Raw genomic sequence first — 55,980 nt, forward strand, 5'->3', positions numbered from 1 at the left:
GGGCCCAGCTTCTCGGGTTAAAAGATGCTCCTTTGCGCTCCCTGGCAGTATTGCTATCAAGCGTCCTCCCGGTTTCAGGAATCTCATCGCATGTTGAAAATGTGCAATCCAGCGTGAGTCACTAAATGGAGGATTCATCAGAATTCTTTCAAACAAGCCGGTATTTTCAGGCTTGACCAATAGAAAATCATTAAGGGTGACGTTCCAGCGCAGGCCAGTAATTGCAACAGCTGCGGGGTGTATATCAAAACCAGTAACATCCACCCCCTCTGGTAACCCTTTCAGTAGCGCACCAAGACCGATATTCGGTTCCAGCAAACGCATACCTGAAGCCACCATACATTCATCAATTGCTCGTTTCTGGAGTTCTCCGACCGTTGCATAGAACTGGTGCGTATAGCGGTCAGGTATAGAACCATGTAATGCCAGAAGTTTGAATGCTTCAACGGGGCTAAAGTCAAAGTCATATACTTCTCTATATCTTCTGACAGCACCCAATGACTCCCATATGTTCACCAGTTCTTTTTTCTCACTAACAGACTGGTTGTCCCGCAGGATAAAAGTGTGCGGCCCCGGTGACAGGTGTTTGCCCGCGTTCAAATGGTCAGTGGCATATGATATTAAGGAGTTAACAGCAGAGAATGATATCAACTGCGACCGATATTCATTGGTTTTTACAGTTCTTGCGGAGTTATGGCCGGTGGTGTATCGGCGATCGAGAGGAATGCAGCCTGGCATTAAATGGGATAGTACCAGATTGAGATTGTCACAAGTTTCCTCCTCAATCAGGATATGCACATTGCCGTTAATAAACCCCTTCACTTTAAGACTATCGTTATCAATACTTACCCATTCGCCAGGGTTACTCATCATGTACTCTTTGACCGCAGCCGAATTCACATCCTCAGCACCGCTTCGTCCATACATCAGTCCAATAACCTTACGAAGGTCATTAAAATAGTTGAGATAGTCATAGGATCTGCGGTTATCTCTACTTGGTAAGCAGCTGGCTATGATGAGTTTGTTGCTGAAGCCCTGGGCACGGTTAGTCTTATGCAGAGCGGAGAGCTTTTCAAACACACCATGAACCATCTGGGCGAAGTAGTCTTTTTTCTCTTCATTCAATGCGAATGCGGTAGAAAAGATACTTTCTTCGTTGAAGGGTACAGGCTTAAGCTTCTCAAAATTTGATTCTGATGATTTTCGCCATGCCCTTAATCCTTCGTTCCAGTCATCGTATCTTTCGGTGGGCATAAATGGTTTTACGCCGGTCAGATCGAGCAGCTTTTGCCAGTACTTTTCATCGAGAGCACAGCGGGCCCGTTCTATACAGAACAAATTTTCTACAGCCAGCGTATATTTGATGGAATTGTCACAAGAATCACAGAACATGCGCCATGCTTCATCATGCCGGTTCCGCATCACTGCATCATACATGGCCTGCATGTGCTTCAGTGTTGTGTTGTATTCCACCAGCAGATCGCGCATGGCATTTAGTTTTTGAAAGCCGTCATGTTCAATGAGGCCACTTTGACTGTCTACGGGATTAGCATAAAGGCTGAGGACGTCTGATTCATTTTCATCGTTATTCGCTAATACAGCTGTCGGTAGGTTCATCAGATTTCTCCAAATAGAGAAATTATGAGACAGGTATGGCAGGTGACGAAGCAAATCGACGAACTACATAAGCCGGGATATTTGGGGATACCGTGAAGTACATAGCACGGCGGAAGTCCAAAAAAAGAGACCCCAGTAAGGGGTCTTAAATGAGGTATATATAACTATCAGATCACAGAGCCCGAAGCAGACTACTCAACGTCCTGAATTTCAGGAAGCTTCAACCCTTTCGGATAGAAGATTGTATGAACAGTCAGGTCAGCCAGGAACGTAGATTTGATAATTAATTTTATTATAGGGTTAATACTATCCCAAGAATCGGGCGAATTCCAGATAGTGGCATCACAGCTTTCAGGATACTGGTTAACTCCAGGAGCATGGCCAGCCGTGCAGCGCATTGGGTCGGTTGATTCATGCTCGCATTTAGGGCAAATATAGCGCCGCAGCTGGTGTTCACCTAGGTCTTGGTCAAAATCGTGAGGAGTTTCCCAGCAATGAACATCTTCAAGCTCAGGTAGCCTGGACGGAGTGTAAAAAGCCCACGGCACTTCCGTACCTCGCAGTACCTCAAGTGCGTGTATCACCCGCTCAGGCTCGATTTTAAGCACGTCACTGTATGCTTCTATTCGATCACGTAACAGGCTGGCCATTACAGAGATTGTATGGATATCGATACCGGCTGCTTGAGCGTCCCTTTCCAGCTGCTCAATAACGACATCAATACTTGCTGGTGGTGCAGACATAAATAACTGCGTTGCGGCTTCTTGTCGTGACATATACGAAGGTTCCTTCGGTTACCGGTGACAGTAACCGATATTTTCCCCTCGCTACAGCTGGTCACGAATTTTTTCAGCTTGTACATCGGATACCAGAACACAATCACCTGTTGCAGAATTACAAACGTAATATTTTCCGTCCTGATGCTGCTGTAATTTCAGTTTTGTACCCGTAAGTGACACTGTAACGCCACTTGCTTCAAACTGCCCTTTGTTGGTGATGAAAAAGTTGTTTTTTGCGAGGGTTCCGGCTTTCAAATCAACGCCTCTGATCACTTCACCCAGGTCCCATTCGTTCATTACTGAGCGTTGTTTATGGATCAAGGAGCCAAGACAGACAAACACCACGACACTGATTGCAGCAAGACCCATAAGGTTTTTAAACGAATGGTGGGCTTTCAGGTCAAGCGTCTTCGCTTCTACCAGCTGCTCGGACGTTAACTGGACAGCTCGATTGTTACGCGAAGGACGTTTACGTTGGTTAGCAGTCATGGTTCACCTCTGTTTGAAGGAGAGATAATTTTAAACCTGCCAGTATATAAGCGATCTGAATTGGGTGAAGCGAATCATCAATGCTCATGGCCAGTCTACCCTTCTGATTGGTATCTACGGCTTTGCTGCCTCGGTACTGGTATCCATATCTCTTCCTGGCAAGTTCCAGGCCAGCCAGCATGTACTGGACTTGCTGTAACGATAATGAATCAATTTGCAGAGACTTGAGCCTGTTTTTTTGCTGGCACAGACCAAATAACTCCCTCGACTCGAAATCGTCGGGGTAAGAGTGTAGTAACCCATCAACTGAGCAGGCATTCAACTTATCGAATTCACGTTCAATACCCTCGACCGAGAAATGTCGGTCTCGAACGGACTCGACTCTACATTTGCTGAGCTGGCCATCTGGTGTGGCTACAAATATAGTTGCGCCTTCGGTCAGGTCTCCAGTCCAGTTTGTATGATTAGTCATATACGCTCCGTAATGGGCCTACTAAACAATATTATCACGGCTGAATATTTGACGAAGCAGTGCGCGATACGCGCCATGATAATGTTAAATTAGTCGTTTATTTGATAGCACCATTTTTCTCTGAATACTGTTCAAACCAGAAAACAATGGGTTTCTCTACAATGCTTATCTGGCCGAATCTTTCTGCCGTTCTGAAATTCATACTACTCTTCCGTGCCCTTTCAACCTGTAAACTTATTTGTTTGCGGAACATTTCCAGTGAATATGTTGTTTTGAGCAGATTGCAGGGCGCACAGGCTGGGAAAAGATTTTCTAAGCAGTTGGCACTTTCATTAAACACTTCACCGGTAGCCTTAAGCTTAAATTTCCCTCTGGCCGCAGCTTGCATATCCTGGACGGATTTCCTTAGCACAGGTTCTACGTGATCAGCGTGCCAACCTTTTTCTTTCAGTACCTCGCCACAATATGCACATCGACCACCAAATTTAGCCCTCAGTACTATTCTTTGTTTTTTTGACAGAGACATAATAAATTCCTTGTGGAACTAAGAGAATCGGCCATCGTCTATTGATTCAGCGATGTTGACTGCCAGGGCGTTATCGTCCAAGCCTGACAACGTTTCATAGCGAAAGACAGGAATGTGAGTTCTTTTAAAAAGGGCAATAATGAACTCTCCTTCAGGCTGAGCGCTGATAGCATCTTCATTGATCATTGCTAGCACTAGTTCCCCGGTATGCGCATCGGAGAGAACAAAATCGAACACGAATTCATCTGCGTACTGTTGCGCCTGAAGTACGTCAACCGGGGCAACCGGTTCATCTTCGAGCTCCAGCTCTACTAAGTCCCGGGCAAGCACCTGGGGTGCGATAATGTACTGACCATTGAACACCGCACTCAAGCGCACATAAAGATCCATCAGGACTTTTGGCAATATCGAATTTTTTTTGATGAAGTACTCGCTCAACCCATCAAGTGCGGCGTTCTCGTCGGCATCGGCATTAATATCTGCCTGCTGATCATGCTCGTCCAAAGGTTGCTGAGTTTGTTGTTGTTCTCGTTTTGTTCGACTCGCGTAGATAAGTATGAAAGCTGCAAAGCACACAAATGTCAGAAATATTGCGAGAGCGATTATATATTTTAGAGTCATGGGTTCATTCCTATAGTCTGGAGATACTCAGGCTCCTTGAACTTCATATTTTCGGGTATATGCCGCATCACCTTTTTGATGTATGGTTGTTCAATTCTCTTAAGCGTATCTAATTGAGATTGATAATCCTTAGTTCTCAAATCATGCTCAGCACCCAGTTGTCCTAATAACGTCTGAAGTTTCTTTAAGGCTTTGCTGCACTGCACTTCGGCATTATCCAGCTTTTCAATATTTAACCAGGAGAGAATATCGATAACAGGATTTATAGTCAGATCGACAAACAGATCAAGCGTGTCATCTGGTAAATTTGAATCAATAGGTGATTGCCGGGCAGGCATTTCATCTGCTAATCGCTTAAGCGCACCCATAGCTCTCTTTAACGAACTACTCGCAGAGGATGTGTCTATTGCTGAAAGTATGGATATTGCTTTACTGGTAGTAACCATATCCAGAAATTCAGTTGTGGAAGCACTATTACATTCATCCTTTGCTGTTTTTAATAGTTCACGGGCATTTTCTGCAAGTTTGAGTCGTCTGCCTGACTCGTTATATTTTATCTGAGCTTCTTTCCAGCAGTTGACTAGATGCTGATAAATCTCACAATCTGGTGATTTCGAAATTTCTTCCAACGAGGACATAACTACGTATTGAAGAAAGATGCTCCTGCATTTTGGCAGCAGCAGGTTAAGATGCAATTCACATTCGTTCAGCTTTTTTCGCGCCGGTGTCTCTCTGAAGAGACCAATAAATAGCGCCCACAATGAAAACTGACGATCTCTTGTCTCTTTAACCAACTCTTTAACTGCCAGGGCTCGGGCAATGTTAGCATTTTCAACCTGGCGTGATAACTCTTGGAGTTCTGTAGCTGTAATCATCTCTCAGCCCTTTAATGGAAGGTTTTTTCTGGTTGTTTGGCTTCTGCCGCGACACCTTGTTGTTCGTCTGACGGCGTTGTGATGAGTCCTGGGCTTTCACCCCCGAGGGCTTTTATCATTGTGTCCAGAACCTCCATAACAACAGAGGTAAACAAAACGAAATCGGCATCAAATCTTTGGGCGTGATCTTCTGGCGAAATGTCATCGTTCTGTTCAATAAGTTCTTCCGTAAAGGTCAGTCGTGAAAAGATGAAATTGTCATTCAGGATGAAAAACATCTGGTTCATCCAGCCCAGTGCAACCTTTGTCACAAGCTTTCCGGCCTCGATGTGATGAGCGATCTCATCACATATCAAATCCTGGCGTTTTGTTGTAACGACCCCCCCGTTTTCGAGCACATCTTTGAGCGTGGCTTCGTCGCATAAAGCTAGGCCAGGCGGCAGACTTCCTGTTTTGACCCACTCTGTTAACGTCAGTTCTACCGGCGTTTCCAGCGTGAATGGGATAATTGGAAGTGAGCCAATAGTTTTACGTAGCAAAGCTGTTACATCATCTGCTTTTTTATGGCTGGTGGTCTCAACAAGCAGTAGACGTGATTTAGTATCCACCCAAATGTTTGTAGTGCTGTATTTGCTGAAAGCCTTTGGTATGAGCTCAGCGAGCACGGCATCGTTGACGGCCTGGATCTCCATTTTCTTTAGCCTGCGGTTTTGCTCTTTCTCCAGTTTCTGAACCCGGGTTCGCACAATTTCTTTGATGGTCGCGGGAGGAAGTATTTTCGATTCGTGCTTAACAGTCAGAAGAATGAGATTATTCGACTCATGCTTTAACAGCTCGACATCTTCACCCAATGGCGGGATCCATCCTGACCGTGCCATATCATTAGGCCCGCAGGGAGTGTATTTCAACTCACTTAACTGTTCATCCAGCTTGTCTAATTCCAGAGCTTTTTGGATGCGGTAGACTACAAGGCTTTTGGGTTTAAATTGGCTCATCGTGGCCCTCAGCTGTTGCTTGATTAATTTTAATAAGGTCAGAGACACGCTCGCGGATCACGACACACTCCCAGTAAGTTAGAGGCTTAGAGCTCAGCACTTGTTTAAACTGCGCCACGGCAATATCAGGTGCTGTCCGATATTGTTCGGCGATATCCTGACAAAATTTCTCAGTCTCTGGGTTATGCAGCTTTTCAGAACAATGGAAGCGTTTCATGCCGCAGCTCCCTTTTTCGAGTTATCCGCTAATTTGACCGCGAAGATTTCTGAAGCTTTTTTCCCATCCCCGCTGCCTTTAAATATGCTTCTCCGGGCAGTCACACCATGAATAGCGAAGGCTTGATAAAGCTCACGAATATCAGGCGCATCGTGGCATGATGCGATGACATGAACCCCGCGTTCAGGCAGCAACTGGAGCAGTTTGGTAAGCTCAATCTGCATAGCGGGTGTAAAACCGCTGGCATGGTAAGCCGTGAATCTGCCGGGATTAACATATGGTGGGTCGCAATACACCACATCACCCGGGCGGGCCATTGATAGCGTGGTCTGGAAGCTGGCGCAAAGTAAAGTTGCTGAGGACATTTTCTCAGCCATTGCGTATAACTCTGTCTCTGGGAGATAGGGGTTGGCGTAATAACCCCAGGGGACGTTAAAGATGCCTTTCCGGTTGTATCGGCATAGTCCGCGATGGCCAAACCTATTCAGATAGATAAACAGAGCAGCTTGAGTGTCACTTGCACTATCATGATTATTGAACTGGCTTCGCAGCTCATAATAGGCGTCCTCAGAACGCCCGAGACAGTAAAGGCGTTTAAGCTCAGAAAGTACCTTTTCAGGCGACTTAAAAATACTCTGGTATGTATCGATCAGGTCGCTATTAATATCGGCCAAAATGTATTCTGGGTAATTCGTATTCATCATTACAGCGCCTGAACCGCCAAAGGGCTCAATAAGCCGACCACCTTTCGGTAGTACATGCTTAAGACTTGCCATAATGTTGTGTTTGGCTCCTACCCACTTCAGAACGCTTTTCATTTCATTCTGGCTCCAGAATATTAGGACGCAGTGATCGCGACCAATGGGAGCGAGATGGCATATAGCCATCCCGTCAGGAAGCTTGTTTTAACGTTATCACGCCCATGAAATTGGCTATTTCGAAAAGGCCGACAAAACGAGAGCGTTTTGTCAGACACGGACAGGCATGATGATGTCGTAATTGTTTTTGTTTACTGAAATCAATATGCCGGTCGTTGTATCACGCAAAGCAATCTGTGCGGCTTCTCCTTCTTCCGAACACGCCCCCAGGCTTGCCAGTGATTCCAGGAGGTAATCGGCATTCATACCGATATCAACAATTGTTTCGGGCTCGCCTGCCTCTTTCGCAATGTCCATCACCTCTTTGCAACTGATTGCATTTGAGCCGGGCGACTTAAGCTGTAGGGCGTTGTCTTTGAATGACATCACACAAACACTGGTGTTGTTTGGCGAGCCCTCTTTAAGCAATGGGGTTGCGCGTTTTAGTGCGGTGGTGAGTTCAGAAGGATCAACCTTAAACAGTTCAGTATTTTTGGCTACCGTGCTGGCCACGCGCTTCCAGTCCGGGTAACGGCCATCGACAAGATTTGAAATGACTGTATGGCTTCCGAGCGTAAATGTCAGGTTACGGTTGCTGTAGTCAATTTTGAATTGACCCTGGCTACCGCTCAGGATTTTATGGAGCACGGGGAAAACCCCGTTGGGTAAAATCACACCTGCATTCGTGTTACTGATAGAGGTAGGAGCTGTCGGAGATTGAATCTCATCGCCCACGTCATCGCTGAAGTCGATATCATGAGAACTGACGGCCATACGATGTCCATCAGTGGCTACAGCAATAAATTGGCCATTATCGATACCGAGGTAGACCCCATTCATATAAAAGCGGACATCGTTCTGAGCCGCAGCGTGGCTGACACGCTTGATAATCTGACTCAGCATCTGCGTTGGAAAGTAAACGCTGTAATTATGTTCCAGCGTCTCAGCCTGAATTTCGGGTATATGGTCTAAGCAAACCGGGATGTTATAGGAGTTTTTGTCGGTGCGAATGACAAGATGGTTTTTTGCCGCATGGAAGCGGACGTTAATTTCATCTTCGCCGCGCATGTTGCGGATTAAAGAAAAGAGTTGTGTTGCAGGTACTGATACGTCCATATCACCATTGCCCCCCGATACCGTCCCTTTACTGGTAATTTGGGCAGAGTTTAAGTCAATGCCAAGGGCAGAAAGACAATCCCCACGTAACCGCAGCGTGATCATCTCCAGTACTTTCATTGCAGGAGACCGGCGAATAACCATACACGGCATTTCGATAATTTTGAGAAGTGCTTCAGCAGAAATATCAAACCCTGGAAGCTCTTTAAATGATAAGCGTCTTGCCTTTGGTTGAACTGCGTCTATTGTAGATGCGTCTGTCATTTTACTGTCTCCCATAATTATCCGTGTTAAATTAATCGTACCCCCGGTCAATCAAGTGACGAATAGCAAATTATGAAAAAATGAAGTTTATTTGTGGTGACGGCGATAACCTAATTCAAACGCGAACTGCCATTGGTATTCATTTAAAGCACATCCAAGAGATGTGATGGCCTCAACAATTTCCTTTATAATGAGGTTGCCTGAATTCAATCTGTACTCGTAGTACCAACCTATATCAAATGCGATAAGCTGGAGGCGGAAAAGATGGATCTGAGGAACGTAACCAGTAACGCCGCTAAGCGCTTTTATATAAATGAGTTCCCCTTCCATTTCTGATAGAAAAACCATGTCAAGAATATTGGACGCGAAATTCGTCATGGTGAACATAAATTGAGCCTCTTTATTGAGCCTCGCGTAACACATCGGATGCCTTAAAGTAGCCGAGTCGGTGCATCATTTTATTGATCTGACCTACTTTGCCATCAGACCCTTCATACTTACTCAACCGGTGAAGTAAGATACGCATGGACATCAACACACTGTCTGATGCGTTATCACCACGGGTAAGTAGTTTATCAGTACTATCTGAGTATGACCCCGTAAGTGCCGCGCTCACCAAATCACCGGCAATAGCATCCGGGTGGCACAATGCCATCAAACCGATAATCAATGCCTGCCGATTAAGTTCCGTTTCTGTCAGGCCTGTTTTTGAAGTGAGTTCTGCTAGTAAATTATCAGTGCTCATTATCATGCTCCTTTTGCTTATGTTCTCCCGGTTGAATGGCGGAAGAGTCTTTACTACTGCGTGAAAATACATCCGCGACCAGAAATTTAGCTTTCTCTGAAGGACTCATAAATTTCCAGAGTTCATCAGGATATTCATCGTCATGCTTTTCAGATTTTTTCAATCGGGAGATTCCTTTTAATTTTGCAGCCATGCGGCTCCGTCCATACGGACGGATTGGCATTGTAAAATTTTGCTGCGAACTATCAATCAGACCAGTAAAGTGACGACCCATATAAATACCTCTAAGTGCAGTAGTTATTTTTTCCCGATTCAAAGCTCCGCCTTTAACGTCATACTACGGGATAGCATTACTGCAACGAAATATTCAGGGATTGTTTACGGCGTTTTGAAGGTGTTATCCATTACCGTTTTACTTCTCGCTACCCAGTCGTTTGCATCACTGCAATTGATGTTTGACGCTACGACCTGACGGGCGGATGTATAGATTGGACTTGCATAACCACCATTCCCGGCAACTACCAGACGGATACTGTTGAGATATGCGTAAACAGGATCCTGTAGGATTGTAGAATCGATGGATGCCTGCTGTTTACAGCTATCGCTACGCATCTTTACTACATCAGTTGCGACCATGACGCATTCAGGACATTCATTTTTAAGCTGAATGAACTGAGTTGGTGTCTGCCCCGCTGCTGGACTTCCATCTGCTCTAAGAGGAATATTGGCTTCAGCAATATTGATGCAGAAAGTCGATCCCGCAATTAGCGCCAGCAATAATTTCGTTTTCATATAACCTCGCCTTATTTAATTCAGATTTATCGAACTGAGCTTACTGCTTTAAGTGGTGAGTAAGAAAAAAAAAGGGTGACAAAACGGGGGGTGTTTTTTAACCTTAATCATATCCCATATGATTAGGTTGATTATGAACAATGCCAATATGCAGGGAGATGGTACTGAACATCGCCTGGAGCGCTTTTCCCGTATTCAGAAGGATGCGTTGGTACTTCTTCTTTTGTGCAAAGAAAAAGGCACTGCGATAGTGCCATTCACCAGGTTGCTGGGGTTTATTAACTCTGTTCCAGACAGCCAGGATGTAGCTGAGCCCAACCTACGTAAGTCACTCAAAACATTGCAGCAAAATGGCTATGTATGGAAGTACCGGAACAAAAACGATCTTACAGTTTCATTTGAGTTAACTTCATCAGGAGAACTCCAGGCAACTTCATTTCGGGTGCGAAGATTAGAGGCATGGGGCCAGGCAGACGAGTAAAACTCGTCTGCTGGTGGTTACACAGAAAGATACTTTTTACTGATAGTTAAAGCGCTGCGTCGTTTTAATGCAAATGGACGATTATCAGAAAGTCTGGAAGCATTACCGGCGCGAATGAATATGCGTTTCATCCTGCGGTCAAAATGTTCTTCTGACCAGCCGAAGGGATACGTACCCTTAATACCATCTATTGGCCCGGCAAGAATGCGAGCGGTTTCGCTACGAAGAGTACTTCCCCTTAAACCAAATGAGCTAAGTTTATTTCTTATCAGACTTACAGAAAATTTCCTGGGTTTTAAAACACCCTTAATACAGTACAGATGTTTACTCATAGCATTACCCTTTTATTATGGGAACGATTAGCTGCGCTGCATAAAGTCGATGGATTGGCGTTTGTTTTCTTCGATTATCTTCATTGCCTCTTCAAGCCATCCAGCATCTTCACCCCGGCTGGTTAGCTCTTTGTGCTTTAGTTTGAGTGCAAATACTGCGTCATCAGCACCGGCAGTAAACAATTCTTGTCTGACTTGTTGTGTGCTGGTTGTACCATTTATAACACCAACCATATAATTCACGATATCAATAACTTGGGGGAGTAAATCTGGATCCTCATGATTAATCTCCTCGATACTGACAAACGGCAGTAACCGGTCAATCAGCATATGGGCTAGGTTGGTGATATTCAGCAGGAATAGGTTATCGTTCTCGGTGTCGCTTTTGCTTTTTACTTCTGATGCGGTAAACGACTGAACCCGGCGATTGTATTCGCACTGCCACTCCTTACAGGCACTGATCATCCAGTTCTGTATCTCTTCATCAGAAGCGTTGGATGATGGAATGTCCATCGCAGCAGGGAGAACTTGATCCCACGGGTAAACATGAGAATCAATCATCACGCCTTCCGCGTTACGCATTAACTCAGATAAAGCCACTATGATGCGGCGCATCAGATGGTTTTCAGTGAGGAGAGTAAACTCTTGTTTCGATGCACCAACGAGCTCGACGTTGAGTCCTGTCAGCGAGTCGTTAGTGTTTGGCATAGTAACAGGCCTCCTGCCCTAAAAGATGATTATGAACCAGTCCGTGGTCGCAGGGTTTAGTAGTGCCAGTCAGCGTATCCGATTTTACGCTTTCGTCTTGATCACCAGTGTTCACTGAGGGTAGTAAAGTTTTGACGACGTTTTTCATAAAGACCTTATACTGTCATGACAGTCGTATGTAATTTTAGATAAGTTCTATAAGACATCTCAAAAAATAATGGTAATCCGCGAGCAGATTACCATTCAGGCATTCATCAATCATAATATGCTACGGTTATTATTTTATAATACCGCACTGCTTTGCTATCTCGATAACATCGCCATTTTTTATGATGATACCCAGAGTTTGCGCATCCTCAATGTGTCTAGTGGCGCATCCACCGACAGCTTTAACCTGCTCGATGAGACGGTCTGAGGCAGCAGCAGTATACGCCAGTGTACTGTCTGGAGTGTTGAGACTGAACAGATAAAAGCCTGAGACAATTCCCAAAATTACCAGTAGTCCACTTCTGAGTATCGCCGAAAAAAGGGCCGCAACGCAAATTGCACCACCGGCATAAATAGCAGCCTGGCCATATGACATAGACCCATTTTCCAGTATCGTCTGGAGTGCGTTATTGAATTCATTCACGGCAATAATTCCCCATTAGTTATGATACAAATTAAAACAGATATGCTGCTAATCATTAAAAGGCTATCTCAGTTCCATAAGCACCAGTGCTTCCTGGAACTTCATCCTGATTTCCCAAATAATAATTTTCCATTGTTGGGGGCGAGTTGCGTGGTGTTGCTGGCCTCGCGTTCGTGTTTTGTGGCCTGCGGCTATAACTGGTATTCTGCCGGTGATCCTGCCCACGGTTCTGCTGGAGGTGACGACTCACCAGTTTATTACCGCCTACATTGACTTTGCGAAGAACATGCCCCTTCACGGGGTTGACAAGTACGTCCATAAAGAAGCGTTCTTTACCATCCTCCTTGATTAGGCGGGTACGCAATTGGGCCTCCAGGTACACTCCTGTCCCGACATGAAGATGATTGCGGGCCACATCAGCAAATTGACCAAGCAAAATGATCTGATAGTGTTCTTCCGTAATTTTCTCCAGACCAGATTTATCCTCCATTGAGGACTCAGATGTTGTTACATAAATCTTTGCGTAGATGCCGTGGGTAGGGTGTTGTCGGATTTCAGGCTCACGGCCTACAGTACCTTCGATAATTACTTTGCTATAGCCACGATTAGTCATACACCCTCCCCAGCTCTGTATCGGATGACATTATTATCAGCCTGTCCGGTCTGGTGACGAATGGTAATTCGTTAAATAATTGCACTGCACATCCATAAAAATAGTCAGGATATTAAGTTTGTGGTGAGAAGGACGGCACATCAGACAAAAAAAATCCCGGCCAGGCCGGGAAAGGTGATCTTTATGCCAGCGTACTCGCCAGCGTTCTCTTTGTTATGTCCCCATACTAAACATGTATGGCCCAGAGTGAAACAATTTTTGAAACCTGCAATGAAAATACATTGTGTTTCCATTTTGTTTACCTGAAAAGAGACGAAATGTATTATTGCTTGAGATGCCTTTTTGCCATACGTTTTAGGGTTTGGAGTATTGTTTGGTAAGCAGCGAGTTCATTTTTGTACTCAGCAATCTCCGTCTCATTCTTAACATAGTCGTTTTCAAGCTTAGCTATAGTATCAGTGTATTCTTGCATACTCTGTTCAACTTTTTTTGTTGCTGTGGCTTTGTTGAATAAATCAGATTTCGGGTAAGTCTCCCCCGTAGCGGGTTGTGTTTTCAGGCAATACGCACGCTTTCAGGCATACCTGCTTTCGTCATTTTGTTCAGCGCTCGTACCAGGGCCATAGCCTCTGCAACCTGACCATCGTAGTCACGCAGTGTCAGTGAACCCCCGAACAGCTGTTTTACCCGGTACATCGCCGTTTCCGCTATCGAGCGACGGTTGTAATCTGTTGTCCATTTCCACCGCGCATTACTCCCGGTCATTCGCTGATTAGCCACTGCACGGTTACGGTCTGCATATTCACCGGGCCAGTAACCCGCACCTTTTCGGGGAGGGATAAGCGCGCTGATTTTCTTACGCCGCAGTTCATCGTGACATAGCCGGGTATCGTAAGCGCCATCGGCGGCGGCTGACCTGATTTTCCGGTGGGTTTGCCGGATTAACCCGGGGAAGGCCTCTGAGTCCGTAACGTTGTTCAGCGACAGGTCAGCGCAGATGATTTCATGTGTTTTACTGTCAACGGCGAGATGCAGCTTACGCCAGATACGGCGGCGTTCCTGGCCATGCTTTTTGACTTTCCACTCGCCTTCACCGAAGACCTTCAGCCCGGTGGAATCAATTACCAGGTGTGCGATTTCACCCCGGGTGGGCGTTTTGAAACTGACATTAACCGACTTTGCCCGCCTGCTGACACAGCTGTAATCCGGGCAGCGTAGCGGAACGTTCATCAGAGAAAAAATGGAATCAATAAAGCCCTGCGCAGCGCGCAGGGTCAGCCTGAATACGCGTTTAATGACCAGCACAGTCGTGATGGCAAGGTCAGAATAGCGCTGAGGTCTGCCTCGTGAAGAAGGTGTTGCTGACTCATACCAGGCCTGAATAGCTTCATCATCCAGCCAGAAAGTTATGGAGCCACGGTTGATGAGGGCTTTATTGTAGGTGGGCCAGTTGGTGATTTTGAACTTTTGCTTTGCCACGGAACGGTCTGCGTTGTCGGGAAGATACGTGATCTGATCCTTCAACTCAGCAAAAGTTCGATTTATTCAACAAAGCCCTTTCGAATTTGCCTCTTGCATGTCTCTTTCGCCTTTTTCCTGGCTGAGTTTCATGAAAGTCTTAATGTTATCGTCATTAGGGTCAGCCAGTACTTTCTGATAAGCCTTCTGGTAGCGCTCATCCAGGCTTAACCCTATTCCGAGACTCTGGCATCCGCTAATGCCGGTTATGAAAGCAATGATCAGAAACTTTCGTAGGTACGCACATTTCATCATTACTCCTACCGGGATGACCCGAGCATTTTGTTCCAGGCCGTAATCAGTGACTGAATCCCAGAAGTGGGCACAGGAGCAACCCATTTACAGCAGCTGAACCACAGGCGGTTAAACCGGTGAGGCATTTTCGTGATGTAGTTTTCCTTATACTCAAAGTTGTATTTATCACCAACGATGCGCGGAACTTCTTTGCAGAACGGACAGCGTTGAGCACCCGCGCTCATTTCAGGAACGATGATGAACTCGGTTTCCCCCAGCGTATCTGGATCCCACGGTTCGCGTTCACGCCAGCATGTGCCTTCTGGGAGCACGATATTCTCGTCGCATACGATGTATTCAAAGGTGGGAAATAACAGTTGATGAACACCGTGTTTACGCCAGCGCACTAACGCCAGAAACTCAATATGTTCTGAGCTATCGGCTTCCCGGGGAACAATAAAACGGTATACACCTGCTTTAGTCGGTAACCCTTCGCCCCGGATGCCAACTGGAGTCCAGCTTGGTTCTGTTGAGATACGGCGTAGTGCAGTCATAGTTACTCCCATTAAATTTTCTTCGTTCAATTTCCAGAATGAATCGATCTTTAAATCACTCTAACGGTAACTATTCCGATTACGAAATTCCGTTACCTTTAGGAATGATCGTGTTAACAGCCAGCATTGCATTTTTGAAGAAGTGTGCATTGCTACTTCTTAACTTAACAGAAGCATTAGAACTGACCGGGCTCAATGCCAGTAATGCGGTGCTGCGTCCCAGCCAGCGATAATATGAGAATAAACCCCACGAATTCAGGAATTCTCGTTTCATAATTGACATCAATTCAGATCTATCAGTCTGGTTAACTTTTGGGAACGTAATGAAAACTGCGCTATCCGGGTTCCGGGACAACCAACTGAAAACCTCTTCATTGGTGTAATAATACTTACCTTGCGTAAACACTCGCCCATTAAATCCTAATCGCACGACTGAGGACGGTATAATGTTATGGCAATAATCGAGCATGGGATATCCCATTTTCATCTGAGCGATATCAATGCGATTATCGCTCGGAATGCTTGCAGGTGCATTTGCATTTTTGAAACCGCGAGTACTGATCGAGTAATGACCGTCATCTGCATTCTGATAAACCCAGAATGGCTTGCAATACTCTTCTGAGTCTATAGCGGCTGTAAGATACGCTTCATCATAACTTTCAAATAACTTTTTTACTTTAGTCTGGTGGTCTGCAATATTTCTGGATTGAAGGTCTGGCCTGATTTTTAAAGGAATAGAATACACCGGTTCAAATGCCTTGACCGTATGGCCAGAACTCGTATGGTTTAGCAAATACCCAACCCACTCACGTTGAATTCCTTTTCCTATATACTCGCCGCTGTTCGCCCCTGCGTTGGTATCAAAACGCACGATAGATGTTCCACGCGCAGAAAGCATATTTTCAAATTCAGCACGGATAATGTTGGTATTTTTGCTAGTTAACGAATTCTGGAGATCATGCATATGTAGCCACCATTCATGTTTCAGCTTCGACTCTCACTATAATCACATGTTGAAATTTATTGTTACAGTGAGAATGAGGACGTTTTGCACCCAAAAATAAATAGCTTTTTCAACCGCAATTTGTGGGCATAAATGGTTTTTCTTAGCGTAAAAAAATAGCCGACTATGTCGGCTATTGTGACGATTCAACAGCTGGTGGTCAGAAAATGCACATCGAGGCGTATGCCGTCTTCTGGGAAACTTCAGTAGGGTTACGACCAATGAAAATACTACGGTTATTTTCTTTCTCGCTACGCATGAAGCGGTAGAGGTGGATGGCTACTCCATGAGCTTTCTGCACATCACGTCGGTGCAGCACAAGGTGCATTCTTTTTGGTGGTATGTGTGGGAAACGTTTCGCCAGAATTTGTCCAAGCACGTTAAGTGATTCACTGTTCTCGCGTAGCTGGTAAAGGTCTTCCACGATGAAAAAGATGTTATTCCCCCTGTCGAGTTCGTCAGGTACGGGGCACACTTTTAATCGGCACTCGATGACTTCACAACTCCAGTCACGATGAGGCAGAGACATGATGATGTTTTCTTTCTGCAAGACATTCGACATAAATCCCACCTCACGGTAAAAGCTGTATCAGTTTAACTCCCAAAACCCTTCGGCTGTGGGTTCTGCATTACGCACCGGCTCTCAGATTCCTTAAGGCTTTGATCCAGTATTATTCTTGAGAAATTTGAGTTCAGAACTACCCGGCTTCCCTTTTTGGGCCGTCTTGATAAATTCCCGCTCTTTGAAATACCACCGTTCAACAATTTGTGAAGATAGCGTATTGGATTCCAAGGCATAAGCCTGCAACTCCCTCCATGCAGCTATGTTATGCGGTTTGTATTTTGCCAGCTTAATATCCAGTTCTTCTTGCCAAGATCTGGCGCGTTTTGTAAAAACCTTTCGACCCAGCATTGGGAAAACCAAGAGCCCTGCTATATTGCCGACGAACTGTACAGACCAGTCAGAGGTTATGTAAAACCATATCCCGGCATTAACCGAAACCAGAACCAATAACCATGTTCCATACGCTCGCTGAAATGGAGGGAAGCAGTTATCTCGCCACATTCGAATACTTTTTCCAATGCTGTTCAGCAGGTTTTCGTTTGTTTTCATCAGTTATCTCTGTTCCTCTTCAGCATAGGCCGTTTGTATCAATTCAAACCTGTTCACCCTGACTACTTGAAGAACTATCTGATCGGTAATGCACCTAACCGGCGTAGTGCATCAGTAACCTCGTCTATGCCGAATAAAGACATTGGCGGGACTTTATCTCCAGAGATTGAGCAGGCTGTACACAATGCATTGTATGAGCTTACTCGTTCACGATGTAGAGACTGAAGGCTTACGATCAACAGATCTCGCTCTGGGCCCGTGGTAGCTCCTATAAGGTCAAATAAACTTTGTTTAACCACTTACGTAATCCTCCGTCAAAATCAGTCAAGAGTGCGCTCATTCTCCTCAGTTTCATTTTTTAATGAACGGAAAAGGTCGACAAATCAGGCGGTATTAAAGACACCATCGTCTTTTAGTCCCATCCGTGTGTATACATCATTAATATGCTTGTGAATATATTGAAGATCACTTGCCTGCTCATGCTGTCTGATACGGTCTTCATGGCGAGAATTGGATAACCGAATGCAACGTTCCCGTTGTTCAACAATGTACTCAGTACACTGGGTATGTTCAAACATGACCTCTCCCCATTGCCTGGCAGCGCGGAGATACAACCCTCTTTCTTCCAGGTCCCGGGCAAGTATCACCGATTTGGTCGCTGGTATCTGGTACATTTCTTCAGCGAGCAGGAACGCTGCTGCACATTTTCTTTGTCCCATATCTACCTCTACCCTTTGTATAGAGTCGACATCTGGGCAGAAGTGAATGAGATTAACTCTTCAACCTGCCATTCGCTGATACTCTCCTGGTGGATAACCGAGTCCAGAAGTGAGCAGAAGACCCGACCTTCACAGAAGGCATCGAATAAGGTTTGCCAGGCACCGGCGAATCGCCCGGCCAGTTTACTTCGCTGACGTTTACTGCGGCAGCGATGCAATTCTTGCTGAAACAAGGATTCGTTTTCCGCACTGCTTTTTTCATGCAGAGCATCCCATAACTGGTTGAACCGTGTTTCAGTACAATTTCTGGCCGTTACCATCGTCATAATATTTCCTTCAGAGGCGGTTAAGCCTGTATCAATGTTGCTATTTGATATCTATTTTCCACGTAATATTCAGGTGACGAAATCTCAGCTATAAATCGCTGATGGCTAATTAGTCTGACCCGCATTTCTCCCGGTTGTACGCCCCACCAGGTAGCACCCATTCTTTTGACATGTTAATGACGGGCAATGTATAGACCGGATTTACCGCTTGCAGCAGCGCTTCCTCATCCGTGATATTAATAGGAGAAATATTCTGGCTTAGATCCAGAACATTTATTCGTTTACGACTGATAGTGACCCCAAAGCGGTTTTCATAGTTGGCCATTGCGTGAATACGCTCGGGGAAATAATGTTTGATGGTTGCCCATATGCGAGCACTGTTGTATATACACGTTAAGCATGAACTGCGACCCCATCCAAGACGATACGGTACTGGGGCTGTAACACGATGTTTTGCTAAAATCTCCCAGACTTGTTCTTCAGACCATTCAAGTACTGGCCTCCAGGCATCAACTTGTCTTTTTTTGCAACTGCTGGTATGTGGCTCCAGTTGTAAGTAATTGAATCTATTAGAGCTTTCCGCTCTCCTTTCCCCCGTAATAAAAAGCACCTTTTTTCCGTCAAAGCGTCTCTGATTTGTGAGTGCTCGCCGACCAACATCAATTTTTAGTGCTGATGAGCACCAACGTGTTTTAAGGCTTGGTGATTGCTGAGGGAACCGAAGTCGCGTGGCGGGAGTGCTTCGCTGGATATCACGTTCCGCGATTATTAATCCATCTGGGGTTTCGATACATTGCGGGCGACTGTAGCCATTCTCTTTCAGCATCTCACCTTCCATTCCTCCCTGAAGCCAGGAGAACATCAACGGTATCTGAAATGTTGAAGCTATTTTGCGGTTGTAGTCGGCCATAAATGGCCAGTCCATTAAAGTACTTCCCTCGCGGCCATCAACATCGTGATGCCAGAGTTCCACCCTGGACAGATCGACCCCGATGTCAATTAAGTGGAGAAGGCAGGCTATGGAGTCTTTTCCGCCGCTAAGGCAAATGATTATCACGTCATAGCAAGATATGTCGATATCTGGAGCGTTCCTGTACGTTTGTCCTGATAGTGGCGTGGTGATGCCTGCTATGCTACTCAGTGCAGGAATAATAAAGTTATCGTCGATTAAATCACTCACTTGCCGCGCTCCTGCTCTGAAGTGAATTTGTCAGAATCGCAGCAAGTCTAGTCTCGCCTAATGATGAGGCCAGATCTGATAGCGCTAGTTTACCTGCTGCTTCCATACCAAGTGCCTTTACTCGACTGGTATCAAGAACTGCAATTCTTTGGCCTGTTGCCTTACAGACAAGCGCATATCGACATACGCTTAATGTGCGATGGATGATGAATGAGAACATTTGATTGTCGATTTGTGCGCTGAATTTGCAGATCACATTTACTTTATGCGTCAACCCATTCTGGATTATGATTGTTGCAACATCGTCTTTAGGCATATCTACCTCCGGCTTTTTACTAAGCCTAATACGACGCTAACAGCTGACGAAATTTGCTTACAGATATAACTTTCACTGCAAATATCGTGTTATGAGTGACTGATTACTGCTTTGGAGACAGAATGGATTTTTCTAAAACTACTGTAGTGAAACCCGGTTTAATTGGTGATAACAACGCGTATTGGGCGATGCACTTTTGCTCAATTATTGAAACCCTTTATGATAATAACCGGATGAAGGTACGTTTTAATTCCCCTCTCATGGGGAAACATACACCAACAATGAGAAACCTAGTTTCATTAGCTGGTGAAGGATATTTTTCTTTAATTAAAGATCAGTTCAGAAACTTCGGTCTACAAAATTTGCTCTGCCACTATCTGATGAGTTATGAAGGTAGAGAAGTCTTAAATACTATACTTATTAATTTGTCTGATTATCGCAATGTCGATATCCTCGCTAATATGAGCCAGTTTGGTGTATTCATTAGCTGCCGTGACTTTAGAAGTGGCACTAATTTTGCGGTAGAGCATAATCCTTATCTACTTGGCCATGAGAATGTCTTTTATAATTCAGTTTATAATAGCTTAAAGTTTGCAGATCTATGCATTCTTTTCCGTATGAGAACGAATCCTAACCAAGAATCAGCTACTTTGTTTGGCATTCTTGGAGAGGTCGAAGGAAACAATGGTCAGGACTTGAAGAGACCGGCCTTCTGGGGAAGGAAAGGTTTGTATTTGTCTTTTGGTATTGGAGTCAATCCTAAACCCAAGGGGGAAAAACGTTCTAATCAATTTCAGCTTAATGACTGTACTTGCCAGTGGGTAAACGCTGCTGATGGTTATAAATTTGTCGCTATTTTTGAGTCAGAACACCATCTTGTTACAGATTATCTCGATGCAATAGGTACTATTGAACACCTTAATAAATTTGGCCCCAACCATCCTTTTCTAACACATTATCCAGCTCGGCACATTCTAAACATTGTGAGAGATGGCTGGGATAAATCAGTTGATATATTGATTACTGAACTGCGACGTTATCTTGCGCCTAACGAATTAGCTTCGCTAGGAACAAATCCAGTAATACCCTTTATACCCTCATTCAAACATTAAAATAAATGGGGCTACGGCCCCATTTTTTACTCACGATATAAGATGTAATAACATTTTCTGACCTGCATACTGTTGTTCAGGTAACCACAAAGTGCTTCACGACCATCCTGACTACGACCTATCCATAGGCCAGCCAAGCGTTTATCTGGTTGCTCAGACAGTATGAAAATTTTGCTGTTAATAAGACCAATGAATGGGCGTTCTACTCCCTGGGGGACTACAAAATTCCCCAGCGGTTTGTAACTTTCCAGGTTCAATACGATCGCAGCTGTCTGGTCACTGGAATTGTCAGCATCGTCCTGTTGCTCGCTGGCAGCAGGTTGTTGGTAGTTTTGAGAAGGCTGCTGAGCATAGAAATCGTTCGGATCGATCGATTCTGCGCTGGTTATGAAGGGCAATAGTGCTAAAAGGCCAAAAACAGCTTTTTTCATATGTCCACCATAGGGTTATGCGTTTAAATATGATTAGGCTATCAGTACCAATGCTGTCAGGCTAAAAACAATGGGGACAAATTGAGGGCTTTTATGTTGTGTTTATTGCTATTTTTGTCCTGCAATAGCATCTATTTCACACAATACACAGTGACATTTAGCTGGTGGCTCAAGTCGTTCGAATTGCGTCAGATTATGCAGACGTAATCGAGGTATACGTCTGACAGCATGATGGCCACACGAAAGTTCAAGAAACCAGATTCGTCCGTTACGGCTCCCGTCCTGAACCTTTACGTTTACAACTTCTCTCCATATGCGAATCATGGCTAACCTTCTGCCGGGCTCGGTGGTTCATCGTTGTCCTGGGTAATTTTAACGTAATCACCCTGATTGATAACGATTACTTCATTAAGATGAGGGCTGTAACGTACCCTCTCTACTTCGTCGAGATAGTCCACATGTCTACGCGCCTTGTTATTCGAGAAGCCGAGCGCTTTCCCTATTGCGTGAACTGATGGCCCACGGCCACCATTTCTGTTCATGTATTTTTTGACATACGTGATGATTGCTTTCCTGTCACTGGTCATGTCCGGGAGTTCGGCAATGTCATCATGACCTTGTCCTTTCGCTACGCGCAGCGTCATAGACTTTCTTTCACCATCGATAATGATTCGTCCCTGGTCATGCAACTGCCGGATACGCCGGGAAACGAGCCCTTTTGAATACCCCAGAGAAGAACAGATCTGCTCGTAAGACGGTGCTGCACCCTGCTCTTTGATTTCTGTCACAATGAAATCAAAGAGCCTGTCCAGGTGGGCATTTGCTTTTGGGGCGTTCTGTGCTTTTCCAGAAACACTACCGGCGTTGTCTTCAGTCATATCCCTTCCGTCCAGTTGGTGGTTGTTAATTAATGCGGGCTATCGACGTTCTTCGTCGAACTGAGACTAAAAGGCACGACGTCCGCTTTTACATCAGTTAAGGAGTGATTACCGCAGAGTTGCCCTTTAACTTTAGTCAGGCCCACCAGCGCATCCTCAAGCAGTTCTGATTCCTGAGATGTCACATTACTACCCAGTTCCATACCGATTTTTTCGCCCGCGTCCTTGAGGATACTGATAGCACGATCGATAGATTCACTGTACATAATCGCCACCTTGTTCGTTTTGTTAACATAGCCAATTAGTGCGTGTTCAGCTATAGCTGAGTTGTTTTATCACCTGTTTATGCGGCCCTTTTTCTTGCCAGGCAGCGAGCTAAAACCCGTTCCCTGGCTTCATGCTGCTCATCGATACAAAGCTGAATTCCCAACCCCAGGATGTAACGCTCCTGAAGTTCTGCCGGATGGAGGAAATTGAGCGCGGTGAAACCAGCTGGCACGGAACCATATTTGGCCAGGCTGTCTTCGTAACGTCGCTGGGCTATTTCACAAATTAAGTTATATTGAGCAATAGCTGCCTCACGTCCAACTTGATTGAATATTTCAACCGCCAGGACTTCCGAACATGTCTGCATTTTTGCATCCGTTTTGTTTACCTGACATCAGTATCACCCCGATGTGCTGGCTAACGAAATTTACGGATAGATGAATGTAATGAGGGGAATAGAACGTAATGGAATGTTTATACTGAACCCAAATTATGGGGAGCTTGATAATCAAATGTGGAAGTCTGTTGAGAAGCAGACTTCCAGACTTGGTATTAACTGGTTTTCTGACTATTAAGCCAGCTGATTAGCTCATCTTGCGTGTCAAAAGACGCGACAAAGGTCTGCTCCTGATCAGGACGTTGTGCATCCCTTATCGCTCTGAATGGAGCTTCACCGCTATAGTAGAATATTGGCTCCGCACGGCGTTTGACCCATGCTGATTGCTCGCGCTCTGCGAGCTCGCAGGCTTCTTCGTAATTGTCCGCTACTCCCAGCACTGTCGAACGATCCCAAGCTCCTCCATTCAGGCATCGAACAGTGATTTTCCCGTCCGGGCAAGTAATGCCATATGGATGATCCCACCAGGCATCAAGCTGAGACTTTGAGCGCTTTTCATTAGGTGTATCGTCGAAGTTTTTAGGTAATACCGGATTAAGGGGTATGCAGTTTGGCACTTGGATTCTCCCTGTAGCCTGAATCTACAAATAGGCAGTAAGCAATGTTCGTCAGGTTAACATGTACCTCCTGTTAGGTAATTAAGTACTTCGTTCCATTTTCGATATTCGCGTTATCTGACTCATTTTCTCCGACTTCAGGAGATCTCCATGCTGCTACGTAAGCCATGTGAATCAGGCTTGTTTTTCGCCCCGCTTTGACCCCATTTCCATGATGTTCTCAAACCTCGCGCTGTTACAGTAGGACAACTGCTACTGACGAGGTGAATATGACCAGATACCTTGGATACTGCGCCCTTGCGCTCCTTACCGTCCTGCCGACCGCTTCGGTATATTCTGCTGTACAGAATGATACAATGGGCCTATACGCTCCCGATCCCAGCTACACACCTGACATCCAAAATTCAGCACCTGTAACGCCTTCTCCGGGGGATGACAGTCTGTACAGTGATGACGTACCCGATTCATCTACCGCTCCAGAAAGCACCATTACCCCCCTGAATAGCTTTGATGTTATGTCTTTTTCTATAGGGCCGGTAAGCCTGCGGATGACAGCTTCTGAAGCGATCACTGCTATCACTGACAAACTTGGCCAGTCTGCTGGTGAAGAAATTCAAAAGCGCTACAGTAACAACTCATTGAATAGTATTTTCTGGGGAGATGCTCACCAGGAGACGGTGGTCTATTTTATCCCCGATACGGCAGTTGACCCCATTGAGCCGGTGGCTTACAAAATCCGCTTTTCATTCAGCAACCCTGATCTCTTACTGAAGTCGGCGATCGAGAAATATGGAGAGCCTTCAGTCTCTGATGCCCAGAGAGGTCGTTATATCTGGTGCAAGGCACTGGCGGAGAAAACGAATAAGTGTGATGACAGTAAATCTGAGCTTACGCTGACAACGCGAGAAGTTGAAGACACTGGCATCCTGACTCTCAGCGACCCAACGGTCTCATTTGATGCCTCGCGGACTGCAACGGCCACCCCGGATAAAGACCAGGCTGCGACTGAAGATAACCAGGGGCCATTGCCACAGCTCTGAAGTCGTCCGTCGCTGTCCAGCATCCTTTTGCAGGATTACTAAACCGACTGAATTCGTCAGCCGGTTTTTTTATCTGAATTTTACATTAGCGTCTGAAAGTACGCTTTCCAAACGGGCTTATCTCTTTGACGTGAAAACCCGCATTAGTCAGCATCCTGGCCATGACAACTGATGCAGGAAGACAGGATGCCTCCACTTTATGGCCGGGAGTAGCATCCAGAATACTTTGCAACATGGAGCGCCCAAATCCTTTTTGTCTTTGACTCCTGGTAACACCAAACATCCTGATTTCCAGATGTGAAGCAAGTCCATTTGCACCATTTTTGCCCGTCAGTAGGGCAAAACCTATCGCTGCGCCATTATGTTGAGCATCAAAGACAAACAAGAAATCGGCGCAATTCTCTCCCCGTTCCCGCCTGGCAATGGCTTCTGAGATCTGACTTTCGAACTGAGACAGTCCGTCATCATCATCAAAGTTAAAATACCCATCCCGCATACCGTCGCGAATCACCGCTATGATAAAGGGAACATCCTGTTTGGTTCCAAAGCGCATTTCAGGGGCAGATAACACCGTCATCAGTTTGTCTCTCGTAACCGTTATTATTCCATCAATTTGATTACATGGAGGTAAAGAGGTCAATAGAAATGAACGGGGTATTTCGCTGATGACCATTTGATCGGTGTTAGTGGTTTCAGTAGCAGAGCCAGGAGGTATATAAGGCCAGCAAAAATGCCAGCCTTTTTCATTTAAACCGGTTTTCTTATGATTCTCTTGATCGGCATTCCTGCCTTATCAAAATATCGGGTTGGCCATATTTCTTGAGGTTCTTCACCAATTGCATTAGCGATGATGATCTCGCCTCTAGGCCAGTCACGTGTCAGTGCATTTGCCAGAGTGCTGCTTGAAAGACCGTTAGCCCTACTCAGTGAGGCAAGTGACAAACCTTTCTTATGTAGCGCAGCTATGATGTCTGCCTTATGCCAGTCCTGTTTTTCCATCTCCATTTCCTTTGGTGGTGAATCGGAACATGGTTTGCAGTACCAGCTAATGACGACTGGCGAGCCGTAAGGCTCCCACGCCCCGACCCACCATTGACAAAAAACAGGCGAGCGAGTGCGAACCGTTCAAGTACATGAACGGCGTGTCATTAGTCGGGGCTGCAAATCCCCACTCTTACGATTTAGTAAGGGCTACAACAGTTTACAGCATTTAAAGGGTGTATCAGAAGTGTTAATGCCGTAAGTTTGCGAGTCGGTTTGAAATTCAGATAATAACTATGCTTAATGGCCTGTTCAGGAAAGCACTTCGATGCTGTTCATATAGCCAAAGCCGAATATCCGCTTTCTGCCGATCCCGAAAGCGTATGCCTGTTCAAGTGCGCCGACATCTTCAATCACGCATTCAGCATCGTACTGGCTCATCGGTACAATGATCTTGTGGGATGTACGGCCAACGCTCCCGGGCTTAATAATATGGAACTTGGTGCTTCGAACGATACGTAACCGTCCACAGATCACTCCGGCCCGTTCCAGGTGATAGTGGATATAATCCGGGAGTTCATGGGCAGGTGGACAAATCTCTCTTTTCCGGCCTCCAGCTTCCTCGCGTCGAATAGTGGCCAGCGAGCCGCAGATTCGAATTTTCTGGCCAGACACAAACATGATTTCCTTCATGACTTCGCCAGGGAGCCCGAGTGCAACAGCCGTTCTCAGAACAACCTGGGTGTCGGAGGCACTTTGTTTGCGAGAGTAGAAGGTGTATGGGAGTCGCGACCCAGAACGTTCCTGGACTACCTTATCCAGTTGCTGGTGGATCCCATACACGTCACCTGGGGCGATTCTGAACCTGAGCGCACATTCAAAGTATTTCACGCCACATTCCTTGCTGAACATAATGAATTTTCAATATTAGTTTCAGGGTATGGCATGGACGGCGAGTGACGAAATTATGAGGGGGGAATACGGCCAGTCCTTTGGCCGGTGTGGTCAGAGAATCATTTCGATACTTTCGCCGTGGAATATACCGATCACATCTGTCTTGAGGCGGTTACTCCTCGGCTTTACTTCATTGGCCACGAACTCTGGCAATGGCCGAATTTTCACGTGCTCATCCTGAATGATAATGAACGGCATAGATGAAGCGGCAGAAAGACGCAGTATCTGGTCGGGGTGTTCAGGATCAGCCATCGCGATGTTTGCAGCTGGATGCACTTTAACCGGACGGCGTAAGCGAAGCTTTTCTTCCGGTACACGCGCAATAGCCTTAATCAACGAGTTGAGTCTGACTGATTTATCTTCATCTTCCTCGATGTCCTTGCCCATCTTCTGGAGCAACTCGATTTTGTTAACCCTGCTAAAAAGCGTCTTTTGCCTCCAGCCGAAACTGACCAGATTGACGTTAGCATTATCAAACATACGCAGCTGCCGATAGAGATGCAGGGTCATGACACCAGGGCAGGCGCTATGCAGCGCGTTGAAGCGCATGTATTCCGGTCGGCGATCACCACCGTAGTTTTCGATGATGTGGCGTTGAATGCTCTCTTTATGCTGGTTGATGGATGTCACCAAACGGGTAACCAGCTGAGAGAATTCCGCATCTGTATTGTCGTACCATAATACGCCGGTAGTGCGCCGAGCGGACTTCTGCGAATAGCCATCCCTGATATGCAGGTCAGCGTATGCCGCGCAGGCAGCATGGACAGCATCGTGTCCCTGTTTCAGCTCAGGCATGATGTGTTCGATGGCCATATCTTCTTCGCCATCAGCAACGGCTGGCAGGACGCAGACACTCGCCTTGAGCGGAAGCCGGGAACCCAGCACTCCACGAAGTTGTGTGATCTCGCTCTCCAGCGTCTGGAAAGTTGTTGAGATATTCATTTCTATCCCCGAAAAAGGGCTCTAAACTCCCTCCGCTGCACGGAGGACTGTATGTACATACATACTCATAACAAGCGAAACCGAGTATATCAAGTTCGTTTTGTTTACAGACGAATTTTATCGATGACGAATGAAGTTTTCACTGCTGATTAGCCAATCCTGACGCGAGGGATTTCATTAATGTTAGTGAGATAGGATGGTGACAATAACTCCCGCCGCATCGTCCAGTCTTTGTCGATGCCCTGGCCCGCAAACCATAATTTCCCCCGACCTGACCGGTTAATTCTATCCATCACGCCCATCAACGCTTCACCATTGGCAAAGAGTCGGTTCTCACCAAACAAATCGAGCTGGCTGGTGGCGCTATCATAAAAGTCAGATAGCATCACTCCGGCTTTATGGTATCGGTATCCCTCCTGCCAGATATGCCGGAGCCCTGCGACCGCAGCCGCAATGATTTCCCGGGTATCGGCGGTGGGGTTTTCCAGCTTGACTGTCTGCTGGCCACTGTAAGGGGCCGTTTTCGAATAGTAACTTGTGCCAATAAAAACCGTTATGCAGCGACAGTATTGCTTCTCTTCGCGCAGCTTCTCGCCTGCACGTTCGGCATACTCACACACCGCCTGGTGCATTGCTTCGTAGTGCTCTATTTTCTGGCCGAATGAACGCGAGCTGATGATCTGCTGCTTAACCTTCCTCACCTCTTCCAGGGCTATGCAGGACTCGCCATTCAATTCGCGCTGCGTTCGCTCCAGTACGACTCCAAATGTGTTACGGATAAGCGATGTTGGCGCATTGGCCAGATCGAGAGCAGTCCTGATGCCCATGCTGTTCAGTCTGGTGGCATATCTCCGGCCCACCCCCCAGACATCGCTTACGTCAATATATGGCAATAATTTACGTTGTCTTTCTGGACTGCTGAGATCAACCACTCCGCCTGTTTTAGTCCATGTTTTTGCAGCTTTATTTGCTAGTTTTGCCAAAGTTTTAGTTGTCGATATGCCCACCCCCACGGGTATATGGGTGCTCTTTAATACGGTTTTCTTTATTTCTCTTCCATAGTCATCAAAATTATAATTTTTCTGCATTCCTTCAAACGAAAGGAAAACTTCATCAATACTGTAGACCTCAGTATTACTGGAGAATTTAAATAATGTCTCACACACCCTACGGGAGATCTCCGCGTACAAGGCATAGTTAGAACTGAAAACATGTACACCGTTAGCTTCAAAGAATGCTTTCTTCTGGAAGTACACGTCACCATTCTGGATACCTAATTTTTTAGCTTCCGCTGAACGTGCCACGACCATGCCATCATTGTTCGAAAGGCATACAATTGGCTTGTTCACCAGATCGGGCCGAAAGACTCTCTCGCAGGAGGCGTAAAATGAGTTGCAATCCACCAGGCAGAACATCACAAGGCCTTGTACACGATGAAGGTCACCACGCCAAAAATGGCCAGTTCTTCGCCTTCTTTCAGATAGATCGGTGACATCCGGCTATTCATTGGCAGTAGCGCGGGAGCCGGGCTTAGCTGCAACCGCTTAATGGTGAAATCACCATCAACGGTCGCAATCACAATATCCCCCTCTTTCGCCTCAAGTGAGCTATCCACGATGACCAGATCGCCTTCGTGAATACGTGCCTCTACCATCGATGAACCTGTTACTCGTAAGAAGTAGGTTGCAGATGGATGTTTGATGAGGTGAGTATTTAGATCAATAAATTCATCAACATAATCGGAAGCGACTGAAGGGAAACCTGCGCTGACAGGCTCAACGAACAACGGGAATTGGCCTGGTGATTGTTGTGTCACTGGGATAAGTTTCATAATGCTCTGCTCTTCGTGGTGCTGTATATCCATACAGTATTATAGACAGGAGCCAGGAATTTTCGCACCTCCTTTTCCGAAAGTTATTTTCCGCTATCACTCTTCAGGTTTTTCTTATCACTTGTCCAGAAGTGGGTAACTGCACATAACAAATTGCAACCATATGATTCCTCAGTTCATTTTCAGAATTTACTCGTGCTTACTTCGTATACAATTCGGAATTTATCCGTACATTTTATAAGGAGTAATAACGATGAAGCAGTTTACAAATGAAGCAACTCAACAAATGCTGGCCGACTTTGACAAATCCCCTTTCTCTGACGCTGATCTGGCCGCAATGGATGTGGATGCTCGACAAATTATTGAGCAGAACGCTGAAAGGGATCGCCAACACCCGGTAACAGCAATCTGGCGTGTTGCGGTCGAGGGAAGCCTGACTGCGCGAGGTGGTGTCGTAACCGCTGTTGATAGCGCCAGGGTTATGGATCTAGGCAACGGTCAAATGGTCAAAATCGCAGTGGAGGGTGATGCAGTCACTTATACCGATGGTTCATCTGCACGGATTGTTTCAAGCGCTGGCCAGAAAGCTACACACTTCGAGAAAGGGCTCGCGCTGGTGGGCAGCGTACTGGATAACGGGGATGAAATTGTCTCGACCCCGCAGGACAGATTAGTGCTGTTATCGCGCAAAGGTATGGCTGAAGCCCCCGACTTTCTGGCAATACCCGGAGGCGTGACTCATGGGGTATCGAACTAACAATTATGGCCGGGGCCAGGCGCTCCACGGAGATAAAACCACCACAGGCGCGACCGTCCTTACTTGGGGTCAGTTTGGATATCGAAAATTATTGTACTATAAGGGCTTCCCCGGCATGTCAACGCCGGTGTTTACGGTTTCTGTCTGCACTATAGTAAAAAAATAAAGGGGAGAGACTGCGGTACTATAAACGGTCATGATGAATCGTCATCGATTCGGACCCTGATGAAAGACGCTCGTGAGGCTCTAGTTCGTTAGTCGGGTACACTTGCCCTGTACAATAAGCAGATATACCTCACGGGGTCTAACCCTTTATCATCAACGAGTTGCAGAACAGATGGTCATACAGCTTTGTACTTTAGCTGGCTGAGTACAACCTGAAATCATCACCGTAATGCAATGATGCCCAGCACAGTCTTGCATTTTTGGCAGCGATGGCAACAACAGCGCGCCAGTATCCTCTGCGTTCGACCAGTGAGCAGACCCAACGACTGAATAAATCAGTCCTTTTCTCCGCCCCGATCAGTACCGAGCGGGCACCCTGAACCAGAAGTGTTCTCAGATACGAATCGCCAGCTTTCGTTATCCTGCCAAGCTTCGACTTTCCGCCGCTGCTGTACTGCGATGGTGTCAGTCCCAGCCAGGCTGCCAGCTGGCGCCCATTCTTAAAATCATGTGCATTACCGATACTGGCGACCAGCGCACAGGCCGTTGTGGGGCCAACGCCCTTCAATTCCATCAGCCGCTGACTGCGATGATCTGTTTTGGCCATGCGGGACAAAATTCGGTCATATTCAGCGATGTTATCTTCAATGCGAGCAACGTGCTCCAGCAAATCATCAACACATTGCTGAACCTGAAGTGGTAAAGAATTCTTCTGCTCAAAAACTATGTGGCGCAGGGCATCTGTACTTTGTGGGGCGATAACGCCGAATTCAGATATCAACCCCCGGAGACGATTATATGTTGCTGTTTTCTCTTCGATAAAACCCTGTCGGGTACGATGCAGACACTGCATTGCCTGCTGGCTCTCATCCTTAACCGGCACAAACCGCATATGTGGGCGACGAACCGCCTCGCAGATAGCCTGAGCATCAGCTGCATCATTTTTCCCTGATTTACCAGCCATGCGGTAAGGCGATACAAATTTAGCGGCCATCAGACGCGGCTCATGACCATACTGCCGAAACAGTCTTGCCCAGTAATGAGCCCCGGAGCACGCCTCCATCCCGATAACACAGGGCGGCAAACCAGCAATCAGCCCGGGAAGAGCTGCGCGGGTTACTCTGGATTTAACCAGAACGGTTTTGCCATTCTGGTCAACGCAATGAACAGCGAACACATTTTTAGCAAGATCGATACCGACAGTAGTAATGGTCATAACGAATCCCTCCGGGGTTGTGTTTACCCCATGATTGCACAAGAGTTAATCAGGCGCATAATCAGGGGAAGTCCCTTCCATTCGTTAAGGCTATTTTTTGACCTTTCGACTTTAGCGGGTCTCAACCGACGAAACTTACCGGAAGCCGGTATCCGGTTGCTTTTCCAGATATAATCGCCTGTCAGATTGATATGCTCCCAGCCTAGCGGGGACAAATGCGACAGCAATTGATCGTTGATCTTCACCCCTTTACGCTTCAGGGCATCGACCGCTCTTTCCATATAGACGGTATTCCACAGCGAGATAGCTGCCGTCAGCAGCGTCAGTCCACTGGCGCGATAGCTCTGATTTTCCGGTTTACGATCCCTGATTTCACCCAGACGGTGCAGGAATACCGCGCGCGCCAGCGCGTTACGGGCTTCTCCTTTATTCAGTCCCGCCTGGACCCGCCGACGAAGTGCCGGATCGCGGAACCAGTCGATCATAAACAGCGTTCGTTCAATACGGCCAATTTCTCTCAGTGCTTTGGCAAGTCCATTTTGCTTTGAGTAGCTGGCAAGCTTTTTCAGCATCAGGGATGCCGTCACTGTTCCCTGCTTTATCGAGGTTGCCAGACGCAACACTTCACGCCAGTGAATTTCGATCTCTTTCAGGTTCAGGCTGGTCGTTGATATCAGTGACTGAAGCGCCGGGTACTGGTCTGCTTTCCCTTTGATAAACAGCTTCTTGTCATGGAGATCCCTGATTCGCGGACAGAACGCAAATCCCAGCAGATGCATCAGGGCAAAGACATGATCGGTGAAACCCGCGGTATCGGTGTAATGCTCCCTGATTTTCAGGTCACTTTCGTGGTACAGCAAGCCATCGAGAACATGGGTTGAATCCCTGACCCGACTTATTATGCAGGTGTAAAACGGGCTGTATTGATCCGAAATATGGGTATAAAACTGTCGTCCGGGCTCCTGCCCATATTTCGGGTTAACCTGTCCTGCGTAGCGGCCAGTGCTGCCTGTTCTGAAATTCTGTCCATCTGATGATGATGTTGTCCCGTCTCCCCAGAATGCCGCCAGCGGCCTTTTCCCCTGCGCGTTTACCAGTTCTGCAAGGGCGGCTGAATAGGTTTCGTCGCGGATGTACCATGCCTGAATATCTTCAAGTGATGATTTGGTACTCCCGGGGCAGGCTTCTGCCATTTTTGTCAGGCCAAGATTGATGCCATCCGCAAGAATGGTGGTGAGAAGCAGGCGGGTATCGGGACGGGTAATGTCATTTTTTATATGCGAAAAATGTCGGGTAAACGTCGTCCAGCCGTTTACCTCATCGAGAATTTCCGTGATTTTAGGGCGCGGTAGCATGCTGTAAACCAGCTCTGCCAGCGGTGAAACCTGCGCCGGTACGCAGTTATCCAGCGGAGAGACTTTTACGCCCCTGTCGGAAATTTCCACATCGGGCAGTTCACCAAGGGCTGCCATGGCATTGACCTCTTCAAGTCTGGACTGAAGCAGGGTCATACGGCTGGTAATGTACTCATGGTAATCAGCAGATACGGGCAGTGGCAGCGCCGGAGTGAGTTTGTCAAAGTCCTTTTCGGGAATGAGGTAATCATCAAAATTTTTGTAGCGCCGTGAGCCTTTAACCCAGATGTCCCCGGAGCGCAACGCTCCCTTAAGCTCGCTGAGCGCACAAAATTCATAATACTGCCGATCAATACCCGCAGGTGTAATCACCACCCTGTGCCAGCTTTCAGGGACAAACTCAAGCGGCGCAGTCGCCGGAACTTTACGTGAGTGCTTCAGGTACATATCCTTGATCACAACCAGCGCATCAGCCAGAGGTTGCGCTGCCGGGGTTGCGACTAACTGTAAAGTGGATAACATGCGTGGGGCATATTTCCGTAATATGCTGTATTTCTCGGTAATAATATGCAGCGGGTCAAAATTATTTTTTCTGGCGAGATGGCGTGTTTCCTCCAGACTGGCGACAAATTCAGGCCATGGGAGTATATTTTCTATTGCGAGCCATGGATCGTCACCGGAATCGCGGGCATCAGACAGCGCCTGACCGACATCGATGTACTGCCTCAGTTTTGACTGGATCAGCTTTCCGGTCTGCTGAAGGCGCTCTGCCTGTGTTCTTTTGGCTTTGCTGAAAAGGCTGTTCAGCATTCGCTCATGCAACTCAATCACTTCGTCTGTCAGTGTGGCTCTGGCTTCTTCCAGCACGCACACCAGGATCGCATGACGCCGGGTTGCTGAAAATCGGGTCAAATCACGGCTACTCATCTTCCGGCCTTCCCGCGCCAGTTTCAGCAACCGGTTCTGGTGAATGGTACGATCTATACCTTCCGGTAATGCCAGCGATTCAACGCTGCTGAGCCGATCAAGATGTTGCAGCACGTTCTTACCATTGATTTTACCCGGCGGTTGCAGAAGCCATGTCAGCCTGGAAGACTGATTATCCGATGACTCAAGTAAACGATCCAGGGCATCCCTGTGAGCCGGAGTTAACGGGGCATTCAGAGTCTGAAATACGATTTTATCGCCGCCTGCCATGGCCTCAGCACAGGTACGCTCCACGACATCAATCGCGGGGATTATTACGTTGTTCTGCCGGAGCCAGACCAGCATCTCTTCGGCCAGGAGAATACCTTTATCAGTACGCGTCGCCATCGACAGCAGGTGTGTAATACAGTCCTGCTGTATTTTGCCGGTAAATGCCTTCACGCCAAGATAGCGGTACAGTTCGGTTAAATGCTCGCGCCGGGTCGTATCCCTGCCGGAAAGGTAAGCAGGCCAGAGATCACCGGTAAGATTTAGCCTGCTGGCGATATGTTTCAGCAGTGCATCAGAGGGTGGGATTTTTTTATCCGGGGCAAAGCCAACATTTTTCAGATAGCAAAGAAGGACGGCAAAACCAAAACGGCTGGCGGGTTTACGGTGAGCACAGATAAGCGCCAGATCATGCTCACTGAAATAGGCCATCCGGGTCAGCGTTAACTCATCGTCTGGCAATGCCAGTAATGATTCTCTTTCCGACAGAGAAAGAATCTGCCTCCTTGCCATATAGTTTCCCTCATAAATTATCCGATGCGGTATTTTTAACAAAAATGGTTATCGCATAAGGGTACACCCTGACGGCATAAACAAAATGTGACGATACTCCATGAATGACATAACCTATATGCGATAGAATTAATGCAATAATCTAAATGCGACAATGCGGTTAAAAAATGTTCATCAGAGCTTATTTAAGAGCATCGACGGAAGATCAGTTCGCCGACCGGGCAAAAGAGATGCTGGAGCAGTTCGTTCAGGAGCGGGGGCATAAAATTGCCAGTTACTACCGGGAGAACATCAGCGGTACAAAACTTGACCGCCCGGAACTGGGACGCTTGCTGATGGACAGTCACCGTAATGATATTTTACTGGTCGAGCAGATAGACCGCCTGACCCGCCTGAGTAACAGCGACTGGAGGACGCTGAAAAAGCAGATCGAACAACACGAACTGCGGATTGTCAGCCTGGATGTCCCAACCTCATGGCAGGCACTGTCAGATAAAGACCCTTCGCAGGCTGACCCGATCACCCGCGCTGTGATAACCGCCATCAATAACATGCTTATCGATCTGATGGCCGCGATGTCGCATAAGGACTGGCTGAACCGCCGCCAGCGCCAGAAGCAGGGTATTGAACGGGCGCATAAACTGGGAAAATACCGGGGTAAGCAGGCCGATCAGGAGCGTCATCAGAAAGTCCTGTACTACCGTCATGTCAAGAAACTGAGTATCAGGGAAACAGCGGATGCGACAGGGTACAGTCCCTCCCAGATTTGCCGCATTCAGGCTCTTTATAAAGAAGTGACATCTGATTAAAAAGCAACATTGACAACTATGATATTCGTTCCCTCAAAAGGAGCCCTTGTCTATATCTCTCAGAGAAGAGGCGGGCGTCTCTGTGTTTATTCTTCATACTAGCCTTACAGATAAGCAATATGCCAGATTATTTCTGCCCTTACTGACTCAGGATTAGATTTTGTTCTTTACCGGTAGTATATAATTGACTGCCAGCAACATCATACACAATATGTCATTCATCACTGGCATTATCAAAACACCGGGCTCGGTTCCCTTCAAGTTGGAATGCGAACTGGATGGCAAGAGTGATTCGTTAGCCCTTGCAGGATACCGCACTCATCTACCTGCCGGGTGCCAGAACACCTTTCGCGCAAAACGGACAGGTGTTTCTTCAACTGCAACAATACTTCTATGCGTGCCTCCACCTGCTGGATATGATCATTCAGTAGTAAACTGACTTCGCCGCAATCCTGACCCGGATTGTCCCGCAGCGCCAATAATGTCCGTATTTCTACCAACGTAATGTCCAGAGACCGACAATAGCGAATGAATTGCAGGCGTTCGACATGAGACTCACTGTAGAGCCGGAAGTTACCATCACTGCGCGCTGGCTTTGGCAATAACCCCTCTTTCTCATAGTAACGAATAGTGACAGTTTCGCATTTTGTCCGCCTGGCAAGTTCACCAATCTTGATTTCCATCCCTCATCCTCATTTAAAACTTGACTCTATAGTAGCTATAGAGTTCTTAATGAACAACACATAAACCTAAATCACAGGAAACGCTATGAGTAACTGCAGTTCAAAGGGATGCGGTTGTTCGACCATACCGATGAGCCAACCCGCTTCGCAAGCCCAGCCAACAGCTGAAGTGGCTCAGGCCGTCTACCGAATCGAGAACATGGATTGCCCTACAGAAGAGGCGCTGATCCGGAGCAAGTTGGCTACATTGACGGGTGTGATTGACCTTGACTTCAATCTGATGCAGCGGACATTAACCGTGCGGCACGAATTGCCATCGTTATCTCCGGTTGAACAAGCTTTAAAAGCTATCGGAATGCAGACCGAACGCCTGGATAGCGCTTCTGGCGAACAGACGACCAGACTGGTAATTGCCAAAATGGATTGTCCAACTGAAGAGGTTTTAATCCGTAATAAGCTTTCAAAGATAGCCGGGGTGACCCGTCTCGATTTCAACCTGTTGCAGCGCACCCTGTCCGTGCATCATACTCCTAACACGATGCCCGAGGTTCTGGATGCGCTGAAAACTCTGGATTTTGAGGCTCAGGTACTTAATACAGAGGGAACCACCTTATCTTCGGCAGTATCGGCACGGGATTCTACCAACTGGTGGCCGCTTGGTGTTTCATTGGTAGCTGCACTGGCTGCGGAGGCTGTCTACTGGTTCCTGAATGGCAACCATTGGTCAGTCATTGTTCTGGCACTGGTCGCCATCTTAACTGGCGGTCTTTCTACCTATAAGAAAGGCTGGATTGCACTTAAAAACCGCAACCTGAACATGAACGCCCTGATGTCAATAGCAGTCACTGGGGCCATGTTGATTGGCCACTGGCCAGAAGCGGCGATGGTGATGGTGCTGTTTGCACTTGCTGAAGTGATTGAAGCAAAATCGCTCAACCGTGCCCGTAACGCCATCCGGAGCCTGCTTGATCTTGCTCCCGAACAGGCCACAGTGCAGCAGCCAGATGGCTCGTGGCGGGAAGTTGAGGCAAGCCAGGTCACCATCGGCAGCCGGGTTAGGGTTAAACCTGGTGAGCGAATCGCCTTAGATGGCGAAGTGAAAGTGGGACGTTCTACGGTAAATCAAGCGTCGATCACTGGAGAAAGCCTGCCTGTTGAAAAAGCACCAGGTGATCAGGTGTTCGCAGCCACCATCAATGAGTCCGGTTCCTTCGAGTATATCGTTACGGCTATCGCCAGTAACTCCACACTGGCCCGTATTATTCACGCGGTAGAAGCAGCACAAGGCAGTCGTGCACCCACCCAACGTTTTGTCGATAGTTTTGCACGCTGGTACACGCCTGTAATATTCATTGTTGCTATCGCGGTAGCGCTAATTCCTCCGTTGTTCTACTCCGCCGCGTGGCTGGACTGGATTTATCGCGCGCTGGTTTTACTGGTTGTCGCCTGTCCGTGTGCGCTGGTGATCTCTACGCCAGTGACTATCGTTAGTGGCTTAGCCGCCGCAGCCCGGCATGGAATTCTAATCAAGGGAGGTGTCTATCTTGAAGAAGGTCGTAACCTTCGCTGGCTGGCACTGGATAAAACCGGCACGATCACTCACGGCAAACCTGAACAGACCGATTTCGCCGCATGGGGCGAAGCGTCAGCGGCCAGTAGTCGAAGTATTGCTGCGAGTCTCGCGGCTCGATCCGATCATCCCGTGTCCAGAGCCGTTGCGCACGCAGCAAATATCGATGGTATTACGCTACGTGATGTTGCCGAGTTCGTGGCATTACCAGGGCGTGGAGTGAGTGGCAGCATTGATGGCGTAACTTATCATCTTGGTAATCATCGGATGCTCAAAGAACTGGACTATTGTTCACCTGAACTGGAACAGCGCATCGATGCAATGGAGCGTGAAGGGAAAACTGTAGTCATTCTGGTGAGTACAAAGGGGGCTCAAGCCCTGTTCGCGGTAGCAGATACCATCAAGGATAGCAGCAGGAGCGCTATCACGGAGCTGCATGCACTGGGCATCAATACGATGATGTTGACTGGAGACAACCAGCACACCGCGCACGCAATAGCCACGCAAGCCGGGATCGATCGTGCACGGGGTAACTTATTGCCACTGGACAAATTACACGAGATTGAGCAACTGACTCTGACGGGCAAAGTCGGTATGGTGGGAGACGGAATCAATGATGCACCAGCCCTGGCTCGTGCTGACATCGGATTTGCAATGGGTGCGGCGGGCACCGACACCGCCATTGAGACGGCGGACGTTGCCCTGATGGACGATGATTTACGCAAAATATCGACATTCGTGCGTCTGTCGCGTGTGACGGCTAAGACGTTAAAGCAAAATATCGTGCTGGCATTAGGCATTAAAGCGATATTTCTGGTACTTACTTTCTCGGGGCACTCGACCATGTGGATGGCCGTATTTGCCGACATGGGGGCCAGCTTGCTCGTGGTGGGCAACGGTCTTAGGTTGTTACGCCGATGAACTGGAAATTCATTTTCTATGACTGGTATGGTCTGAACGCCGAGTTATTCGAGGCCATCAATGCGGGGATGCCTGTCACGCTGGGACCGCTTGTGTGGTTCTTAAGTCTGGTGAGTAATTACTGGACTGCGCCATTGATGCTGCTTGGGCTGTGGGGATGGTCGAGATTTGCCCTCCTTCCGGCCCAGGCTAATGCGGTCTGGTATCGGTTCATCATTTTTAGCACCGCCATTCTTCTTGCCTTGTTGGCCACCAGTGTTTTGAAGCTGTGGCTCGATTTCCCGCGCCCGACAGCCGTCTTTGGCGAGTTGGTAAGCATCGCAGGTGAGCATGAGAAAAACTACAGTTTTCCCAGTGAACATGCGACTTATTCGGCGCTGGTTGTCGGCACTCTTTGGACGCTGGTCGGGTACCGTGGACAAATCTCTTTGGTACTATATGCTGTCCTCGCTGGATGGGCATGCATTGCTGCCGGGATATCATTCCCGGCTGATATACTTGCAGGCTGGTGCATAGGTTTGGGCTGCATTGTTATTGCAAGAACGCTGATAGCATTTATTGCTCCTGTATGGCAGACAACTCGCCACGCATCGTCCTTAATCTGGTATGGAGTGACTTTTTTTGCTTTCATCACCGATCAGCTAACAAAATTCGTTATCGTTCGCATATATTCTTATGGCGAACAGGTCGAAGTAACGCCATTCTTCAATTTAGTTCATGTCTTAAACCCGGGGGCTGCATTCAGCTTTCTGGCAGGAGCGGGGGGCTGGCAACGTTATTTCTTCATCACTTTTGGCTTAGCTTTCTCTGCCTGGCTAGCGTACATGCTGAAAAAACAGCTTTCACGCCCTGAGGCACTGGGATATAGCCTGATGCTCGGAGGTGCGCTTGGAAATATTGCTGATCGCATTCTGCGCGGGTCAGTTGTCGATCTTCTCGACGTCCACTGGCAAGACATTCACTGGCCCGCCTTCAACCTGGCTGATGTGTTTGTTGCCGCAGGCGTAACCTGTCTGATCATCTCCAGTTTGTATCAGACCAGGTTAGCCCGAACTGAGAAAAAGTCAGACGGAGTTATCCCTTAAACCGGGGTCGACGTGTCAGAATGGAATGAAAGCTAATTGCTATATGAACTAAAGACTTATAATACTTCCTGAAAAAGGGCTGAAAGGCCTGGCCATAGCATTCGTGCGGATCTGTAGTGGTTACCAGAACCCGGAGCGTTAGCTTTAGCACGCTCCGGTGAACATAGCTTACTCTGAAATGGCATCGGGAAATAATTCTCAGCGACTGGAACTCCAGGCCATCAGTGATGGTTCTTTGAAGGCCAGTTTTTCCTTCTGATAACCGTCGAACCAGAGTTGTTTGATGTGCCTGAGTAGGTCAAACAACTCATTCCTGGAGGATAATTAGCCAGACAGAGGAAGCTGAGTTGTGTATTTTATTTCCTCCATGGAATAACTGGATGTTACATCACTCAATCCACTTACTGAACTTACCAGCTTTTTGTAAAAACTGTCGTAACCCTTCATATCTGAAACCACTACCTGAAGAAGATAATCATATTCTCCCGTGGTACGGAAAAAAGCCATCACTTCTGGCATGCCATTGACCTGAGATACAAAATGTTTGTACCAGTCGTGACTGTGGTTTTGTGTTTTTATCATCACAAAGGCTGTAAGCGATAAGTTAAGTTTTTCCTTGCTCAACAGGGCAACCCGACCAATGATGACCCCCTCATCTTCAAGACGTTTTATACGCTTCCAGCAAGGATTAGGCGTTAAATCTACAGCCGCTGCAAGATCCTGCAGACACACGGTAGCGTCGCGCTGTAACAGCCTGAGTAGCTCCTTATCTTTCTTGTCCAGCATAACCGCCCCCTTCTGATAGAGAAAATTTTTCTCTAAACGTATGAAAAAATACTGAGAATAACAATATTTTTCTCCCAAGAAAAAGATACATTAATTTCTTTTACTGGGAAGCATCTTATGCGCAGAGTGACGATATCGGTATTATTCCTGCTGGTTGCACTGACCTGGGGGACCACATGGCTGGCCATGCGTATAGCCGCTGAAACTATCCCTCCGGTATTTGCCACCGGGATGAGATTTATGTTTGCAGCACCATTTTTAATCAGCATTGCATGGTTCAGAAAAACACCACTTTTATTTCCACCCGGACAACGTTTATTCCAGATCATAATTTGTGTTTTTTATTTTTCCATCCCTTTCTCATTAATGATTTATGGTGAAACTTATGTCAGTTCTGGCCTGGCATCGATAATATTTTCGAATATGCCTGTGGCTGTTTTGATTACATCCGTTTTGTTTCTGAATGAAAAAACAAACCGAATGCAGGTCACTGGTTTAACTATCGCAATAGCTGCACTGATGGGTATTCTTCTCGAAGAGACAAAAACCATTACGGAGAGCCACTGGCAGGGTATTCTTGCTCTTGTTTCAGCTGTGATCATCCATGCTATAATATACACTCAATGTAAAAAAAGAGACTGTAGCGTCTCTGTTATAACATTTAATGCGCTACCATGTTTTTTTGCAGGATTACTCCTCTCTGCTGCGGGATGGTTATTCGAAAGACCTCAGATTTCAACTTTCTCAACGAACTCAATATTAGCGACCATATATTTAGGTTCTTTCGCAGGTGTTTTTGGTATTCTGTGCTATTTTGCTCTTCAGCAAAAGGCGAATGCTTTCCAGGCCTCACTTGTATTTCTTATTTTTCCTCTGATTGCGGTAAGTCTGGAAAATTATATTTATGGATATGCCATTTCAACACACTCAATGCTACTTATTATACCGTTAGCTATCGGGATATTTCTGACTCTTGTCTTCAGGGAATTGCCTGGAACTGACAGGCTGCGGGGTAAATTATCGATAACAAGCAATCCGATGAATAATGATGTAAAAACTTCCTGAGAAGCGGTAGGCTGGGTCTTTATTTTCGGCCAATGTGGCGAGTAAACGGTAGATGCAGGCTCACAGTCTAGTGAGAGACAGTTGCCGCATCCAACTCTCTGAGATCCATCAATGCACATGTTGATTGCAAATAACTGATATTATTGTGTATTTTTTTTTAAAACATCGAGTTGGTATCAGTTTTTTGTAGTAAAGATTGATTACTTGCCGTACAGGAGAGATAATTCCCTCTGTATAATATGGGTTAAAATATTGAATATATCAAAAAGTGCACCTTGAATGGTGCAAAGGATAAGCCATGAGTAAGAAATTTTTGTTACCTGTTGTGTTGTCATCGTTTTTTTTGTACTCATCCATAGCGACAGCTTGTCCATATAGCTATGGATATAATAACCGTAATCATTCAGCGTACAGTGAAAATTATTCAAAATTAGCTCGTGACTTCGAAGCTAAAAGGTATGAACTAAATAAATTGTATGATCAGGGGGTTAGCGAAACAGATGACAAAGCTAAAGTGTTAATTAAAGATTTGGATTCTCTTTCAGCTAAAATGCAACAAGAAAGACAGTCAGCCCGCCCGTATCAAGGTGAGCGCAATAGAGATAATTGGGATCGTAATGGTCATTACGACCACTGCTGGTAATGTGAATAAACCCCGTAAGCACGTTTGCCGTGTTTACGGGGATATAACTCAGCATCCTGTAGAACAAAGCAAGGCTCATGGAACAGAAGTTTGCATGTTAAACGCAGTATTTTACCGATGCGGTCAGGAGACTATTTAATTTAAAATCCAGTGCCTATCTCATTTAAGATCTCGCGCATTCAGTAGTTCATTACTTATAACACCAGTCGGACGGCATGTAGCTTGTAGCTGACTCTATTGCGATATTTAACCTGTTCAAAAAACAGGCTTAACGAATGGAAGGGACTTCCCCTGATTATGCGCCTGATTAACTCTTGTGCAATCATGGGGTAAACACAACCCCGGAGGGATTCGTTATGACCATTACTACTGTCGGTATCGATCTTGCTAAAAATGTGTTCGCTGTTCATTGCGTTGACCAGAATGGCAAAACCGTTCTGGTTAAATCCAGAGTAACCCGCGCAGCTCTTCCCGGGCTGATTGCTGGTTTGCCGCCCTGTGTTATCGGGATGGAGGCGTGCTCCGGGGCTCATTACTGGGCAAGACTGTTTCGGCAGTATGGTCATGAGCCGCGTCTGATGGCCGCTAAATTTGTATCGCCTTACCGCATGGCTGGTAAATCAGGGAAAAATGATGCAGCTGATGCTCAGGCTATCTGCGAGGCGGTTCGTCGCCCACATATGCGGTTTGTGCCGGTTAAGGATGAGAGCCAGCAGGCAATGCAGTGTCTGCATCGTACCCGACAGGGTTTTATCGAAGAGAAAACAGCAACATATAATCGTCTCCGGGGGTTGATATCTGAATTCGGCGTTATCGCCCCACAAAGTACAGATGCCCTGCGCCACATAGTTTTTGAGCAGAAGAATTCTTTACCACTTCAGGTTCAGCAATGTGTTGATGATTTGCTGGAGCACGTTGCTCGCATTGAAGATAACATCGCTGAATATGACCGAATTTTGTCCCGCATGGCCAAAACAGATCATCGCAGTCAGCGGCTGATGGAATTGAAGGGCGTTGGCCCCACAACGGCCTGTGCGCTGGTCGCCAGTATCGGTAATGCACATGATTTTAAGAATGGGCGCCAGCTGGCAGCCTGGCTGGGACTGACACCATCGCAGTACAGCAGCGGCGGAAAGTCGAAGCTTGGCAGGATAACGAAAGCTGGCGATTCGTATCTGAGAACACTTCTGGTTCAGGGTGCCCGCTCGGTACTGATCGGGGCGGAGAAAAGGACTGATTTATTCAGTCGTTGGGTCTGCTCACTGGTCGAACGCAGAGGATACTGGCGCGCTGTTGTTGCCATCGCTGCCAAAAATGCAAGACTGTGCTGGGCATCATTGCATTACGGTGATGATTTCAGGTTGTACTCAGCCAGCTAAAGTACAAAGCTGTATGACCATCTGTTCTGCAACTCGTTGATGATAAAGGGTTAGACCCCGTGAGGTATATCTGCTTATTGTACAGGGCAAGTGTACCCGACTAACGAACTAGAGCCTCACGAGCGTCTTTCATCAGGGTCCGAATCGATGACGATTCATCATGACCGTTTATAGTACCGCAGTCTCTCCCCTTTATTTTTTTACTATAGTGCAGACAGAAACCGTAAACACCGGCGTTGACATGCCGGGGAAGCCCTTATAGTACAATAATTTTCGATATCCAAACTCACCCCAGATAATGCCCGATGACCTTGTCATGCAGCTCCACCGATTTTGAGAACGACAGTGACTTCCGTCCCAGCCTTGCCAGATGTTGTCTCAGATTCAGGTTATGTCGCTCAATGCGCTGAGTGTAACGCTTGCTGATAACGTGCAGCTTTCCCTTCAGGCGGGATTCATACAGCGGCCAGCCATCCGTCATCCATACCACGACCTCAAAGGCCGACAGCAGGCCCAGAAGACGCTCCAGCGTGGCCAACGTGCGTTACCTAACAATAAACCTGTTTAAATATCCAGATAAAAACATTCAATCTGGGTCAAATGAGTGATACAGTTTCACCCATAAGACCCAATGGAGGCAATATGTCTGAATTTGAATTACTGGCGCAGGATCTGCTTGAGAAAGCAGAAGCGGAAGAACAACTGCGACAGGAAAATGATAAAAAGCTGCTCGGGCAGGTGCTGGAAATCTATGACCAGAAGTACGTGGCTGAACTGCTTAGAAAAGTTGGTAAAAATGAGTGGAGTCGCGAGACTCTTAATCGCTGGATTAATGGTAAGTGCTCACCTAAGACGCTGACGTTAGCCGAAGAGGAACTTCTACGAAAAATGCTTCCGGAAGCGCCTGCACATCACCCTGACTATGCCTTCCGGTTTATTGACCTGTTTGCTGGGATTGGAGGTATACGGAAGGGCTTCGAAACCATCGGTGGCCAGTGCGTTTTTACCAGTGAATGGAATAAAGAGGCTGTGCGCACATATAAAGCTAACTGGTTTAACGATGCTCAGGAACACACTTTCAATCTCGATATTCGGGAAGTCACGCTCAGTGATAAACCTGAAGTACCTGAAAACGATGCCTATGCTTACATTAATGAGCATGTGCCGGATCATGATGTACTTCTAGCAGGTTTCCCCTGTCAACCGTTCAGCCTTGCGGGCGTAAGCAAGAAAAACTCGCTCGGGCGCGCGCATGGTTTCGAATGTGAGGCTCAGGGAACGCTTTTCTTCGATGTGGCGCGTATTATACGCGCAAAAAAACCTGCCATCTTTGTTCTTGAAAACGTTAAAAACCTGAAGAGCCATGACAAGGGTAAAACCTTTAAAGTCATCATGGATACCCTCGACGAACTGGGCTATGAAGTTGCGGATGCAGCTGAGATGGGCAAAAACGATCCTAAAGTTATCGACGGAAAGCACTTTTTACCTCAGCACCGAGAACGTATCGTTTTGGTCGGTTTCCGTCGTGATCTGAACATTCACCAGGGCTTTACCCTGCGCGATATTAGTCGTTTTTATCCGGAACAGCGTCCGTCATTTGGCGAACTGCTGGAACCCGTGGTTGACAGCAAATATATACTGACGCCGAAACTCTGGGAGTATCTCTATAACTACGCCAAAAAGCACGCAGCTAAGGGTAACGGATTCGGTTTTGGCCTCGTTAATCCTGAAAATAAAGAAAGCATTGCCCGTACGCTTTCTGCTCGCTATCACAAAGACGGGTCTGAAATTCTGATAGACCGTGGCTGGGATATGGCCACAGGTGAAACAGACTTCGCGAACGAAGAAAATCAGGCGCATCGGCCCCGCAGGCTGACTCCACGAGAGTGCGCGCGCCTTATGGGTTTTGAAAAAGTAGATGGCAGGCCTTTTCGCATTCCTGTGTCAGACACTCAGTCGTACAGGCAGTTCGGTAACTCCGTAGTGGTGCCCGTGTTTGAAGCCGTAGCCAAACTGCTTGAACCTTATATCCTGAAAGCGGTTAATGCCGATTCGTGCAAGGTTGAACGAATCTGATCGCTCCTCCCGGTATTTATGCCGGGAGATAATCTATGGAATATCTGCGTAAAGCCCTGTCAGCTCAGCAATAAACGCACCTAGCGTCATTAGCTCAGCTCTCACCGCCTCCGGGTATTTTTTGTGCAGCGATGATGGCACGACCAATCTGACACCCGACTCCCGCATCTCCCGATATTGAGCCAGAGAAACTCCCTCCTGGAGTGTAAACAGATGCACCTGATGAATTTTATCGGCCTCATTCAGTATCTGACGCCAGCGATCCTTACAGGTAGTCTTGACTGCCAGCATGCGCAGATTTTCTACGGGAAACTCAGTATCGTGGTAAGCCCCTGCGGAAGGGAAAAGGAAATCGGGTTTTTTATTACCTTCTGTGATGGCCTGCGTCGCAAAGTGTCGCAGGCCGTGCTCAATGAATAGATGCTCCAGGTGCAGTTCCAGCGACTTCCCGGCTCTGGATTTACGGCGATTGCTGACAGAATTGGCCAGCGCAATAAATTCATCCACAGAGCCAAATCCTTTCCGGATGATATCCAGAACATGCAGTTCCTCAACCAATAGAAATATGTCGTACTCCACGCGCCGGCGGTCAAGAAGTTGCTCATCCGGATCAAGGGAATTTTTCACATAATGGCTGGCTGCATACTGAATAATTTCACTTCCCGACGGAAAGCGCAGGTGCCAGTCTTCAGGTAGAATATATTTATGATTTACTGGCGCTTGCTGTAGAGATAGTCCGCCTAGAATCTGTCCTGCGGGGCCGGATATTAGCGCTCCGGGTATAACTTCACCAATAGCGGTCTCAATGACGTCCTCTTCATCAGTGCTGGCGCATACCCAAATATTTACTTCCTTACAGTCCCCCCCTTGCTCATCAAGCTTGAAAGCCAGGAGCGTCAGAGCCCCTGTATTTTCAGGATTCTGAAGTGGGCTGCCTCTACCCCAGCGGGTAATCCTTTTTTCATTCCGGGTTTTACCAAAATGACGGCTGTTATAATAAATTGCCCGGGCTTCGCTGTCAGGGCAATCATGCGATGACACATGTGCGGTGAGAAAAACCGAAGGGTTCAGTTCACGGGTATGGTTGATAGACGGAAAGAGTTTTTCAACGATACCTGAAGGGATATAAAGCCCTACCTGGTGACCACCTGTTGCGCCGGTATCGTTGGCGGAAAGGCGTTTGATGTAGACGAAGTAATTCTCACATGCGATCTCAAGTAGCCAGTTGTGGAAAACCGACATAAGCATCCCCTGTTACCCTGAAACTCTACTCACCATTTTTTCATGATTATATACAAACAGCCAGAAAGGCTGTTACAGACGATTTGATCTGCAACCTATTGGTTAAATTAATGTATCAAAAACGATGGTTTTTGTGACAGTCTTGAAAAGTCCTGACTTCTCCCGAAAAATGACTCCCCTCATGTAACAAAACTCGTTACTGTATCAACATAACAATAACCCCATAACTAATTAGCGAGAAAAGAATGAAAATCGGCTATGCACGTAAATCTACGCATCTTCAGGATGTGGCGCACCAGGTTGACGAACTAACAAAAGCTGGATGTGAGCAAATCTATCAGGATCAGACCTCACGTAGCGGCCCAAAGCGCGACAAAAAAGGTGCGCTGGAACTGGAGAACTGCCTGAAAGCATTGCGCGAGGGAGATACCCTAGTAGTTTGGGCACTAGATCGGCTCGGTGGTTCATTGGGTCAAGTCATTACTTTACTCGACGACCTGAAGAAACGCGGAATAACTTTCATAGCCATCAAGGACAGAATAGACACAAATGCGCCAGTTATAGGGGAAATCTATACTCATCTGATGGCGATATTCTCTAGCTTTGAACGCAACCGCAATATTGAAAGAACGGGCACTGTTGCAAAGTTAGCGATGAGGCAGCCTTTTGTCTTATTCAAAGGCCTTACATTTCAAAAACTCTGCTTACCAGGCGCATTTCGCCCAGGGGATCACCATAATAAAATGCTGAGCCCTGGCCTTTGCGTAGTGCACGCATCACCTCAATACCTTTGATGGTGGCGTAAGCCGTCTTCATGGATTTAAATCCCAGCGTGGCGCCGATTATCCGTTTCAGTTTGCCATGATCGCATTCAATCACGTTGTTCCGGTACTTAATCTGTCGGTGTTCAACGTCAGACGGGCACCGGCCTTCGCGTTTGAGCAGAGCAAGCGCGCGACCATAGGCGGGCGCTTTATCCGTGTTGATGAATCGCGGGATCTGCCACTTCTTCACGTTGTTGAGGATTTTACCCAGAAACCGGTATGCAGCTTTGCTGTTACGACGGGAGGAGAGATAAAAATCGACAGTGCGGCCCCGGCTGTCGACGGCTCGGTACAGATACGCCCAGCGGCCATTGACCTTCACGTAGGTTTCATCCATGTGCCACGGGCAAAGATCGGAAGGGTTACGCCAGTACCAGCGCAGCCGTTTTTCCATTTCAGGCGCATAACGCTGAACCCAGCGGTAAATCGTGGAGTGATCGACATTCACTCCGCGTTCAGCCAGCATCTCCTGCAGCTCACGGTAACTGATGCCGTATTTGCAGTACCAGCGTACGGCCCACAGAATGATGTCACGCTGAAAATGCCGGCCTTTGAATGGGTTCATGTGCAGCTCCATCAGCAAAAGGGGATGATAAGTTTATCACCACCGACTATTTGCAACAGTGCCCTTTATGGCACGCAAGTTGGAAGAGTTGGGGCATTCCCCAAAGCTGATATCACCACAATTTGTCCGCCCGTTCGTTAAAAGCAATAAAAACGACTTTGTCGACGCCGAAGCTATTTGTGAAGCTGCATCGCGTCCGTCTATGCGTTTTGTGCAGCCCAGAACGGAATCTCAGCAGGCAATGCGGGCTCTGCATCGTGTCCGTGAATCCCTGGTTCAGGATAAGGTAAAAACAACCAATCAAATGCATGCTTTTCTGCTGGAATTTGGCATTAGCGTTCCCCGAGGAGCTGCCGTTATTAGCCGACTGAGTACCCTTCTTGAGGACAATAGTTTGCCTCTTTACCTCAGCCAGTTATTGCTGAAATTACAACAGCATTATCACTATCTTGTTGAGCAGATTAAAGATTTGGAATCCCAGTTGAAACGAAAGTTGGACGAAGATGAGGTTGGACAGCGCTTGCTGAGCATTCCCTGCGTCGGAACACTGACAGCGAGTACTATTTCAACTGAGATTGGCGACGGGAAGCAGTACGCCAGCAGCCGTGACTTTGCGGCGGCAACAGGGCTTGTACCTCGGCAGTACAGCACGGGAGGTAGGACGACATTGCTGGGAATTAGTAAGCGAGGTAATAAAAAGATCCGAACTTTGTTGGTTCAATGTGCCAGGGTATTCATACAAAAACTGGAACACCAGTCTGGCAAATTGGCCGATTGGGTCAGGGATTTACTGTGCCGGAAAAGCAACTTTGTCGTCACTTGTGCTCTGGCAAACAAGCTGGCCAGAATAGCCTGGGCCCTAACGGCACGACAGCAAACTTATGTAGCATAACGGCAGAAATACACCGGTTTAAAGAATTACTGATCTGGTTTTGCGAATACTGATATTGATGATACTAACGGCCCACCGGCCTGTTGAGGAACCTGTAAAACGGAAAGGCTCATTGAAGCCGTATATTTTCTGGAGGTTCATCAGGCGCGGAACTCATCAAGGCGCGGGAATAAAATCCCATTCAGACGCCGGATAGATTCAAGCAAGCCAACTTGTCGTCAAAATCGGTGTTGCAAAAACGGGAGTGACCATAGATTCCGTTTTCTGAGACGACCCCTGGCTGCGCGCCTACGACTTCACGACTGACCGCGGCGCCATGGCGCTCAATGACTACGCCCGCTCCAACGACCCCTTTACACGGGTCGGCCGGCAGCAGGTCGCTGTCGACGTCTCCAGCGTCATCCGCGCGTCCCCGGACAGCTTCCGCGTCGCCTGGGTCGAGCGCCGATACGAAAATGGCCAGCTCGCCGAGACCACGCGCTGGACCGCGATCCTGACGATCGTCGTGCAGATCCCCCGAAACGCCGACCGGCTCAGGGCGAACCCGCTCGGCATCTACGTCAACGCCATCAACTGGTCACGGGAGCTTGGGCAATGAAGCCGTATTTCCGTAAAGCCGGAAACCCGGCTTCACACACACACGTACTCCCGGCTCTCCGTAGAGCCGCATTCCCGGTCGTTCTGCTAGCGGCGACCGCGCTCGCGGGCTGCGCGACCACCAATCCGCCGCCGGAGATTTCCTACGACAATGCGGCTCCGGCGGTGCAGACCGTCGATCCACCCGCGCCGGTCACCGTGGTCGAGCTGCCCCGGCCGCTGCCGCTGCCTGGCCAATTGCAGCGTGTGGAGGAGACGCGGCGTGCCCCGGAGCCTTCTAATCCGACCGCTCGCGTCAACCAGGCAAACGAGGCGGCACGAGTCCAGCCGGTGCGCGACGGCTTCATTAACTCGATGCAGGTCTACCCGTGGACTCAAGGGGCGCTTTATCAAGTCTATACCGCCGTCGGGCAGATCACCGACATCGCGCTCCAACCCGGGGAGCAGCTTGTCGGCGCAGGCCCGGTGGCCGCCGGCGACACAGTGCGCTGGATCATCGGCGACACCGAGAGCGGATCGGGGGCAACGCGCCAGATCCACATCCTAGTAAAGCCCACCCGCGCCGACCTGATGACAAACCTCGTCATCAACACCAACATGCGCACCTATCACATGGAGCTGCGCTCGACAGAGCGCACCTATATGGCGTCGGTCTCATGGCAGTATCCGCAAGACCAGCTCATTGCGCTGCGCCGTCAGAACGCCGAGGCGCAGGCGGCCCAGCCGGTGGCGAGCGGCGTCGATCTCGCGAACGTCAACTTCCGCTATGCGATCGAGGGCGACCGTGCGCCGTGGCGGCCGCTGCGCGCCTTCGACGACGGACGCCAGGTCTTTATCGAGTTTCCGCGCGGCATCGGTCAGGGCGAGATGCCGCCACTCTTCGTCGTCGGCCCCGAGGGCAACACCTCTGAGCTCGTGAACTATCGCGTTCGCGGCCACCACATGATCGTTGATCGTCTGTTCGCGGCTGCCGAACTTCGCTTCGGCTCCGGCCGCGAGCAGAAGCGCGTCAGGATCGTCCGCACAGACGGGAGGCCGACCTCGTGAGCGAGAACCCGCCCCGGATTGAGGAAGTGCCGGACGACGATGCGCAGCCCCTGACCGGCGAGCCGGTCGGGCCTGCGCCGATGCGGCTGCGGGCCGAACCGCCCCGCGTCACCCGGTTGTCGCGGAAGGTTCTCGCCGGCCTCGGTCTTGTCGCCAGCGTCGGGCTCGGAGGTGCGCTGATCTACGCGCTTCAGACCCGCGACGCCGGTCGGCCGAACGACGAACTCTATTCGACCGAGAACCGCTCGACCGCTGACGGACTGGCCGGCCTGCCGCGAGATTACAGTGGCGTGCCACAGCTCGGTCCCCCTCTTCCCGGTGACCTCGGCCGGCCGATCCTTAGTACCCAGGATCGCGGACAGCCGGTGCCCACACCCGGGACGGCCACGCCCAATCCCGGCATCAGCCCGGAAGAGCAGCGCCGCCTTCAGGAAATCGAGACCGCGCGCACCAGCCGTCTCTTCTCCGGATCGGAAAGCCGGGGCACACCCGCTGCTGCGGGAGCTGCCCCAGCGCTCGCGCCGGTGCCGGATTTGGCGAGCATTGGCCTCGCTCCGCCGCCCGCCACGCCCTCGGCGCAGGACCGGCAGAACGCGTTTCTGAACGCCGCGGCCGATCGCAGGACGGTTGCGCCCGATCGCGTCGCTGCGCCAGTATCGCCGAACGTCCTTCAGGCGGGAGCAGTGATATCCGCGGCGCTGATCACCGGCATCCGATCCGATCTACCCGGCCAGATCACCGCGCAGGTCACCGAAAACATCTACGACAGCCCAACCGGCCGTATCTTGCTTGTGCCGCAAGGCACTCGTGTGGTCGGGCAGTACGACAACAACGTGCAGTTCGGCCAGAGCCGAGTCCTGCTCGTCTGGACTCGGCTCGTCTTCCCGAACGGGCGCTCGATCGTTCTCGAGCGCCAGCCTGGTGCTGACGCTGAAGGGTTCGCCGGGCTGCAGGATGGCGTCGATTACCATTGGTGGGATCTGGCCAAGGCTGCGGGATTGTCGACACTGCTGAGCGTCGGCGCCGAACTCGCGGTCGACAACGACGATCAGCTCGTTCAGGCGATCCGGAACGGTGGGCAGGACACCATCAACGACGCAGGGCAGCAGATTGTGAGGCGTCAGCTCAACGTCGCGCCCACGATCACTATTCGGCCCGGATTTCCCGTGCGCGTTCTCGTGACGCGAGACTTGGTACTGGAGCCATATGGAGGGTGATGATGTCGAAGCTTAAGCTAGGCCCCATCGCGGACGACAAGCCGCTTAAGGTACAGGTCGAGCTACCTGCAGCTCTCCACCAGGACCTTGTTGACTACGCCCACCTATTGGGCCGAGAGCAAGGTCAGTCCGCTGTTGACCCAGCTCGGTTAATCGTCCCGATGTTACAACGGTTCATCGCGACAGACCGTGGCTTCGCCAAAGCCAGGCGAACGTTGACGCCGGGGAGCGCCGATTAATCCGTGGTCCCCGCTCTAGAGGGGGTGTCGAAACACTTCAGCAGCAGCGGCAGAGTCGGGTTGTCGTTGTCACTGGAAGAAATTATAGCGGCCGTCGGCGCCCGCGCCGATGGGAGCGGGATCAACGCGATATCCGGCCGGTAGATCACGCTGGTGATGGTCAAGCCGAAGCCCTGTTCGACCATCGTCAGCAGGGTTTCTCGGCTGACTTGTTGGATCGAGAGTTGAACCGCTCCGTCTCCGGCGCCCACCATGCGCCGGAGTATGCCAGCGAGCTCACGCCCAGCGCCATCCGAGCGAACGAGGAAGACTTCGTCACAAACGTCCTCCCACGACAGCTGTGGCCGTGCTGCCAACTCGTGAAGCGGGGACAATGCCACGAACAGATCTGGTTCGCAGAGACGTCGAACTTGGAACTGAGGGCTCTTGCTCGCACTCAGGCTGATTGCTGCGTCCAGTAATCCGCGCTTCACCCCCAAAGTGTTTTCTTCTGAAGTGCCTTCCTCAAGCTTTACCTCGATCGTCGGATGTCTATTTCTGAATGCCGAGAGAATGTTGATGATCGGGCACGCCGGGAACGCTTCAAGCATTCCAAACCTCACGAGCCCGGTCTTGAGTTTCCGCGCGGAGCGGATCTCCGTTGCGGCGTTACGAAGGTAGCGCGCTCCCACCACCGCTTGTTGAAGGAAGCGCTCACCTTCTGGAGTCAGCCCTGCCCCCGCTCGCGTACGCTTGAAGAGAGAAAAGCCAAGTTGGCGCTCAAACAGCTGCACACGTCGGCTGACGGTGGATTGCGATATCGATAGGCGCTCCGCCGCTCGGCGGAAGCTGCCGGCCTCGGCGACCTGAACGGCGTACTTCAGGTATCGGAGATCAAGAGTCAGGTCGGGCATGAGACCCGTCCGATCATACCGGCGGTCTCATCGGCGAACCGCCTGCGCCCGGTGAGCGGCACCCATGCACGTCCACTTTCATCGAGCCCACCCCCGCTAGCGCCTGGGGAACGAGCACGTCCGTTGATCTCAGATGTGGAATCCGAGCTGAGCCCCTCAATGAGCATGACCATGTCCGAATCTGTCATAGATGCATGCGGCGGTCATACATTTTCACACGCTTGAAGTCTATGCGCGAAGCATATATTCTTGCGGTATGGAGCCTGAGGTCGCCAAGTACCATTTAGGTGCACTCGCGTTGGCCGTTGCAGACAGCATCGCCAGTGTCTCGGCCTCGTTTTCACCAAGCGGCCCGGGGACCGCCGTGATGGTGTTACTCAGCATGGAGCCCGGACTGCCGATCAGCGTTTTGGCTACCTCGATCGGGCTTTCTCATGCCGGGACGGTGCGATTGATCGATAGGCTCGAGCGCGAACAGTTGGTGGAACGACGAAGACAAATCACCGACAGGCGGGCGCGCTTCATTCACCTCACCAATTCGGGGAAGAAGATAACGGACGCCTTGCTCAAGGCACGGGAGCAGGTGATCTCCGAATGTATTTCGCCCCTGTCGCCCAATGACCTCGACATTCTAGGCATGCTGTCGGAGCGGCTCCTTGTGGCAAACGGCTTCGACAAAGATGGCTCGGTCAGCCTTTGCCATCTGTGCGGCTACAGCAGGATCGCGCCTTCCCGTGGTAAAGCTAAGCCGGGGCGCTCGCCACGCTGGAACGTCGCATCAGAAGGCTGACGATATGATCAGGCAGGCTTGAAATAATGGGATCGTTTGCGCTCGAACTTCTTCTATGCGTACTTGCCTTCGGGTTCGGATATGCGGCGAACCAAGGCGGAACCTGTTTAGTGGTGGCCGCTCATGAGTTACACAGAAGACAGCCGCCGAAAATGTTCGTCGGATTTCTCGCAGCGTCGGCAGCGGCAGGCCTGGTTGCGGTCCCGATAGTCTGGACGGGAACACTGGGCGCAACACTCGCACCCTCGACCAGCATCAATTTCCTCCTGCTCATCGGCGCCATCGCCTTCGGCCTCGGCGCACTCATTAATGACACATGCCTGCTCGGATCGCTGGCGCGGCTTGGGGATGGGGAGATGCGACTTCTAGCTCTACCCTTGGGATTAACGATTGGTATCTTGGCTGCCGACCATGGCAGGTTCGGCTACGATTCAACATGGCCAAGCTTAATCTCCAAACCGAGCGCAACAGGCCTCGTTACTCTCCTAGCCTTCCTAGTTGTGCTCGTGCTGGCACTCGTTTTCGTTTCCACGAAGAGCGTTCTGCGAACAAAGCCGGGTTGGTCGTTCGGCGCTTCGATGATTGGACTCGGTATCACTGGCGGACTTCTATATGCACTCTCGCCGGCCTGGACCTTCGCAGACGTGATTCAACGCGCCCTTCCTCTCAGAATGTCCCCGGCCGGCGAGGTCGCGCTCACTGCGGTGATCTCTTCGATCGCAGGCGCCCTAACCGCCTCCTTTCGCCAAGGCAATCTGCGTCTCCAACTGCCGACAGCCAATGGCATTCTGCGATCTGTCGTCGGCGGCACATTGATGGGTATCGGCATCGCGCTCATACCCGGCGGGAATGATGGGTTGATCCTCGCAGCGGTTCCGACTCTTTCACCTGGTGGGATAGTCGCCTACCTTCTGATGACGACGACAATCGTCTTCGGATTTGCAGCGCGTGGTAAGTTATTCCGGCGCTGCCTTTCACGGCCATGATAAGGGCAACAGAGGACTTGCCCTCCTGACATGAGCATTTATCCCGACCGGGAATATCGGCTGACTAGCTCGTATGCCTTTGCAGGCCCTTGGACCATGATGACCACTTCAAAGGCCGCCGGCCCCAGAATCCTGTAGGTTGCATGGTAGGTGTCGTCTCCGCAGGCATAGACGCCACTCGCTTCCAACCCGGTATCCGTCCGCGAGAAACTCAAGCTGAGGAACTGCGTCCCGATATGAGGTCCGTCTGCGAACTCGACGACAACACTGTCCTCGCTCAAGCGATAGCGATACTGCCGGCACGCGGAGAATACTCTGCCATCTGCCAGTGAGAGAATGCCGCTCTCTCGATAAGCGAGCGCGCCTTCGCCGATCGCTGCTACGATTTCGGTGGGCATGGTTATCTCGTCCAGGGCCGCGTCCATCCGTACAGGCTGGACGTTTGCCAACGGGCTATAGGCCCACCCGGAGCGCCAGCCCCATCAAGTCAAAATCCCGCAAAGGTCGCGCGTTTGCTGGGTAAAGGCATCGCCGATGAGGATGGCTTCGTGAGGCAGCGAAGCGCGAGCCAGCCGCTCGACATATCTCGCTTATTAGTATATGGTATATGCGTCGCGCATATACTGCAACGCCTGCCCGAAGCACGTAGACGACGTTCGTGACGTTCCCACGGGACCACTGTTGAGGAATTTTAGATGAGCATTTTCGACCGTTATGAATTTCTTGTCCCCGAGCACGGTCGGAGGGATCTTGGCCTGCTTAGATGGGCTCTCGTGATCGTATTTCTGTGGTTCGGCGCGATGAAGTTCACAGCGTACGAGGCCTATGGTATCGCCCCGTTTATCGAACACAGCCCGATCATGAATTGGCTCGGCATGTTCGGGACGCAGGGGCAAAGCTATTTCATCGGCGTTATCGAGTTATCGACCGGTCTCGTTCTGATCCTTGGTGCATTTCGTCCACTCTTCTCTGCGCTAGGCGCACTAA

65 protein-coding genes and 3 pseudogenes (2 of these 68 running past the window's edge) are annotated in these 55,980 nt (G+C 48.7%); 20 read left to right on the plus strand and 48 right to left on the minus strand.

The features are described from left to right. From HV311_RS25665 to HV311_RS25735, 15 genes are all read right to left on the minus strand, one after another. A protein-coding gene (locus HV311_RS25665) for a DUF4942 domain-containing protein (protein ID WP_007372173.1) crosses the window boundary here: on the minus strand, positions 1–1,617 show its 5' portion. 93 nt of this gene lie to the left of the window's left edge; only the first 1,617 of its 1,710 coding nucleotides appear in the window; the start codon lies at positions 1,615–1,617; its stop codon lies beyond the left edge, outside the window. 191 nt (positions 1,618–1,808) lie between these two features. Further along, entirely contained in the window at positions 1,809–2,393 is a 585-nt protein-coding gene (locus HV311_RS25670; RefSeq protein ID WP_032951326.1) for a hypothetical protein, read from the minus strand. Between the two features lie 51 nt (positions 2,394–2,444). Continuing rightward, a complete protein-coding gene (locus HV311_RS25675) occupies positions 2,445–2,885 on the minus strand; it encodes a hypothetical protein (RefSeq protein WP_223226831.1) in 441 nt (146 codons plus the stop codon). Further along, on the minus strand, positions 2,875–3,357 hold the full coding sequence (locus tag HV311_RS25680; protein ID WP_032951323.1) for a hypothetical protein: 483 nt from the start codon (positions 3,355–3,357) through the stop codon (positions 2,875–2,877). Before HV311_RS25680 ends, HV311_RS25675 begins: the two co-directional genes overlap by 11 nt. A 97-nt stretch (positions 3,358–3,454) precedes the next feature. Next, complete coding sequence (locus HV311_RS25685) at positions 3,455–3,883, minus strand: HNH endonuclease (protein WP_032951321.1); 429 nt, start codon at positions 3,881–3,883, stop codon at positions 3,455–3,457. Between the two features lie 18 nt (positions 3,884–3,901). Continuing rightward, positions 3,902–4,504 (minus strand): hypothetical protein, encoded by a 603-nt coding sequence (locus tag HV311_RS25690; RefSeq protein ID WP_223226832.1) that lies wholly within the window; start codon positions 4,502–4,504, stop codon positions 3,902–3,904. After that, a complete protein-coding gene (locus tag HV311_RS25695) occupies positions 4,501–5,379 on the minus strand; it encodes a hypothetical protein (protein ID WP_009654998.1) in 879 nt (292 codons plus the stop codon). Before HV311_RS25695 ends, HV311_RS25690 begins: the two co-directional genes overlap by 4 nt. Positions 5,380–5,390: 11 nt before the next feature. After that, positions 5,391–6,374, minus strand: coding sequence for a recombination-associated protein RdgC (rdgC, locus tag HV311_RS25700; protein ID WP_007372167.1), 984 nt, complete (start codon positions 6,372–6,374; stop codon positions 5,391–5,393). Then, positions 6,361–6,591, minus strand: coding sequence for a hypothetical protein (locus HV311_RS25705; protein ID WP_007372166.1), 231 nt, complete (start codon positions 6,589–6,591; stop codon positions 6,361–6,363). Before HV311_RS25705 ends, rdgC begins: the two co-directional genes overlap by 14 nt. Further along, on the minus strand, positions 6,588–7,409 hold the full coding sequence (locus HV311_RS25710; protein ID WP_007372165.1) for a DNA adenine methylase: 822 nt from the start codon (positions 7,407–7,409) through the stop codon (positions 6,588–6,590). Before HV311_RS25710 ends, HV311_RS25705 begins: the two co-directional genes overlap by 4 nt. Before the next feature lie 150 nt (positions 7,410–7,559). Continuing rightward, positions 7,560–8,828, minus strand: a complete 1,269-nt coding sequence (gene dnaN, locus HV311_RS25715) for a DNA polymerase III subunit beta (RefSeq protein ID WP_223307982.1) — start codon at positions 8,826–8,828, stop codon at positions 7,560–7,562. Between the two features lie 87 nt (positions 8,829–8,915). Next, the gene (locus HV311_RS25720; RefSeq protein WP_009653866.1) at positions 8,916–9,215 is read right to left on the minus strand and encodes a hypothetical protein; all 300 of its coding nucleotides are present in this window, start codon (positions 9,213–9,215) and stop codon (positions 8,916–8,918) included. Positions 9,216–9,228: 13 nt separating this feature from the next. Further along, the gene (locus tag HV311_RS25725) at positions 9,229–9,573 is read right to left on the minus strand and encodes a hypothetical protein (protein ID WP_032951317.1); all 345 of its coding nucleotides are present in this window, start codon (positions 9,571–9,573) and stop codon (positions 9,229–9,231) included. Further along, a complete protein-coding gene (locus tag HV311_RS28140) occupies positions 9,563–9,889 on the minus strand; it encodes a hypothetical protein (protein ID WP_223227020.1) in 327 nt (108 codons plus the stop codon). Before HV311_RS28140 ends, HV311_RS25725 begins: the two co-directional genes overlap by 11 nt. Positions 9,890–9,951: 62 nt before the next feature. Next, positions 9,952–10,365: a hypothetical protein gene (locus tag HV311_RS25735; RefSeq protein ID WP_007372162.1), complete on the minus strand. Its 414-nt coding sequence runs from the start codon at positions 10,363–10,365 to the stop codon at positions 9,952–9,954. A 133-nt stretch (positions 10,366–10,498) separates the two neighbouring features. Between HV311_RS25735 and HV311_RS25740 the strand changes: the two genes are divergently transcribed. Next, positions 10,499–10,846: a hypothetical protein gene (locus HV311_RS25740; protein ID WP_127649446.1), complete on the plus strand. Its 348-nt coding sequence runs from the start codon at positions 10,499–10,501 to the stop codon at positions 10,844–10,846. Between the two features lie 17 nt (positions 10,847–10,863). On the opposite strand, the gene HV311_RS25745 is transcribed toward HV311_RS25740, so the two are convergent. The 13 genes from HV311_RS25745 to HV311_RS25805 all read right to left on the minus strand — a co-directional run bounded on the left by HV311_RS25745 (position 10,864) and on the right by HV311_RS25805 (position 20,094). Next, positions 10,864–11,178, minus strand: coding sequence for a hypothetical protein (locus HV311_RS25745; protein WP_127649449.1), 315 nt, complete (start codon positions 11,176–11,178; stop codon positions 10,864–10,866). A gap of 27 nt (positions 11,179–11,205) precedes the next feature. Further along, positions 11,206–11,886: a hypothetical protein gene (locus HV311_RS25750; protein ID WP_007372161.1), complete on the minus strand. Its 681-nt coding sequence runs from the start codon at positions 11,884–11,886 to the stop codon at positions 11,206–11,208. A 277-nt stretch (positions 11,887–12,163) separates the two neighbouring features. Continuing rightward, the gene (locus HV311_RS25755) at positions 12,164–12,517 is read right to left on the minus strand and encodes a hypothetical protein (protein WP_154050669.1); all 354 of its coding nucleotides are present in this window, start codon (positions 12,515–12,517) and stop codon (positions 12,164–12,166) included. 55 nt (positions 12,518–12,572) lie between these two features. Beyond that, positions 12,573–13,130, minus strand: a complete 558-nt coding sequence (gene ssb / locus HV311_RS25760; protein ID WP_008786804.1) for a single-stranded DNA-binding protein — start codon at positions 13,128–13,130, stop codon at positions 12,573–12,575. A gap of 555 nt (positions 13,131–13,685) precedes the next feature. Next, the gene (locus HV311_RS25765) at positions 13,686–14,654 is read right to left on the minus strand and encodes an IS5-like element IS903B family transposase (protein ID WP_000654812.1); all 969 of its coding nucleotides are present in this window, start codon (positions 14,652–14,654) and stop codon (positions 13,686–13,688) included. A gap of 254 nt (positions 14,655–14,908) precedes the next feature. Beyond that, positions 14,909–15,436: a hypothetical protein gene (locus HV311_RS25770; protein ID WP_007372155.1), complete on the minus strand. Its 528-nt coding sequence runs from the start codon at positions 15,434–15,436 to the stop codon at positions 14,909–14,911. A gap of 79 nt (positions 15,437–15,515) precedes the next feature. Continuing rightward, positions 15,516–16,400: a hypothetical protein gene (locus HV311_RS25775; protein WP_007372154.1), complete on the minus strand. Its 885-nt coding sequence runs from the start codon at positions 16,398–16,400 to the stop codon at positions 15,516–15,518. A gap of 199 nt (positions 16,401–16,599) precedes the next feature. Next, a complete protein-coding gene (locus HV311_RS25780) occupies positions 16,600–17,001 on the minus strand; it encodes a hypothetical protein (RefSeq protein ID WP_020996135.1) in 402 nt (133 codons plus the stop codon). Between the two features lie 90 nt (positions 17,002–17,091). Beyond that, positions 17,092–17,553 (minus strand): hypothetical protein, encoded by a 462-nt coding sequence (locus HV311_RS25785; protein WP_009653863.1) that lies wholly within the window; start codon positions 17,551–17,553, stop codon positions 17,092–17,094. Positions 17,554–17,936: 383 nt separating this feature from the next. After that, positions 17,937–18,272: a PerC family transcriptional regulator gene (locus tag HV311_RS25790; RefSeq protein WP_008786801.1), complete on the minus strand. Its 336-nt coding sequence runs from the start codon at positions 18,270–18,272 to the stop codon at positions 17,937–17,939. A gap of 8 nt (positions 18,273–18,280) precedes the next feature. Next, entirely contained in the window at positions 18,281–18,598 is a 318-nt protein-coding gene (locus HV311_RS25795) for a hypothetical protein (RefSeq protein WP_020996134.1), read from the minus strand. A 109-nt stretch (positions 18,599–18,707) separates the two neighbouring features. Beyond that, on the minus strand, positions 18,708–19,778 hold the full coding sequence (locus HV311_RS25800) for a phosphoadenosine phosphosulfate reductase domain-containing protein (RefSeq protein ID WP_007372151.1): 1,071 nt from the start codon (positions 19,776–19,778) through the stop codon (positions 18,708–18,710). Continuing rightward, positions 19,771–20,094 carry a hypothetical protein gene (locus HV311_RS25805; RefSeq protein WP_020996132.1) on the minus strand — a complete coding sequence of 108 codons (324 nt, stop codon included), beginning with the start codon at positions 20,092–20,094 and terminating at the stop codon, positions 19,771–19,773. The genes HV311_RS25800 and HV311_RS25805 overlap by 8 nt, the downstream gene beginning before the upstream one ends. Before the next feature lie 122 nt (positions 20,095–20,216). Between HV311_RS25805 and HV311_RS25810 the strand changes: the two genes are divergently transcribed. Then, positions 20,217–21,206, plus strand: a complete 990-nt coding sequence (locus HV311_RS25810) for a hypothetical protein (RefSeq protein ID WP_007372150.1) — start codon at positions 20,217–20,219, stop codon at positions 21,204–21,206. A gap of 26 nt (positions 21,207–21,232) precedes the next feature. Here HV311_RS25810 and HV311_RS25815 read toward each other — a convergent pair whose 3' ends face one another. The 5 genes from HV311_RS25815 to HV311_RS25835 form a co-directional block, all read right to left on the minus strand. Beyond that, on the minus strand, positions 21,233–21,637 hold the full coding sequence (locus tag HV311_RS25815) for a hypothetical protein (RefSeq protein ID WP_008786799.1): 405 nt from the start codon (positions 21,635–21,637) through the stop codon (positions 21,233–21,235). 326 nt (positions 21,638–21,963) lie between these two features. Further along, entirely contained in the window at positions 21,964–22,515 is a 552-nt protein-coding gene (locus tag HV311_RS25820) for a hypothetical protein (RefSeq protein WP_007372149.1), read from the minus strand. A 29-nt stretch (positions 22,516–22,544) separates the two neighbouring features. Then, positions 22,545–22,781: a hypothetical protein gene (locus tag HV311_RS25825; RefSeq protein ID WP_007372148.1), complete on the minus strand. Its 237-nt coding sequence runs from the start codon at positions 22,779–22,781 to the stop codon at positions 22,545–22,547. Between the two features lie 77 nt (positions 22,782–22,858). Continuing rightward, the gene (locus HV311_RS25830; RefSeq protein ID WP_007372147.1) at positions 22,859–23,149 is read right to left on the minus strand and encodes a hypothetical protein; all 291 of its coding nucleotides are present in this window, start codon (positions 23,147–23,149) and stop codon (positions 22,859–22,861) included. A 185-nt stretch (positions 23,150–23,334) separates the two neighbouring features. Continuing rightward, complete coding sequence (locus HV311_RS25835; protein ID WP_008786797.1) at positions 23,335–23,736, minus strand: hypothetical protein; 402 nt, start codon at positions 23,734–23,736, stop codon at positions 23,335–23,337. A gap of 356 nt (positions 23,737–24,092) precedes the next feature. Between HV311_RS25835 and HV311_RS28145 the strand changes: the two genes are divergently transcribed. After that, on the plus strand, positions 24,093–24,776 hold the full coding sequence (locus HV311_RS28145; protein WP_008786796.1) for a hypothetical protein: 684 nt from the start codon (positions 24,093–24,095) through the stop codon (positions 24,774–24,776). Positions 24,777–24,861: 85 nt separating this feature from the next. Here HV311_RS28145 and HV311_RS25845 read toward each other — a convergent pair whose 3' ends face one another. From HV311_RS25845 to umuD, 6 genes are all read right to left on the minus strand, one after another. Continuing rightward, positions 24,862–25,353 carry a GNAT family N-acetyltransferase gene (locus HV311_RS25845; protein ID WP_000217395.1) on the minus strand — a complete coding sequence of 164 codons (492 nt, stop codon included), beginning with the start codon at positions 25,351–25,353 and terminating at the stop codon, positions 24,862–24,864. A gap of 170 nt (positions 25,354–25,523) precedes the next feature. Beyond that, complete coding sequence (locus HV311_RS25850; protein ID WP_001333498.1) at positions 25,524–25,781, minus strand: helix-turn-helix domain-containing protein; 258 nt, start codon at positions 25,779–25,781, stop codon at positions 25,524–25,526. A 288-nt stretch (positions 25,782–26,069) separates the two neighbouring features. After that, positions 26,070–26,450 (minus strand): type I-E CRISPR-associated protein Cas6/Cse3/CasE, encoded by a 381-nt coding sequence (locus tag HV311_RS25855; protein ID WP_127649377.1) that lies wholly within the window; start codon positions 26,448–26,450, stop codon positions 26,070–26,072. 312 nt (positions 26,451–26,762) lie between these two features. Continuing rightward, positions 26,763–27,653, minus strand: coding sequence for a DNA replication terminus site-binding protein (locus HV311_RS25860; protein ID WP_007372144.1), 891 nt, complete (start codon positions 27,651–27,653; stop codon positions 26,763–26,765). Between the two features lie 149 nt (positions 27,654–27,802). Then, on the minus strand, positions 27,803–29,068 hold the full coding sequence (umuC, locus tag HV311_RS25865; RefSeq protein WP_009652912.1) for a translesion error-prone DNA polymerase V subunit UmuC: 1,266 nt from the start codon (positions 29,066–29,068) through the stop codon (positions 27,803–27,805). Further along, positions 29,068–29,484 carry a translesion error-prone DNA polymerase V autoproteolytic subunit gene (gene umuD / locus HV311_RS25870; RefSeq protein WP_008786793.1) on the minus strand — a complete coding sequence of 139 codons (417 nt, stop codon included), beginning with the start codon at positions 29,482–29,484 and terminating at the stop codon, positions 29,068–29,070. The genes umuC and umuD overlap by 1 nt, the downstream gene beginning before the upstream one ends. A 253-nt stretch (positions 29,485–29,737) precedes the next feature. Between umuD and HV311_RS25875 the strand changes: the two genes are divergently transcribed. Further along, positions 29,738–30,241 carry a hypothetical protein gene (locus HV311_RS25875; protein ID WP_007372141.1) on the plus strand — a complete coding sequence of 168 codons (504 nt, stop codon included), beginning with the start codon at positions 29,738–29,740 and terminating at the stop codon, positions 30,239–30,241. Between the two features lie 358 nt (positions 30,242–30,599). Here the strand turns inward: HV311_RS25875 and HV311_RS25880 are convergent, their stop codons facing one another. Continuing rightward, complete coding sequence (locus HV311_RS25880) at positions 30,600–31,622, minus strand: IS110 family transposase (protein WP_001567660.1); 1,023 nt, start codon at positions 31,620–31,622, stop codon at positions 30,600–30,602. Positions 31,623–31,645: 23 nt separating this feature from the next. After that, positions 31,646–34,684 carry a Tn3 family transposase gene (locus HV311_RS25885; RefSeq protein WP_160387628.1) on the minus strand — a complete coding sequence of 1,013 codons (3,039 nt, stop codon included), beginning with the start codon at positions 34,682–34,684 and terminating at the stop codon, positions 31,646–31,648. Between the two features lie 167 nt (positions 34,685–34,851). Here HV311_RS25885 and HV311_RS25890 point away from each other — a divergent pair, with 167 nt between their 5' ends. Beyond that, complete coding sequence (locus tag HV311_RS25890; protein ID WP_049592188.1) at positions 34,852–35,493, plus strand: recombinase family protein; 642 nt, start codon at positions 34,852–34,854, stop codon at positions 35,491–35,493. Positions 35,494–35,750: 257 nt separating this feature from the next. Here HV311_RS25890 and cadR read toward each other — a convergent pair whose 3' ends face one another. Then, positions 35,751–36,176 (minus strand): Cd(II)/Pb(II)-responsive transcriptional regulator, encoded by a 426-nt coding sequence (gene cadR / locus HV311_RS25895; protein WP_049592187.1) that lies wholly within the window; start codon positions 36,174–36,176, stop codon positions 35,751–35,753. Between the two features lie 85 nt (positions 36,177–36,261). On the opposite strand from cadR, the gene HV311_RS25900 reads away from it, so the two are divergent. Together HV311_RS25900 and lspA are read left to right on the plus strand one after the other, a co-directional pair. After that, positions 36,262–38,667: a heavy metal translocating P-type ATPase gene (locus HV311_RS25900; RefSeq protein ID WP_049592186.1), complete on the plus strand. Its 2,406-nt coding sequence runs from the start codon at positions 36,262–36,264 to the stop codon at positions 38,665–38,667. Next, positions 38,664–39,752, plus strand: a complete 1,089-nt coding sequence (lspA, locus tag HV311_RS25905; RefSeq protein ID WP_071200096.1) for a signal peptidase II — start codon at positions 38,664–38,666, stop codon at positions 39,750–39,752. Before HV311_RS25900 ends, lspA begins: the two co-directional genes overlap by 4 nt. A 324-nt stretch (positions 39,753–40,076) precedes the next feature. Here lspA and HV311_RS25910 read toward each other — a convergent pair whose 3' ends face one another. After that, on the minus strand, positions 40,077–40,538 hold the full coding sequence (locus HV311_RS25910) for an Lrp/AsnC family transcriptional regulator (RefSeq protein ID WP_071200095.1): 462 nt from the start codon (positions 40,536–40,538) through the stop codon (positions 40,077–40,079). Positions 40,539–40,655: 117 nt separating this feature from the next. Between HV311_RS25910 and HV311_RS25915 the strand changes: the two genes are divergently transcribed. The 3 genes from HV311_RS25915 (at position 40,656) to HV311_RS25925 (ending at position 43,625) form a co-directional block, all read left to right on the plus strand. Continuing rightward, positions 40,656–41,603 carry a DMT family transporter gene (locus tag HV311_RS25915; RefSeq protein WP_071200094.1) on the plus strand — a complete coding sequence of 316 codons (948 nt, stop codon included), beginning with the start codon at positions 40,656–40,658 and terminating at the stop codon, positions 41,601–41,603. Between the two features lie 298 nt (positions 41,604–41,901). After that, positions 41,902–42,246 (plus strand): hypothetical protein, encoded by a 345-nt coding sequence (locus HV311_RS25920; RefSeq protein ID WP_075552837.1) that lies wholly within the window; start codon positions 41,902–41,904, stop codon positions 42,244–42,246. Positions 42,247–42,602: 356 nt separating this feature from the next. After that, the gene (locus HV311_RS25925) at positions 42,603–43,625 is read left to right on the plus strand and encodes an IS110 family transposase (RefSeq protein ID WP_001567660.1); all 1,023 of its coding nucleotides are present in this window, start codon (positions 42,603–42,605) and stop codon (positions 43,623–43,625) included. A gap of 286 nt (positions 43,626–43,911) precedes the next feature. On the opposite strand, the pseudogene HV311_RS25930 reads toward HV311_RS25925, so the two are convergent. Beyond that, positions 43,912–44,169: pseudogene (locus tag HV311_RS25930) on the minus strand (IS1 family transposase); the annotation flags it as partial. A 98-nt stretch (positions 44,170–44,267) separates the two neighbouring features. Here HV311_RS25930 and HV311_RS25935 point away from each other — a divergent pair. Next, a complete protein-coding gene (locus tag HV311_RS25935) occupies positions 44,268–45,701 on the plus strand; it encodes a DNA cytosine methyltransferase (RefSeq protein ID WP_001288432.1) in 1,434 nt (477 codons plus the stop codon). 33 nt (positions 45,702–45,734) lie between these two features. On the opposite strand, the gene HV311_RS25940 is transcribed toward HV311_RS25935, so the two are convergent. Next, a complete protein-coding gene (locus HV311_RS25940; protein ID WP_000110241.1) occupies positions 45,735–46,943 on the minus strand; it encodes a type II site-specific deoxyribonuclease in 1,209 nt (402 codons plus the stop codon). Positions 46,944–47,188: 245 nt separating this feature from the next. Here HV311_RS25940 and HV311_RS25945 point away from each other — a divergent pair, with 245 nt between their 5' ends. Then, a complete protein-coding gene (locus HV311_RS25945) occupies positions 47,189–47,737 on the plus strand; it encodes a recombinase family protein (protein ID WP_249414913.1) in 549 nt (182 codons plus the stop codon). Here HV311_RS25945 and HV311_RS25950 read toward each other — a convergent pair. Beyond that, complete coding sequence (locus HV311_RS25950; RefSeq protein WP_047389788.1) at positions 47,628–48,332, minus strand: IS6-like element IS26 family transposase; 705 nt, start codon at positions 48,330–48,332, stop codon at positions 47,628–47,630. The genes HV311_RS25945 and HV311_RS25950 overlap by 110 nt on opposite strands. Positions 48,333–48,396: 64 nt before the next feature. Between HV311_RS25950 and HV311_RS25955 the strand changes: the two are divergent. From HV311_RS25955 to HV311_RS25975, 5 genes and pseudogenes are all read left to right on the plus strand, one after another. After that, positions 48,397–49,224: pseudogene (locus HV311_RS25955) on the plus strand (IS110-like element IS4321 family transposase); the annotation flags it as partial. A gap of 277 nt (positions 49,225–49,501) precedes the next feature. Then, a pseudogene (gene trbF, locus HV311_RS25960) lies at positions 49,502–49,822 on the plus strand (conjugal transfer protein TrbF); the annotation flags it as partial. Beyond that, positions 49,819–50,868, plus strand: coding sequence for a P-type conjugative transfer protein TrbG (gene trbG / locus HV311_RS25965; protein WP_011191356.1), 1,050 nt, complete (start codon positions 49,819–49,821; stop codon positions 50,866–50,868). The pseudogene trbF and the gene trbG, both read left to right, overlap by 4 nt. Beyond that, a complete protein-coding gene (locus tag HV311_RS25970; protein WP_011191355.1) occupies positions 50,865–52,085 on the plus strand; it encodes a TrbI/VirB10 family protein in 1,221 nt (406 codons plus the stop codon). Before trbG ends, HV311_RS25970 begins: the two co-directional genes overlap by 4 nt. A 2-nt stretch (positions 52,086–52,087) precedes the next feature. After that, positions 52,088–52,324 (plus strand): DUF2274 domain-containing protein, encoded by a 237-nt coding sequence (locus HV311_RS25975; protein ID WP_026227538.1) that lies wholly within the window; start codon positions 52,088–52,090, stop codon positions 52,322–52,324. On the opposite strand, the gene HV311_RS25980 is transcribed toward HV311_RS25975, so the two are convergent. Further along, a complete protein-coding gene (locus HV311_RS25980) occupies positions 52,321–53,217 on the minus strand; it encodes a LysR family transcriptional regulator (protein ID WP_011191354.1) in 897 nt (298 codons plus the stop codon). The genes HV311_RS25975 and HV311_RS25980 overlap by 4 nt on opposite strands. A 367-nt stretch (positions 53,218–53,584) precedes the next feature. Here HV311_RS25980 and HV311_RS25985 point away from each other — a divergent pair, with 367 nt between their 5' ends. After that, positions 53,585–54,007, plus strand: a complete 423-nt coding sequence (locus HV311_RS25985; RefSeq protein ID WP_223296479.1) for a MarR family winged helix-turn-helix transcriptional regulator — start codon at positions 53,585–53,587, stop codon at positions 54,005–54,007. 26 nt (positions 54,008–54,033) lie between these two features. Then, the gene (locus tag HV311_RS25990; RefSeq protein WP_004099025.1) at positions 54,034–54,993 is read left to right on the plus strand and encodes a YeeE/YedE thiosulfate transporter family protein; all 960 of its coding nucleotides are present in this window, start codon (positions 54,034–54,036) and stop codon (positions 54,991–54,993) included. 38 nt (positions 54,994–55,031) lie between these two features. On the opposite strand, the gene HV311_RS25995 is transcribed toward HV311_RS25990, so the two are convergent. Then, entirely contained in the window at positions 55,032–55,391 is a 360-nt protein-coding gene (locus tag HV311_RS25995; RefSeq protein WP_166479491.1) for a DUF6314 family protein, read from the minus strand. Positions 55,392–55,688: 297 nt separating this feature from the next. On the opposite strand from HV311_RS25995, the gene HV311_RS26000 reads away from it, so the two are divergent. Beyond that, on the plus strand, positions 55,689–55,980 hold the 5' portion of the coding sequence (locus tag HV311_RS26000) for a YkgB family protein (RefSeq protein ID WP_004099027.1). The gene runs 197 nt beyond the window's last position; the window shows 292 of its 489 coding nt (coding positions 1–292); it begins with the start codon at positions 55,689–55,691; the stop codon falls past the right edge of the window.

The organism is Citrobacter sp. RHBSTW-00881, assembly GCF_013728515.1.
Taxonomy (GTDB): Bacteria; Pseudomonadota; Gammaproteobacteria; order Enterobacterales; family Enterobacteriaceae; genus Citrobacter; species Citrobacter braakii.

Bases quoted from the DNA above. Each gene is read 5' to 3' on its own strand.
- trbG (WP_011191356.1), top strand. From the start codon at position 49,819: ATGAAGCCGTATTTCCGTAAAGCCGGAAACCCGGCTTCACACACACAC.
- HV311_RS25680 (WP_032951323.1), bottom strand. From the start codon at position 3,357: ATGACTAATCATACAAACTGGACTGGAGACCTGACCGAAGGCGCAACT.
- HV311_RS25720 (WP_009653866.1), bottom strand. From the start codon at position 9,215: ATGTTCACCATGACGAATTTCGCGTCCAATATTCTTGACATGGTTTTT.
- HV311_RS25815 (WP_008786799.1), bottom strand. From the start codon at position 21,637: ATGAAAAAAGCTGTTTTTGGCCTTTTAGCACTATTGCCCTTCATAACC.
- HV311_RS25775 (WP_007372154.1), bottom strand. From the start codon at position 16,400: ATGCATGATCTCCAGAATTCGTTAACTAGCAAAAATACCAACATTATC.
- HV311_RS25845 (WP_000217395.1), bottom strand. From the start codon at position 25,353: ATGACGGTGTTATCTGCCCCTGAAATGCGCTTTGGAACCAAACAGGAT.
- umuC (WP_009652912.1), bottom strand. From the start codon at position 29,068: ATGTTCTGCCTGGTGGATTGCAACTCATTTTACGCCTCCTGCGAGAGA.
- HV311_RS25670 (WP_032951326.1), bottom strand. From the start codon at position 2,393: ATGTCACGACAAGAAGCCGCAACGCAGTTATTTATGTCTGCACCACCA.
- HV311_RS25675 (WP_223226831.1), bottom strand. From the start codon at position 2,885: ATGACTGCTAACCAACGTAAACGTCCTTCGCGTAACAATCGAGCTGTC.
- ssb (WP_008786804.1), bottom strand. From the start codon at position 13,130: ATGACTAATCGTGGCTATAGCAAAGTAATTATCGAAGGTACTGTAGGC.
- HV311_RS25750 (WP_007372161.1), bottom strand. From the start codon at position 11,886: ATGCCAAACACTAACGACTCGCTGACAGGACTCAACGTCGAGCTCGTT.
- HV311_RS25940 (WP_000110241.1), bottom strand. From the start codon at position 46,943: ATGTCGGTTTTCCACAACTGGCTACTTGAGATCGCATGTGAGAATTAC.
- HV311_RS25790 (WP_008786801.1), bottom strand. From the start codon at position 18,272: ATGGGACAAAGAAAATGTGCAGCAGCGTTCCTGCTCGCTGAAGAAATG.
- HV311_RS25890 (WP_049592188.1), top strand. From the start codon at position 34,852: ATGTTCATCAGAGCTTATTTAAGAGCATCGACGGAAGATCAGTTCGCC.
- HV311_RS25770 (WP_007372155.1), bottom strand. From the start codon at position 15,436: ATGACTGCACTACGCCGTATCTCAACAGAACCAAGCTGGACTCCAGTT.
- HV311_RS28145 (WP_008786796.1), top strand. From the start codon at position 24,093: ATGGGCCTATACGCTCCCGATCCCAGCTACACACCTGACATCCAAAAT.
- HV311_RS25985 (WP_223296479.1), top strand. From the start codon at position 53,585: ATGGTGTTACTCAGCATGGAGCCCGGACTGCCGATCAGCGTTTTGGCT.
- HV311_RS25785 (WP_009653863.1), bottom strand. From the start codon at position 17,553: ATGAAAACAAACGAAAACCTGCTGAACAGCATTGGAAAAAGTATTCGA.
- HV311_RS25805 (WP_020996132.1), bottom strand. From the start codon at position 20,094: ATGCCTAAAGACGATGTTGCAACAATCATAATCCAGAATGGGTTGACG.
- HV311_RS25795 (WP_020996134.1), bottom strand. From the start codon at position 18,598: ATGACGATGGTAACGGCCAGAAATTGTACTGAAACACGGTTCAACCAG.
- HV311_RS25740 (WP_127649446.1), top strand. From the start codon at position 10,499: ATGAACAATGCCAATATGCAGGGAGATGGTACTGAACATCGCCTGGAG.
- HV311_RS25685 (WP_032951321.1), bottom strand. From the start codon at position 3,883: ATGTCTCTGTCAAAAAAACAAAGAATAGTACTGAGGGCTAAATTTGGT.
- HV311_RS25705 (WP_007372166.1), bottom strand. From the start codon at position 6,591: ATGAAACGCTTCCATTGTTCTGAAAAGCTGCATAACCCAGAGACTGAG.
- dnaN (WP_223307982.1), bottom strand. From the start codon at position 8,828: ATGACAGACGCATCTACAATAGACGCAGTTCAACCAAAGGCAAGACGC.
- HV311_RS25780 (WP_020996135.1), bottom strand. From the start codon at position 17,001: ATGTCGAATGTCTTGCAGAAAGAAAACATCATCATGTCTCTGCCTCAT.
- HV311_RS25710 (WP_007372165.1), bottom strand. From the start codon at position 7,409: ATGAAAAGCGTTCTGAAGTGGGTAGGAGCCAAACACAACATTATGGCA.
- cadR (WP_049592187.1), bottom strand. From the start codon at position 36,176: ATGGAAATCAAGATTGGTGAACTTGCCAGGCGGACAAAATGCGAAACT.
- HV311_RS25735 (WP_007372162.1), bottom strand. From the start codon at position 10,365: ATGAAAACGAAATTATTGCTGGCGCTAATTGCGGGATCGACTTTCTGC.
- HV311_RS25850 (WP_001333498.1), bottom strand. From the start codon at position 25,781: ATGGAGATGGAAAAACAGGACTGGCATAAGGCAGACATCATAGCTGCG.
- HV311_RS25990 (WP_004099025.1), top strand. From the start codon at position 54,034: ATGGGATCGTTTGCGCTCGAACTTCTTCTATGCGTACTTGCCTTCGGG.
- HV311_RS25695 (WP_009654998.1), bottom strand. From the start codon at position 5,379: ATGATTACAGCTACAGAACTCCAAGAGTTATCACGCCAGGTTGAAAAT.
- HV311_RS25915 (WP_071200094.1), top strand. From the start codon at position 40,656: ATGCGCAGAGTGACGATATCGGTATTATTCCTGCTGGTTGCACTGACC.
- umuD (WP_008786793.1), bottom strand. From the start codon at position 29,484: ATGAAACTTATCCCAGTGACACAACAATCACCAGGCCAATTCCCGTTG.
- HV311_RS25950 (WP_047389788.1), bottom strand. From the start codon at position 48,332: ATGAACCCATTCAAAGGCCGGCATTTTCAGCGTGACATCATTCTGTGG.
- HV311_RS25975 (WP_026227538.1), top strand. From the start codon at position 52,088: ATGTCGAAGCTTAAGCTAGGCCCCATCGCGGACGACAAGCCGCTTAAG.
- HV311_RS25875 (WP_007372141.1), top strand. From the start codon at position 29,738: ATGAAGCAGTTTACAAATGAAGCAACTCAACAAATGCTGGCCGACTTT.
- HV311_RS25825 (WP_007372148.1), bottom strand. From the start codon at position 22,781: ATGTACAGTGAATCTATCGATCGTGCTATCAGTATCCTCAAGGACGCG.
- HV311_RS25860 (WP_007372144.1), bottom strand. From the start codon at position 27,653: ATGAATATCTCAACAACTTTCCAGACGCTGGAGAGCGAGATCACACAA.
- HV311_RS25690 (WP_223226832.1), bottom strand. From the start codon at position 4,504: ATGACTCTAAAATATATAATCGCTCTCGCAATATTTCTGACATTTGTG.
- HV311_RS25830 (WP_007372147.1), bottom strand. From the start codon at position 23,149: ATGCAGACATGTTCGGAAGTCCTGGCGGTTGAAATATTCAATCAAGTT.
- HV311_RS25910 (WP_071200095.1), bottom strand. From the start codon at position 40,538: ATGCTGGACAAGAAAGATAAGGAGCTACTCAGGCTGTTACAGCGCGAC.
- HV311_RS25995 (WP_166479491.1), bottom strand. From the start codon at position 55,391: ATGCCCACCGAAATCGTAGCAGCGATCGGCGAAGGCGCGCTCGCTTAT.
- HV311_RS25745 (WP_127649449.1), bottom strand. From the start codon at position 11,178: ATGAGTAAACATCTGTACTGTATTAAGGGTGTTTTAAAACCCAGGAAA.
- HV311_RS25880 (WP_001567660.1), bottom strand. From the start codon at position 31,622: ATGACCATTACTACTGTCGGTATCGATCTTGCTAAAAATGTGTTCGCT.
- HV311_RS25855 (WP_127649377.1), bottom strand. From the start codon at position 26,450: ATGAAGGAAATCATGTTTGTGTCTGGCCAGAAAATTCGAATCTGCGGC.
- rdgC (WP_007372167.1), bottom strand. From the start codon at position 6,374: ATGAGCCAATTTAAACCCAAAAGCCTTGTAGTCTACCGCATCCAAAAA.
- HV311_RS25925 (WP_001567660.1), top strand. From the start codon at position 42,603: ATGACCATTACTACTGTCGGTATCGATCTTGCTAAAAATGTGTTCGCT.
- HV311_RS25725 (WP_032951317.1), bottom strand. From the start codon at position 9,573: ATGAGCACTGATAATTTACTAGCAGAACTCACTTCAAAAACAGGCCTG.
- HV311_RS25920 (WP_075552837.1), top strand. From the start codon at position 41,902: ATGAGTAAGAAATTTTTGTTACCTGTTGTGTTGTCATCGTTTTTTTTG.
- HV311_RS25945 (WP_249414913.1), top strand. From the start codon at position 47,189: ATGAAAATCGGCTATGCACGTAAATCTACGCATCTTCAGGATGTGGCG.
- HV311_RS25935 (WP_001288432.1), top strand. From the start codon at position 44,268: ATGTCTGAATTTGAATTACTGGCGCAGGATCTGCTTGAGAAAGCAGAA.
- HV311_RS25810 (WP_007372150.1), top strand. From the start codon at position 20,217: ATGGATTTTTCTAAAACTACTGTAGTGAAACCCGGTTTAATTGGTGAT.
- HV311_RS25900 (WP_049592186.1), top strand. From the start codon at position 36,262: ATGAGTAACTGCAGTTCAAAGGGATGCGGTTGTTCGACCATACCGATG.
- HV311_RS25980 (WP_011191354.1), bottom strand. From the start codon at position 53,217: ATGCCCGACCTGACTCTTGATCTCCGATACCTGAAGTACGCCGTTCAG.
- HV311_RS25885 (WP_160387628.1), bottom strand. From the start codon at position 34,684: ATGGCAAGGAGGCAGATTCTTTCTCTGTCGGAAAGAGAATCATTACTG.
- lspA (WP_071200096.1), top strand. From the start codon at position 38,664: ATGAACTGGAAATTCATTTTCTATGACTGGTATGGTCTGAACGCCGAG.
- HV311_RS25820 (WP_007372149.1), bottom strand. From the start codon at position 22,515: ATGACTGAAGACAACGCCGGTAGTGTTTCTGGAAAAGCACAGAACGCC.